The organism is Mobiluncus sp. (assembly GCF_034180645.1).
GTDB lineage: Bacteria > Actinomycetota > Actinomycetes > Actinomycetales > Actinomycetaceae > Mobiluncus.
In genome coordinates this window covers 57,672-115,342 of the sequence record NZ_JAXFNY010000016.1, presented here as the reverse complement: position 1 = coordinate 115,342, position 57,671 = coordinate 57,672, and the positions used below count along the sequence as shown (strand labels likewise).

The window sequence follows — 57,671 nt, the reverse complement described above, 5'->3', positions numbered from 1 at the left end:
CAGTGCTTCGAGTTTTTCGGAGCTTCTTTGCTGGTGAACCTGTTTCTGAGAGCATGATGGAACTATAGCAGGTTATCAGACAGGCTATAGGGCATATCAGTATAACATCGCTATTTAGAAAATTGTGAACGACTGTTCTGGTGCAAAAAAACATTGTGATTTCAATAGAATTCAGTGAATTTTCAGAAAATCATTCAAAATGCTTGTCAGACAAGTTGTATCCTGTTACTCTTGTAGGTAATCCAGTTCGTAAGGATTAACTACTACTCAATGAGGAGAGCAACGAAAATGACATCCCCCTTTAAGAAACGTCATCTGTCTGGCCTGGCGGCATTTGCAGCCGCTTGCGCCCTGACTCTGAGCGCTTGTGGCGGAGGCGACGCGCCGAAGGACAACGCTGGAGACAAACCGGAAGCTGGCCCCACCGGCACCCTCAACGTGTTCGCGGCTTATGACACGACTAACTGGCACCCTCTAAACACCTCCTCAGCTTTGGCTGTCGGGGCGAACCTGCAGGTAGTAGAGGGTCTTTACGAGTTTGATTACTCTGATTTCACAGCTCATAAGGCTTTGGCAAAAGACGATGAGCCGACCAAGATTGACGATACGACTTACGAAGTCGCGTTGCGCGACGGAGCCAAGTTCAGTGATGGAACTCCCGTTACCTCTGAGGATGTCGTATCTTCCTACAAGCGCATCGTGGACGGCGAAAAGGACTCTAGTGGAACCGATGTGACCAGCCCTTACGCGGCTTTCATCACTTTCATTGATTCCATCGAAGCCAAAGATGACACCACGGTGACGATTAAGCTCAATCAGCCGATGGAATTCCTCAAGACACGTTTGGCTGACATCAAAGTCGTTCCCAAGGACTCCACCTTTGATGACATGACTTCCAAACCGATTGGTTCAGGCCCCTACAAATACGATTCCATCACCGATACCACGGTGGACATGTCGGTCAACGAGAACTACAACGGACCGAACCCGGCCACGGTGGAAAAGATTCACTACGACTGCAACCGTGACTCTAACGCTCGGCAAACCGCGGCTTTGGATGGCACCACAGATGTCGTCGAAGCTGTCGATCCCTCTGGCATTTCTGATTTGGAAGCTGCTGGATGGAAGGTCGAAGGCGCTACTGGCTACGGTATCGGCATGATTGTGTTCAACACCACAAAGGCGCCGTTCAACTCCAACAAGACTCGTCAGGGCGTGCTGACCGCTATCGACAAGAAGACCCTGATTGATACCGCTTTGGTCGGAGCCGGTACGGAACCGGATTCTTTCTTGCCGGAATACAACCCGATGCACAAGAAAGCCGCGACGCAATTTACTTTCGACGCGGATAAAGCCAAGTCCCTGCTTAAGGAAGGCGGCGCGGAAGGCGCGACTGTTAACGTGCTGACCACCACCGATACCTGGATTGCCGCTATGGGTCCCCAGATTAAACAGAACCTGGAGGCAGTGGGCTTGAAGGTACACCTAGACAGCAAGGCTTCCGGCGACGTGTGGAATAACAACGTTGCTCAAGGAGACTTTGACATCGTTATCGCTCCTGGCGATGCCTCGGTGTTCGGTGCCGACCCCGGCATTCTGACTGCGGGATGGTTCTACAGCCCGTTGTGGATGGACGAACGTTACCGCTTGAGCGAGTCCGACCCGGCTGCCGCTAAGGCCCTGGTTGACGCGATGGATGCTGCCGGTAAAGCCACTGGCGATGATGCCAAGACCGAGTGGGGCAAGGTGCAGGACGCCATCGCTGAACAGGCGGCAATGTACCCACTGGTGTTCCACACTCTGTACACCGGTTACAAGGAGGACAAGGTCAGCAACCTGACACCCATTGGGGTAACTGGCCTGCAGCTTATCGGCGTAACGGTTAAGTAACCCGCGCCGCCCCAGAGTTTGTCGGGAGGGATGCTTTCCCTCTCGTGGGAACGCCCTCCCGACAAACCTGTGCCACTCATCTTTAGTTACGGGACAGACCCACGGCGAGACGCTTGGTCCACCCAGAAAAAACCTTTCCGATAACTCCTAAAAGGAGTGAAAACTTGTGAATAACCTGCTTCGACTCATCGGGCGGCGATTGATTGCCTTGCCAATTATGGCAATTGGGGTCACGCTGCTTGTATTCTTCCTGATGGAGCTGTCGCCTCTGGATCCTGCTTGGATGGCTTTGGGTGACAACGCTTCAGACCCCGGCCAAGTAAAGGCTTTCAATGTTTCCCACGGATACGTCATCGATGACGGAAGCCCTACTGGCAAACCTATTCCCGTGCTGGTGCGCTACTTTAACTACCTAGTCGCTCTGTGCCACGGTGACTTTGGTATTTACGGCGTGGGCACGTCCCACCAGGTCACTGACCTGATTGCCCCGGCGCTGCCGGTGACTTTACAGCTGACTTTCCTAGGCCTGTTTATCGCGGTGCTGATTTCTTTCCCGCTGGGCGTTTTGGCTGCTATCTATCGTGACCGTTGGCCTGACCAGGTCATTCGCGTTTTGTCGGTTATCTTTATCGGCACTCCTAGCTTCTGGCTGGCGACCATGCTGGTGCTGTGGATTCTCGGTTCTTTCAAAGGAATCCTGCCAGTTTCAGGGCCGGTCCCGGGATTCCTTGATGACTTTGGCGGGTGGTTGGCCCGTATGTTACCCCCTGCAATAGCGTTGGCCACCCCCGTTATCGGTCAGATGACCAGGGTGGTGCGAACCTCGGTGGTCGAAGAACTCGATCGTGACTATGTGCGTACCGCGCTCGGCGCTGGAATCCCGAAACCTGTCGTCATCGGGCGCAACGTTTTGCGTAACGCTTTGATTACCCCGGTGACGGTCTTGGGCCTGCGGGTCGGCTATCTGATGGGCGGCGCGGTCGTTATCGAAATCATCTTTAACATGAGGGGCATGGGTCGCGTCCTCGTGGACGGCATCACCAAGAGTGAGGTTTCCATAGTCCAGGCTGCGGCCCTGGTGGTAGCTTTGGCGTTCATTGTGGTCAACATCATTGTGGACATGCTCTACCTGTTGATTAACCCCCGGATTAGGTCGGTGTAGTGCTATGACGAGTCAAACAAAGAAACTTGTTACCGCGGTCGAATCAGGGAAAAAGATTCGTTTCCGGCGTTGGAACAACATGTCGGTCAGTGCCCGGATAGCTGTCATTGTGCTGCTGATACTGGCGCTTATCTCGGCCGTGGCTCCGCTGTTGGCTCCCTACTCCGCCAGTTTCGTCGATACCGATGCGATGGCTGCGGCGGTGAAGGCAACGCGCAGCAAGGAATCAGCTCCCAGTATGATTCACCTGTTCGGCACCGATTCGGCGGGACGCGATGTATTGTCCCGGCTGCTGTTGGGCGGGAAATACTCCATGATTATCGGCTTGTCTGCGACCTTTATCGCCCTGGTCATCGGAACCATTATCGGTTCGGTTGCGGCCGTGGTTCGCAAATGGATTTCGGAAGTCATCATGCGCATCATGGACATTATCATGGCTGTTCCCGGCATCGCTATGGCGGCGGTTATGGTTCTGGTCTTTAGCGGGATATTTCCTCCCGGCAATAGAGTCGGCTTGGTTACAGTCATCATTATCGCAATTGCTTTCGTTTATATTCCACAGCTAGCTCGAATTGTGCGTGCTAACGTCATGTCCGCTTACGGTGAAGATTACGTGCGGGCTGTGATTGTTTCCGGCGCTAGAGCTCCCTGGATTTTGACAAAGCACGTGGTGCGCAACACCGCGGCTCCGGTCCTGGTTTTTGCCACGGTGCTGGTGGCAGACGCTATCATCCTAGAAGCCTCCCTGACCTTCATCGGCACCGGCTTGAAGTCTAGCTTAGTTCCCACCTGGGGTAACGTCTTGTCTGATGCCTCCACGAACGGCTCCATCAACCATGGCGCCTGGTGGACCGCGCTGTTCCCCGGCTTGCTCATCATGATTACCGTGCTGTGCTTGAACATTCTCTCAGAAGGCATCACGGACGCAATGGTGGCAGCCCCGGCTTCAGCTCCGGTAAAGGTCGAACAAAACACCGCCGACCGCGAAGCCGATGCCCTCCTGCTCGACCCGCGCCGTGCTTACCGAGAACAGGCCGAATCATTGCGTGCCCGTCTCGATGCGCTGCGCGAAGTCGAACATAAGCGCCAAGACCGCATGCAGGACAACTTCACCGGTGAACCGCTGCTGGAAGTGAAAGATTTGTGCATCAAGTTCCCGCGCCACGGCGACGTGAACGTGGTCGACCACGTATCTTTCGCCGTACGGCCGGGAGAAACGATGGGCCTGGTCGGGGAATCCGGCTGCGGCAAATCGATTACCGCCCTGACGATTATGGGCCTCATTGACCCGCGGGCAGAAATCTCCGGCGAAGCGTTCTACCAGGGCAAAGACCTGTTCAAGATGACACGGAAGGAACGTCACGCCCTGCTGGGTCACGAAATGGCCATGATTTACCAAGATGCCCTGTCCTCATTGAACCCGGCGATGCTCATCCGGTCACAAATGAAGCAGCTGACCAAACGCGGCGGCACCCGCAGCGCCGAGGAACTGTTGGAATTGGTGGGTTTGGATCCGAAACGAACTTTGGATTCTTACCCGCACGAACTTTCCGGTGGGCAACGCCAGCGCGTTCTGATTGCGATGGCTCTGACTCGTGACCCCCAGCTGGTTATCGCGGACGAGCCCACCACGGCACTGGACGTGACTGTGCAAAAGCAAGTCATTTCCCTGCTGAATGAACTGCGAGACAAACTGGGATTCGCCATGATCTTCGTGTCTCACGATTTGGCTTTGGTGGCCGAAGTCGCCCACAAGATTACCGTCATGTATGCCGGTCAGGTGGTGGAGCAGGCTCCGACCGTCGAGCTGCTGGAGAATCCGACTCACGAGTACACTCGCGGCCTGTTGGGTGCGGTGCTCTCTATCGAATCCGGTTCGGGGCGTCTGCACCAGGTTCCGGGAGCTGTTCCTTCCCCACAGGACTTTACGGTGGGCGACCGGTTCACGCCGCGTTCCTCGCACCCCGATTACGGCGCGGACATCCCGCTGGAGTTCGAGATGGTCGGTCCCGAGCACGTCTATGCCGCCCTTCCCAATAAGGAAGGGGTCTATCAGCGTGCACCCCGATATGTTCCGAATGGAAAGGAGGAACAATCATGAGTGAGGCTATACCTGCTGAAACAGATGCTCAGAGCCTGATTTCTGACCCGGACACCCCCATCATCGAACTGAAAAACGTTGAAGTGACGTTCAAAGCCCGGACCGGTTCACTCTTCCGTCCCAACCACGTCCACGCGGTGCAGGGAGTGGACATGAAGATTATGCCCGGCAAGGTGTTGGGTATTGTCGGCGAATCCGGTTGTGGTAAATCCACTACCGCCAACGTCATGTGCGGGCTGCAGGTGGCGACGAAGGGCCAGGTTTTCTTTATGGGCAAGGACGTTACCAAGCGCAGCGCCGCTCAACGGCGCCACATTGGTTCCGTCGTGTCCGTGGTGTTCCAAGACCCTGCAACCGCCTTGAATCCGCGAATGACAGTGCAGGATCAGCTAGCTGATCCGCTGCGTGTCCATAAGATTGGCACCGAAGAAACTCGGGACAAACGGGTGCGGGAATTGCTGGGGCTGGTAGGTTTGCCGCTGTCAGCTCTCAACGCCCTGCCCGGTCAGCTTTCCGGGGGGCAGCGGCAGCGTGTGGCTATTGCCCGTGCCCTGTCCCTGCACCCGAAAGCCATCATCGCTGACGAGCCCACGTCTGCCCTTGATGTTTCCGTGCGTGCCCAGATTCTGAACTTGCTGTCTGACCTTAAGAAAGAACTTGGGTTAGCGATGGTGTTTATTTCGCACGACATTCAGACTGTGCGCTACATTTCGGACCGTATCGCCGTAATGAACGCGGGCAAGGTGGTTGAGGAAGGCGACGCAGACACCCTTCTGAACCACCCATCGGACCCCTATACTCGCAAGCTCTTGGGGGCCGCGCCATCCCTGCTGCATCCGCAGTTGGATTAAGCACTGGCAGCCGGACCAAAACAGAGGAGAATGAGGTATGTCAAAAAAAATTAGCGGCATTGTCCCGCCCCTAACCGTCCCGTTAAAGGGCGGCGAACTCGATGTGCATTCGTTGGAACGGCACATTAACCGCCAGATTGCAGCCGGTATCGATGGCTTGTTTGTCCTGGGATCGTCGGGAGAAGTGGCGTTTTCCACTGATGAACGCCGTGGGCAAATCCTCTCTGAATCCAAACGTATCGTGGCTGGTCGCGTCCCCATTATGGCGGGGGTTATCAGCACGGAGACGGAACGGGTCGTGGAGCACATTCGCCAAGCCGAAGACATCGGGGTAGATGCAGTGGTCGCTACCGCCCCGTTCTATGCCCTGCAAGGGGTTCGGGAGATTCGGCGGCACTTCGAAATCTTGCGAGAAAGCACGGATCTGCCCATTTGGGCATACGACATTCCCGCATGTGTCCATTGGAAGTTGCCCAATGACCTGGTGATGGACCTGGGTAAAGCCGGGGTTCTCAGCGGGGTTAAGGATTCTTCTGGCGATGATGTCGGCTTCCGTTTCCTCTCTCGGTTGAACGCCGAGGCGGGACACCCGCTGCAACTGCTTACCGGTCACGAGGTCGTGGTGGACGGGGCGTATCTGTCCGGTGCGGACGGCTGTGTGCCCGGCTTGGGCAACGTCGATCCGGACGGCTACGTTCGCCAGTGGAAAGCCGCCCTCGCTAAGGATTGGGAGACTGTCCGCAAGGAACAGGACCGGCTGGCAGATTTGATGACGATTGTCCAGGTCAAAGACGTGCAGGGCTTCGGTGCCGGAATCGGTGCGTTTAAGACTGCCTTGCAGCTGCTGGGGGTATTTGAGTCTAACGAAATGCCTCGTCCCGTGGCGGCTTTGAGCGGAGAAAACGTAGAGCACGTACGCGGCGTCCTGCAAAAAGTCGGATTGTTGTAGGAACCCGGCTATGACCACGGATTACGTCATCGCTATAGACCTCGGCGGCACGAAAATTGCTGCCGCCCTGGCGGATTTGGATGGCAATCTGAGCCTACCTTGCCGGGTGGACACGCCTGCTCACGAGGGCGGTGCGGCCGTGGTCGGAGCGATTAACGCCTTGGTGGGTGAGGTCCGCTCGCAGGCTCACAAGGACGGCATCGACCGGATTGTGGGTGTCGGGATTGGATCAGCCGGGGTAGTCGACCTGGCGGGGCAGCGGATTATTGCCTCCACTGATGCGATTCGGGGCTGGGCCGGTACCGAGGTCGTATCGCTGGTGGAATCAGCGGTGAATCTGCCCGTCACTTTGGAAAACGATGTTAATGCTCATCTGCGTGGAGAAGCCTGGAAAGGTGCGGGAGCCGGGAAAAACTACGTTGCCATGATGGCCCTGGGGACCGGTATCGGCGGAGCCCTCATGATTAACGGGGAAATCCTGGTCGGTCCGCATGGAACCGCCGGCGATTTCGGACACCTACCAACTTTGCTGCCTACCAAACGGGCCTGCACGTGTGGACGCGGCGTGCCACATCTGGAAACCGTGGCATCGGGACCGGGGCTGTACGCCTGGTACTTGGAAAACGGTGGAGACCCGGCCGTCGGTGGCGCTCATGAACTGGAAAAACGCGCCCTGTCAGGGGATGCGCTGGCTGCACGCATTTATACGGAAGTAGCCGCGGAAACCGGGCGCGCTCTGGGATCTATCGTCAATACGGTTGACCCGGAAGTCATGATTGTCGGGGGAGGCCTGGCTAACAGCACGGACATCTGGTGGAAACCCCTCCGGGCGGCTTACCAGGAACAGTTGGTGAACATTCTTCGCGAGGTGCCGCTGGTGAAAGCGACTTTGGGCAATGCGGCTGCCCTGGTGGGGGCCGCGAAAAAGATTTGGAACCGGGTGGATGGCTGAACGAACCCGGCGCGAGACTGCGCGCCAACTACGGAAGGGGAAATAGATGAATGCACAACGTCAAGCGGTGATTGATGCCATTAAGGGGCGGCTAATTGTCAGCTGTCAGGCATATCCGGGAGAGCCGATGCGGCGGTCTGATATCACCGCCGCGGTGGCACAGTCAGTTGTGTCGGGAGGAGCTGCCGCGGTGCGCGTCCAGGGGATAGCGGACATCGTGGCGTGCCGTCAGACGGTGGAAGTTCCCCTGATTGGACTCATTAAGTTTGGTCACGAGGGCGTTTACATTACGCCCTCGATTGCTCACGCACGTGCCTGTGCCTTGAGCGGCGCGGATGTCATCGCTATCGATGCCACTTTGCGTGAACGGGGGGAAGGCGAGACTTTCGCAGATGCGGTGAGTGCGATGCACGAGGAATTTCCCGGGGTGGCAATCATGGCTGACTGCGCTTCCGTTGAGGACGCGAAAGCAGCCGAACAGGCCGGAGCGGACTTCATCGGCACCACCCTGTCCGGCTATACTCCCGGATACCAATATGCCCGCGCCGCGACTGCGGGACCCGACTTCGATTTCATTGCGGCAGTCTGCCAGTCAGTCCACGCCCCAATCGTGGTGGAAGGCCGGATTCACAGCCCCCAAGACCTCGCTGAGGTTTACCAATACCCGATTCACGCGGCGTGCGTAGGCACTGCCATCACTCACCCGTGGCGTCTCACTGAATGGTATGTAGACAAACTACCGAAAGCCTAGCTGCGTGGGACGCTACCTGTCTACATTCACGGGGAAGGCTACTGGTGCAGGAGCATACGTCTCACAATACTTGCGGACAAACTGAGAGGAAACCGGAACAACATGACAATCTATCGCGCAGACACGTTATTCGATGGTAACCAGGTCCTAGGACCGGGGGCAGTGCGGGTGGAAAATGACCGTATCGCTGAGGTTCTCAGCGGGCCGGCGGCCGCACAAGTCCGGGCCGATGTGGATTTTGGGACGGCTATCCTCGCCCCCGGATTCGTGGATATTCATTCTCACGGCGGCGGGGGAGAGGCTTTCACTAACGGGGCTGAGGCGGCCCGTACCGTCATCGCCACCCACCGTAACGAGGGTACGACTTCCATTATGGCCAGCCTGGTCACGGACACTTTGGACCACTTGGAATCCCAGATTCAGGATTTGGCGCCGCTCTATGACGCCGGTGAAATTTTGGGCGTCCACTTGGAGGGCCCGTGGATGGCTGAGGAATACAAGGGAGCCCATGACCCCAAGCTGCTGCGCGACCCGGCTCTGGACGAGGTCCAGCGCCTCTGCCAAGCTGGTCCGGTGAAAATGGTGACCCTCGCTATTGAACGTCGCGGCGGGTTGGAGGCCGTGCGCTGGCTGGTGTCACAAGGAATCATTGCCGCTCCAGGACATATGAACGCAGACTACGACACGATGAAAGCCGCACTGGCCAATGGGGCGCAAAATGTCACCCACCTGTTCAACGCGATGAAACCGATTCATCACCGCCAGCCTGGGCCCATCGTGGCCGCCTTGGAAACGCCGGGATTGCCGGTAGAAATCATCGCTGACGGCGTACATTCCCACCCGGCCACCGTGAAGTTCGTGTTTGATGCCAAAGGGCGGGACACAGTCTTGGTTACTGATGCGATGGCGGCCGCGGGCTCGCCGGACGGAGATTATCTGTTGGGGCCCCTCGAGGTTGAAGTTCGTGACGCGGTAGCACGTTTAAAATCCAACGGATCCATTGCCGGCTCCACCCTGACCCTGTCCCGGGCGATACGTTTTGCAACTTATACCGCAGGAGTGGATATTTGGTTGGCGCTTCATGCCGCTACGGCTCGACCTGCGGCTTTGCTGGGTCGGACAGACATTGGAGTGTTGGTACCGGGGGCCTACGCGGACTTGGTAGTCGAGTTGAGTGCCCTGCAGGTTCAACACGTGTTTCGTCGTGGTCAGCAGGTGCGTTGAGATGGAACTCGGAGCTTAGCCGGAAAATTAAAACAATGGAAGGTAATCATTATGGAACTCATTATTAAACCAACGGAGCAAGATTTAGCAGTCGTTGCTGCGGAGGCCATCTGCGAGGTCTACGCGGACAAACCCAATGCCGTGCTGGGGGTGGCGACAGGTTCTAGCCCGCTGCCAATTTATCAAGAACTTTCACGCCGGGTTCAGGCCGGGAGTTTGTCTCTAAGCCGCGCACAGGCTTTCCAGCTCGATGAATACGTGGGGCTGCCTCAGGATCACCCCGAGGCGTACCATAACTTTATTCGCCGGGAGTTTGCCGATATCACGGATATAGACCATAACTCGGTATATGGAGAAGACGGCCTAGCCACGGACTTGTTAGCGGAATGTCAACGTTATGAACAGGCTATTGTTGGTGTAGGCGGAATTGATATACAGATTCTGGGTATCGGAGCGGATGGGCATATTGCGTTCAATGAACCCGGCACGTCCTTAAAGTCCTTGACGCACCCCGCGGTGTTGACCGCCCAAACCCGCCGCGACAACGCTCGATTCTTTGACGGAGACATTGATAAGGTGCCTAGGCACGCGCTCACGCAAGGGGTGGGCACCATCTTGCGGGCGCGAAAAATCCTGCTCATTGCTACTGGCTCTAACAAAGCTGACGCGGTTCGTGACATGGTGGAGGGTCCGGTCTCTATCTCTTGCACCGGTTCGGCTTTGCAGCTGCACAACAATGTTAAGGTGCTGCTGGACGAGGCAGCCGCCGCGAAGTTGGAGCGCCAGGATTTCTATCGCGAGGTTTATGCCAACCGTCCCCAAGGGGCGTGGCTGGGGCTGTAGCCCAAGCAACATGCCAATGACCCCTTGTCGTGGATAGGAGTATCGCGCCGAGCACCCGCCGCTTACCCTCGCCGAGCCGCGCGACGTATGATGAAGTCAAGCTGCCACACGATTCCACTATCAGTTGGCGCCATCGATTCGTTTCCCTTTTCAATTTTTATGGCATTTCCAGCGGCAGAAACAATTGCTTCGGCATCTCTGCGGATAAAAGAGGTGCTGGCAGTGGTTTGCGCTGGGGACACAAAGCTGGCCGGATAACCGTGTGCCGCCTAGAGCCATCCGGCGAGGATGAGCACCCCGAGCAGGATAAGCACACTCGGAAAGAGCACCGCCTCGAATCGTTCCAGAACCTCTGCGAGCCCTAAACGTCCGGTAATGAACCACGCCAGAGCCAACAGCGCACCCGCCAGCACCAGAAACGTTGCGCAGAATATAGCGACTTGCCACCAGGCCGACAAGGCAAAAACCGGCAGATAAACCCCGATTTCGTCGCCTCCGTTCGCGATGGTGAGCAGGGCGACCGCGCCGACGCTGACGTTTTTCCCTTTTAGTTGTGATTCTGCTTCGTCCTCGTCCTCAGATTCTTGAGCCTGCAAGCGCTCCCGGATTTCGCAGACTGCGGCTTTCAATCCCAGTGCCAGCGGTATCAGACCCAGCAGATGAAGCTGCGCCTCGGGTATGACGAAACCGGAAATCAGGTTCAGGATCACGGTGGCTGCCAAAATAGCGCTGAAACCGAGGTATTGACCTGCGCAGATACGCAACGTTGTGCCGGGTCGCTGGTGACCGTGGACAAACCATAAGGTCAGCAGCATCAAGTGGTCGATGTTAGTGACCACGAAGAGCACGAATGCTTGGGCGAGGGTTGACAGAATCAAAGCGGTTGTCACGAGTCCATTATCGCTGAAGGGGCAAAACTGATGAAAAGTGAATCTAGGAATCGTCAAAGACCGGCGTGAGAACGTGAAAGCAATTATGAGGTGCATTCCTTTAGGAACTAGGGTCGCCGCCGACCGGGTGGGGTTTCCTCCAATCGGGGTAGACCCTGCGTCCTAGGACGTTTTCGCCGGTCCGGTGGAAGCGCGGGGAATGAACTCGATTGGGAGTTGCAGGAGTTTACGTTCCCGACTGGAACGGTGCGTCACCTGCCAGATGAGAGATTCCGCTCCGCGTTTACCAATCTCTTGTGAGGCGGATGCCAAAGAGGAGAGTTCCGGGTAGACGAGTGTCGTCAACAAAGAGTTATCGATGCCGACAACCGACACATCCTGGGGAATCCGCACCTGGTGGGCACGGGCCTCTCGCATGAAACCGGCAGCCGTCAGGTCATTGAAAGCCAGCACGGCGCTGGTGCGATTGGTGATGTTCCACGTGACGAATGCCTCCGCTCCTCCTGCCGGATCCGGGGAGACATAGTCGGTGTGGGTGAGCGTAAGACCGTACTTCGGTGCAATTTGGGAAGCAACCCGCCAGCGAATCGCGTTCGCCCACGACATTTCCGGTCCCGAGATGTAAAGCACACTGCGGTGTCCCAAATCGCTGAGGTAGCGAAATACGTGGGTCATCCCGCGTTCGGTTTCAGGAATCACGCAGGTGTGGCCCTTCATGTAGCGGTTGAGCAGCACGAGGGGGCGCTGCTTCTCGATCTTATTGATTGAACCGGCGTCCAGACGGGAAGCGGCCAACGCCACCCCGTCCACCCGAGCGATAATCTGCTGAATTGTTTTCTGTTCCAGGGCACCGCTTTCCTGCGTGTTGAGGATAATGGTTGTGTAACCGGCATCTCCGGCGGCCTGTTGAAATCCTTCGGAAATTTCCTCGTAGATGGGGTTAGCCAAGTCCGCCACCACCAGGACCAGGATGTTCGACAGGTGCGCATCCCCGCTGTAGGTTGCCCCCACACTGGAATACCCCAGCCTCTCAGCTGCGGCAAAAATGCGCGCGGCGGTGTCGGCGCTGACCCGATCCGGGCGAGACAGCGCGCGAGAAACAGTGGACGGCGCCACGCCAACATCTGCAGCGATGTCGTAAATTGTGACTTTCTTGCGGTGCGACATTGTCCTCCTTTCCTTGTCTACACTCGGTGTTGCTGGTGGTGGCGGTTTCCTTGTGTTACGGCGCGGCGATTCTAGCAGCCCAGCTCGTCGCGCATAGCCAGCCAGCGTGCCCTCACGGCGTAGGCGGCCGGTTTGGGAGCGCGATCCCGCGTGAACATCCCCTTCTTGTTGCCGCCCACGCGCATGATTCCCGGCATCGTCAAAAAGTCAGCGAAGTTCCACATCTGTTCGCCGACGACCTGCGGGGTGTCGTCGAAAACCCGATGGAACATAGCGAGCATATCAATCTGGAACTCTTCTGACCAGGGACGACGATACAGGTCGGCTTGCCCGGGCATGGTGTCCGGGCCGTATTCGGTAAAGATAATCGGCTTGCCAGGATAGTCATCAATCCAGCCGCGCAGCTCGTCGCGCAGCGCCTTTTCGGCATCCGCCAAGTTCCCGGTGTTGACGTACCAACCGTAGTAGCGGTTGAGCATAATCACATCGAAGAGATCGGTAATTTTTTCAAGTTCTGGCGGGGAGAGCATCACGTTTACGTAACCCACCGGCCTGGTGGGGTCGGCCGCCTTGGCGGCGGCGGCCAGAGGCTCGAAGTATTCCCGTGATTCCGGCGTGCTAGTTTCTGGCTCGTTCGCAATCGACCAGATAACTACGCAGGGGTGGTTCTTGTCGCGGGCAATCAAATCTTCGATTTCTCGCCGATGTGCTTCCTGGGTTTTCTCGTTAACAGTTTCCGGAGAAAAGGTCTTGAAGCCTTGGTCTCCAAAGATTCCTCCGCCAAGCCCGGTGTTCAAACCCACCGCCGGAGTTTCGTCAATCACAACGAATCCCATCCGGTCGGCATAATCCATCACCTCTTCGGCGTAAGGGTAGTGGGAAGTCCTGAAGGAGTTCGCTCCCTGCCACTTCATCAGTTCAAAGTCGTGCACCATCATGACGTCGTCGTGGGCCTTGCCGCGCACGATATTGTCTTCGTGACGCCCGTAGCCTCGGAAATAGAACGGTTTGCCGTTGATAAGGAACTGGGAGTCCTTGACTTCTACGGTGCGAATCCCCACGGTCTGCGGGTACACGTCCTCGCCGGCGTGTACCTCCAAGGTATAGAGGTATCCGTCTCCCGGCGCCCAGAAATGCGCGTCTTCCACCCGGAGCGTACCCTGCGTGCCGTCAGCGCTGGCGACAACCTTGCCGTCGGCGCACTTCAACTTCACGGACACATCCCCGCTACCGCCGGTCACTACGTCATATTTCACAATGCCGGTGGTGCCTTCAATCTCGGTGACCACGGTGATGTCTTTCACGTAGGTTTCGGGACGGGTATAGAGCTTCACGCTGCGGTGAATCCCGGCATAGTTATAGAAGTCGTGGAAGTAGGTCTGAACGCGCCTACCTGTAGAGTCGGTTTTGACGTAACCCGGGGGAATGCTGTTCCAAGACAGGCGGTTGTCCACCGCGACGGTCAAACGGAAGGTCTCTTTACCGCTGATATGGTCGGTGATGTCGGCTTCGAAAGGAAGGTATCCTCCGACGTGACGCATGACTTCGGTGTCGTTTACCCAGACAATAGCGCAGTGCGTGGCGGAACCGAATCGCAGCACCAGACGGTCTCTGCCCAGGTTGCGCGGGACTCGCACCTCGCGTTGGTACCACAGGTATCCGACGTGGTCGCGCAGTGCCACATCCGTCACCACGTCGTTGAACGAGGCCGGTACCGCCATCGTCGTGGACTCTGGCAGAGGCGCGGCAAACCAACGCTGTTCCACGCCTTGGTTGTCCTTGTCTACGGTGAAGTCCCAGATACCGTCGAGGACGAAAACGCTGCGGGAAGATGATTCGCGAACAGCTAACATTTGGTGGCTCCTTACTGTTTTACGGCCTTCGGGGCCTGCCGTGCGGGCTGCTTTGCCCGTCTAAAACTAATGCAACCAGAAAATCAGCCCAATACCACGTTGTTGCTAAAAGTTGCCACAAAGTCGCGTTTTATCCAATATATTTCCTATTTGGGGTTTTGGAGGAGAATTCTCGGCAATTATTGGCAACTGCATCCGCAACCTCTGTTTAAGGTGTGAAGATGTTTTTATCCCAACGTGGTACCTCGTTTACCTGCTAGCGACGCTGCTAACCGGGAGGGAATTCGAGAAGCAAAGGAACTTCGATGGCAAACTCAAACTCCACGCCTGCAACGAAAAAACGTCCTTTCGGGCTGCGTGACAAGATTGGCTATATGTTCGGTGACTTCGGAAACGACTTCACCTTTTTGCTCCAAATGATGTTTTTCATGGTGTTTTACACCGATGTCATGGGCATTAATCCGGCTCACGTGGGAACTTTGTTCCTAGTGGCGCGTATCGTGGATGCATTTACCGATGTCGGCATGGGGCGCCTGCTCGACCTGCTGAAACCCAGTAAGAAAGGGCGTTTCCGCCCCTGGATTCTGCGGATGTGTATCCCGGTAGCCCTGGCTTCCACCATGATGTATATGCCGTTCGTGGTGGACTCCAGTTATGCGGTTCGTGTTACCTATATGGTGGTTACCTACTTTATCTGGGGATCAATCTTCTATACCTCGATTAATATTCCCTATGGTTCCATGGCGGCGGTTATTTCCACCGATCCCAAGCACCGCACTTCGCTGTCGGTGTTCCGTTCCGTGGGTGGTCAGCTGGCTTTTCTGACGATTTCTGCCGTGCTGCCTCGCGTAATTTTCGTCAACAATAAGATGGACGCCACCCGCATGGCTGGTGCCGCTATTGTCTGCGGAATTTGCGCCGTCGCCTGCTACCTGGCGTGCTACTCGATGGTGACCGAACGTATTGTTTTCAAGCGCAAGACCCGCGAAGAAATCGCTGCTGAAAAAGCAAAGGGCGGTGATACGCAGGGCTTCCTAAAGACCCTGCTGACGAACCGTCCGCTGTGGGCACTGGTACTCGGGGCGCTGCTGTTCCTGCTGGCAAACTTCTTGATGAGCGGCACGCTGGCCTACTTGTGGAAGGACTATTTTGAAGATGCCGGCATGATGAGCACCGGTCAGGTAGTTTCGATTGTGCCGGTATTCTTGCTCTCTCTTATTGCCACCCCGATGGCTATGAAACTGGGGAAGAAAGAAATCATTGTGGGAGCAATGTTCTTTACTTCCATAATCTGCTTCGTGACCTGGATGCTGGGAATCAAGAGCGCGGTTGTTTTCGTGGTGATTCTCTTCTTCATCCAGTTGGGACCCAATACCTTCAATATCCTCATCTGGGCTGTGCTGACTGACGTGCTGGATTATCAGGAACTCAAGAGCGGGGAGCGTGACGACGGTACGGTTTATGCCATCTACTCGTGGGCACGCAAGCTCGGTCAAGCTCTGGCCGGTTGGCTGGTCGGATTCGCCATTAGCACGGTGGGTTACGATGCGGAGGTCGCAAAAGCGGGAGGTCACCAGTCCCCCGAGACTCTGCAGGGCATTTATACTCTCTATCTGCTGGTTCCTGCCGCCATTATTGTGGTTGTGGGACTGATTTTCCTCTTCATCTATCCTCTGAGCCGCAAACAGGTTATGGCCAATACCGAGGAGCTGAGCCGGCGTCGCGAAGCCAAGAAGGCTGCGCAGGGTGCCCCTGACGGAGACTAAAAATCCTCTGGGGACGGGGCAGCAATCTCCGGCGAGGATTCCGGGTTCCTCCGCAACAAGAAACCCGGTCCGACGTGACATTTAGGAAAGGAAAAAACATGGTTGATTTGAGCGCTAAACCCTATAACCTCAGCGAAGAGGACGCCAAGTGGGTGCGCGACACGATTGCGAATATGAGTCTGGAAGAGAAAGTCGGGCAGCTCTTTGTAAACATGGGGGCCGAGCGCTCTGAGGAATACCTCACCGATGTGCTCGACCGCTACCACATTGGAGCGGTGCGCTACAACCCCGGCAGCGCGGAGGAGGTTTGGGAACAGAACTACATTCTGCAAACCAAATCCAAGATTCCGCTGCTGATTGCGGCGAACACCGAAGCCGGTGGCAACGGCGCCTGCACAGACGGCACCTACGTGGGCTACGAAGTCAAAATCGGGGCGGCGCCTGGCGAACTCGGCGAGAAATACGCCTACGAGATGGGCAGGGTTTCCGGGGTGGAAGCCGGGGCCATCGGCTGCAACTGGAGTTTTGCCCCGATTGTGGACATTATGCGTAACTGGCATAACCCGATTCTGTCCAACCGTGCCTTCAGCGACGACCCCGATCGCGTGCTGGCTCTCTCACGTGCCTATATGCGCGGCATTATGGAGTCCGGCATCATGCCGGCAGCCAAGCACTTTCCCGGCGACGGACTGGACGAACGCGACCAGCACCTGTCGAATTCGGTGAACTCCTACACTTGCGAGCAGTGGGACCAGACCTTCGGCAAGGTGTATAAAGGCTTGATTGACGATGGGCTGCCCTCCATCATGGTGGGCCACATTATGCAGCCGGCCTATCAAAAGCACTTCAACCCCGGAATCAGCGATGACGACTTGCTGCCAGCAACCTTGAGCCCGGAACTCATCACGGGGCTGCTGCGAGGCAAACTCGGGTTTAACGGCGTCGTCGTCACCGACGCGTCACACATGGTGGCGATGACGGGCGCCATGAAGCGCAGCGATATCCTCCCGGCGGCGATTGGGGCGGGAATCGACCTGTTCCTGTTCTTCAACGATCCCGACGAGGACTTTGCGTGGATGATGCAGGGCGTCAAAGACGGTCGTATCAGCGCAGACACCCTCCAGAATGCCCTGGAGAGAATCCTGGGGTTGAAGGCGCGTCTGGGCTTGCACCGCACCCCGCGAGAAGAAATCCTCACCCCCAAAGCCGAGGCGATGAGCCGAATCGGGCTGCCCGAGAACACGGCGGTGGCACCGAAGTTGGCGGAGGACGCCATCACTTTGGTGAAGCACAAGCAGCCTGAGAACCTGCCGATTTCTCCCGCCACGCACCGCCGCGTGCTGGTGGTTTCGGTTTCCGGGCCGCAAAATCCGATTTCGAGGGCTTTCGGAGGCGGTGGGGAAGCGACTCACCCGGCGGACCGCGTAGCGGAAATATTGCGTGAACGTGGCTACGAAGTGGATCGTCACGAATCCCTATTGGATAAACTCGCCGAGATGACCCCGGAGGAACAGGGGGAAGCAGTCAAGAATGTTTATGCCGGTAAGGCGCCGATTGCAAACCTCACCGAGCGTTACGACCTGGTGCTCCTGATTTCCAAGATTGACGGCATGATGCAGCCTACCGAGAGAGTGATGTGGCCGGCCACGAAGGGGACGGTGGATATACCCTGGTATGTCCATGAACTGCCCACTATCTATGTGTCCACCGCCACGCCCTACGCCCTGGTGGACGTGCCGCAGGTCAAGACCTATATCAACTGCTACGACGATAAACCTTTCACGCTGCAAGCCCTGGTGGACAAGCTGGAGGGCAAATCTCAGTTCAAGGGGGTCAGTCCGGTCGATGCCTTCTGCGGTCTTACGGACACGCGGATCTAGGAGGGTTGAGCATGAACGAGGCCAAGATTCTCGAGGACTTCAAGCCCCAGACGGAGTTTTTCATCGGGATTGATTCAGACGGGTGTGCCATCGACCAGATGAACATCAAGCACTTCGAGTGTTTCACCCCGGCCTACATTAAGGCCTTTGACCTGCAGCCCATCTCCACTCTGACCCGCGAAACCGCGATTTACATGAATCTGTTTTCGATTCATCGCGGCATCAATCGCTGGGCGGGACTCGATTTGCTGTTTGACCTGTTGAAACAGCGACCAGAGGTGCTTGAATCCGAGGTGAAACTCCCCGAAGGTAGGGAGCTTCACGGCTTCGTGACTTCTGGGCTGCCGCTCAGCGAGGCGGGAATCAAGCAGTGGGCCGCCCAGCACCCTTCGGAGGAAATCGAACGCAGCATCAGGTGGGGAGAGATTGTAAACGAACTGGTGGCGTGGATTGTGCACAACTGCGCGCCCTTCCACGGGGTGCGCGAAGCGATGGAGGCCATGCAGGGGAAGGTTGATGCGATGGTGGTCTCGGCTGCCTCGCTGAAGATGCTCAACCACGAGTGGGAAGAACACGACCTCAAGCGCTATATGGCACTCATCGCCGGGCAGGAAATGGGCACGAAATCCCAGCAGCTGGCAGAAGCTGCGGTGGGAAAGTACGATGCGGATCGGATTTTGTTGCTCGGCGATGCTCCCGGAGACGGTCATGCCGCAGCTGATAACGGCGTGCTGTGGTTCCCTATCCGGCCCGGTCACGAGGCGGAGTCCTGGCAGGAGTTCCGTGAAGTGGGTTTGCCACGTTTCCTGGAGGGGAGCTTCCGTGGCGACTATCAAGATCAGCTGATAGCTGACTTTAATAAGTTGTTGCCGGCCACCCCACCCTGGAGAACGATACCCTGAGACCGGTAAAAGTATCTGGCAACAATTGGCATTTTATGCAGCCAGTTGCCACAAGCGACACAATTGAAACTGAGGCGCCGGTAGTGAAAACTCTGGTACACAGAGCCGGCATGGAGGAGACACTATGGAGTTGAACCTGGCGGGGTTGCAAGATATCAGAACAAAAGCCCCCGAGATTGTGCTGCCCGGCTTTGACGTGGCAGAAATGCAAAGGGAAGGCAGGAAACGTCCCCGGTGGATTCATATTGGGCCGGGGAACTTGTTTCGGTGCTATCCCGCCCGCATGGCCGCTGATTTGCTGGAGCGCGGGGAACACTGGCCGATCACCGCAGTAGCTCCACGCGACCCGACAGATATGCGCACCCAGCTGAACAAACATGATCTCATGACCTTGAAGGTCACTCTGAACCCAGACGGAAACCAGGATTTACGGGTGGTGGCTGGAATCAGCGAAAGTTTGGGGATTCGAGACGCAGACGAATTCTCGCGCCTGGTGGAGATTGCGCGCGACCCCGGAGTCACCCTCATGAGCTACACCATCACCGAAAAAGGCTACGTTATTAGCGATGGTTCCGGGAATCTGCAGCCGGGGGTAGAGGCGGCGATTCAAGCCGGCAATCCGTTAGATCCCGAAGGGTGGCGCGCCTCGACCATGGTGCTTTCAGCGGTGCTGCTGTGCGAGCGGTTTAGGGCGGGGGGAGCGCCAATCACCCTGCTCAGTTTCGATAATTTTTCACATAACGGCGATAAGCTGCGCGAATCGATTCTGAGGATTGCGCGCGGCTGGGCGGAACACGGAACCGCACCGGAAGGTTTCCTGGAGTGGCTTTCAGACGAGAAAAACGTGGCTTTCCCGATCACGGTTATCGATAAAATCACCCCGCGTCCCAACCCCGTGATTGCCGAAAAACTCGCTGGTCTCGGGTTTAGCGATATGGCGGTTGAGACTCCACACCGCACCCCGCTGGCCGGTTTCGTGAATACGGAACCGGTGGAATACCTCATCATCGAAGACAAATTCGCGGGTGAGCGTCCGAACTGGGATGATCTCGGCGTGCTGGTCGTGAAACGCGAGATTTGCGACGATTTTGAAAACATGAAGGTCACGACCTGCCTGAATCCCCTGCACACCGCGCTGGCAGTGGCTGGCTCCCTGCTACGTTTCCCAACTATTGACGCCGAAATGCGCGATCCGGCGCTGAGCGCACTCGTGCATGACTTGGGGTGGAAGGAAGGGCTGCCGGTCGTGGCGAATCCGGTGGTGGTAAAGCCCGAGGACTTCCTGCGCGAGGTGCTGGAAGTGCGGCTGCCGAACGTGTATTTGCCGGACAATCCGGCGCGCATCGCCATGGATACCTCACAAAAGATTCCCATTCGCTTCGGCGAAACCATCAAAAAGTATCTGGCGCGCGGACTTGACCTCGAGACTTTGCGGGCGATTCCGTTCGTTTTCGCTCTGTGGTGCCGTTTCCTGATGGGTATCGGCGACGACGGTCAGCCTTTCGAGCCGGCATCCGACCCCAGATACGACGAACTGCACAAGCACGTGGCGGGAATCACCCTCGGTGGAAACCATACCGCAAAAGAGGTTCACCAGGCACTTTACCCGATACTTTCCGACACCGACATCTTTCGCACCGACCTGTACGCCACGCCGCTGGCGCAGGCGACCGAACAATACTTTTTGCAGCTCATCGCCGGCACTGGTGCCGTGCGCTCAACCCTCGATAAGGAGTACAACAAATGAAGATGACATTCCGCTGGTACGGAGAAGGATACGACCCGATTCCGCTGCGCTACATCAAACAAATCCCGGAAATGACCGGAATCATGGGCACCTTGAACGGCAAGGCCGCCGGGGAAGTGTGGGAAGAACACGAAATCAGGGAGATGATTGACGGCGTTCACGCTGCCGGGCTCGAATGCGAAGTTATCGAATCCGTCAACGTGCACGAGGATATCAAGCTGGGTCTGCCCACGCGCGACAAATACATAGACGCCTACAACAAGTGTCTGGAGAACCTGGCAAAGTGCGGTGTGAAGGTCGTGATTTATAACTTCATGCCCGTCTTTGACTGGCTGCGCACCGAGCTGGCCCACGTCACCGAGGACGGCTCCAACTGCCTGTACTACGACCATGCCCAGATTGAGGGCATGACCCCGCGCGACATTGTGGAGCTGACCGCGAAGGAATCCGGCGGGCTAACTCTGCCCGGATGGGAGCCGGAACGCCTGGCTCATCTGGATACGGTGATGGCACAGTATCAGGAGGTTGACCACGAGAAAATGCGCGCCAACTACCGATACTTCCTGGAAGGCATCATTCCCACGGCAGAAAAGGTCGGTATCAAGATGGCGTGCCACCCCGACGATCCGGCCTGGGATTTGTTCGGGCTGCCGCGCATCTATCGAAATCGCGATGACATGGACAAGATTGCTGGTCTCTACGATTCCGGCTTCAACGGCTTCTGCATCTGTGCGGGTTCGCTGGGATCCAATCCCGACAATGATGTTCCCGCGATTTTCCGCGAATTCGGCAAGCGCGGTTTGATGAACGCCGCTCACGTGCGCAACGTCAAGTATCTAGGGCCGAAGAAGTTCCACGAGGCTCCCCACCCGTCCTCCACCGGCAGTCTAGATATGTACGCTATTTTGGAGGCTATCTATGAAACCAACCCGGACGTCTATATTCGTCCGGACCACGGTCGCATGATTTGGGGGGAAACGGGCCGACCCGGATACCCCCTCTACGACCGGGCGCTCGGGGCGGTCTACCTCGGCGGACTGTGGGAAGCAATCGTGAAAAGCCACGAAGATAAGTAGGAGGAAAGCCTAGCTATGAGAATACCGTCAGCAATGCCGCTCCTGGCAGAAAACCCCATCGTGCCGGTCGTGGTGCTCGACAGGGTCGAGGATGCCGTCCCGACTGCGCGCGCCCTGCTGGAAGGCGGGATTAAGTCGGCGGAAGTCACCTTCCGCACCCCGGTTGCGGTCGATTGCATCGCCGCAATCTTCCGTGAAGTGCCGGAAATCACCGTTGGTGCCGGCACAGTCGTCAACAAGGAACAGGCCAGGCGAGCCGTCGACGCGGGCGCGAAGTTTCTGGTGTCCCCCGGCGTTTCAAAGGAAGTCGCGAAAGCCGCAGCTGAGGCTAACGTGCCGCTGCTACCAGGTATCGCCAACCCCACGGATATTATGGCGACACTAAAGTGGGGTCTGGAGGTCGTGAAGTTTTTCCCGGCCTCGGCTCTGGGGGGACTCGGGCTGCTCAAGGCCTTCGCCGGCCCCTTCCCACAAATGAAGTTTATGCCAACCGGCGGCGTAAACCCCGACAACCTGGGGGAATGGCTCTCAGCGCCCTTTGTCCCGGCGGTGGGAGGCTCGTGGATGGTGAGCGCCAAACTTGTCCACGCCGCAGATTTTGCACAGATTACCCGGCTCAGTGCCGAAGCCATCGCTAAGGTTAAGGAGATTCGCCAATGACCAGACCCAGTGGTTTACAAGTCCGTCCCGCCTCGCAGTGCCGCTATGACGTGGTGTCTCTCGGGGAGGTGATGCTGCGTCTCGACCCCGGCGAGGGCCGAATTCGCACGTCACGAGCATTCAAAGCATCTGAAGGCGGCGGGGAATACAACGTGGCGCGCGGTTCGAGACGCGCCTTTTCCCGGCGCACAGCCATCGTCACGGCACTGGTCCGCGACGAGATTGGTCTGCTGCTGGAGGACTGCATTTTGCAAGGCGGCGTAGACACGTCCTTCATCAAGTGGGTTGAATCCGACGGTGTGGGACGCAACGTGCGCAACGGTATCAACTTCACGGAACGCGGCTATGGAGTGCGCGGAGCTGTCGGCTGCAATGATCGCGGAAATACCGCCGCCTCCCAGATGCGGCCCGACGATGTTGATTGGGAGTTACTCTTCGGGAAACTGGGGGTGCGTTGGCTGCACACCGGCGGAATCTTCACCGCCCTGTCCGAAACTACTGCCGACGTGGCGAAAACCGCCATGCAGATTGCGAAAAAATACGGCACCGTGGTGTCCTACGACCTGAACTATCGTCCCAGTCTGTGGAGCAGTATCGGCGGTCAGGCTAAGTGCCAGGAAGTGAACCGTGACCTTGCGCAATACGTAGACGTCATGATTGGTAATGAGGAGGACTTCACCGCTTCACTTGGTTTTGAAATCGAGGGGGCAAACGAAAACCTCGACAACCTGGAAGTGGAGTCGTTTCGCGCCATGATTGACCAGGCTTCCCGGGCCTTCCCGAATTTCCAATGCATCGGCACGACCATGCGTCAGGTTCGCACCGCGACTATCAACGATTGGGGCGCGGTGGCATGGGACCGTCAGCAGGGCTTTTTCCGAGCCACCCAGCGAGATGGCTTGGAGATTCTCGACCGCGTGGGCGGGGGCGATTCCTTCGCGTCCGGACTGATTTATGGTCTGATGGAGTTCGGAGACATCGAAAAGGCTGTGAACTACGGGGCGGCCCACGGTGCCTTGGCGATGACCACGCCGGGCGACACCTCGATGGCCAGCCTGGCAGAAATCGAAAACCTGGTGGCCGGGGGTTCAGCGCGCGTGAAACGCTGACACCGCACACTGCAAACCCGCTGCGGGAGAATAGAAGGACGACAATGGAATCTTTGGAACTGAATCCCGACCGGCTCTTCCCGGTGGAGCCATCCATCCGCGAGGTTGCTCGTGAACTGTACGAAATCGTAAAAGATCTGCCGATTATTTCTCCGCACGGGCACGTGGAGCCCCGGCTGCTGCTGGATAACGCGGCCTTCCCCAATGCCTCGGAGCTGTTTCTACGATACGACCACTACGTGTTTCGCCTGCTCAACGCCGCCGGAGTCGACTTGAACGGTATCGGTGTCGGCAAAGTGGCGATGACAAAACCGCGCGAAGCGTGGCGAGTGTTTTGCCAGCATTGGCATCTTTTCGACGGGACAGCCTCAGGGTACTGGCTCACTCACGTGTTCGTTACGCTCTTTGGCATCGACGAAGAACCGAACACCCAAAACGCTGACGTGCTCTATGACCGAATCGGCGCGCGGCTAGCGGAGGCGGATTTCCGCCCGCGCGCGCTGTTCAACTCCTTCCCCATCGCCTTCCTCGCCACCACGGACGACCCGCTGGACAGTCTCGAGGATCACGCGGCACTAGCGAAACTCACTTCCCAAGGTGAGTTGGGCGGACGGATTGCACCCACGTGGCGTCCCGACGTTTACGTGAATGGGCGCAAACCGGAGTTTCGCGAGCGCGTGGAGGCGCTAACCGCTAGCGTCGGCGGCGCGCCGGATAATCTCGGAGACTACTTGCGAGCCATGCGGGAAAGCCGGAGCCGATTCATAGCACGCGGGGCGGTGTCCGCAGACTTCGGAGTGGCGCAGCCGGCTGCCCTGGATCTTGACGATAGGGAACTAGCGGGCTTGCTGAAGGTATTGGTTTCCGGTGAGGGCAGCGACGCACAAGCCGACGCCTTCGAGGCGGCGATGTTGACGCGCTTTGCCCAGATGAGCCTGGAGGACGGATTAGTGATGACCGTACATCCTGGCGTGTTTCGGAATCACTCAACCGCCGCGTTCAACCATTTCGGAGCGGATACCGGGCATGATATTCCCGTCGCCACCGAGTACACCAGGTCGCTGCGTCCGCTCCTGGAGCGCTACGGGCACGAGCCTGATCTGCACCTGGTGCTGTTCACCTTGGATGAAACCGTGTACTCGCGCGAGATTGCGCCCTTGGCCGGGTATTATCCCAGCGTGTATATCGGTGCTCCCTGGTGGTTTATCGATGCGCCGGATTCGATTCTGCGTTTCCACGCTGCCACTACGGAAACCGCTGGTTTCTCCAGATTGTCCGGTTTCATAGACGATACCCGGGCATTTTTGTCTATTCCGGCACGTCACGACATGAATCGGCGGCTGGACGCGGCTTTTCTTGCTCGCTACGTGTGTGAGGGACGCCTGCCGCTATCCTCGGCAAAGTACTGGATTCACAGGCTTAACGACGAGCAGCCGCGCGAAATCTTTAAACTGCATTAGGTGTGCGGGCGGCCGGGTGCGCTTCCATAAGAAGTCGGCTGTGGTTTTCGGGCGACCGGGCGTGGTTACGTCCGCGACAGGGCAGCTAAATCGGGTCGGATATGATAGGCAAAAAGCCAATACCGGCGCGATTTTCCCGGAGGAAAGGACGAGGAATGGAGTTCACCGAACTGCTGAAAAAGCGCTATTCGGTCCGAGCCTATTTGGATAAACCAGTTCCCGCGCACGTGCTGGAGGATATCTTGGACGATGCGCGCCACTGCGCCTCGTGGTCAAACACGCGCGGATACGTGCTGGCAGTAGCCACAGGGGAGCGCTTGGAGCGAATCCGGGCGGACTATGCCAGCCGCGCCGAAACCGCGTCCGGGATGCTGCGCGGACGGCCCGGTGCCTTCTTGCGGGCGCTGCGGGAAGGAAAACTACCCAAAGCCGACTTTAAAACCTGGGGAAAATACCCTCCTGAACTGCGAAAACGCCAGGTGGCAAACGGGAAGCGTTACTATGCGCACCTGGGGATTGGGCGCGGGGACGAACCCGGGCGTGCCCAGCAGGTGCGCCAAAATCTGGAATTGTTCCAGGCGCCGGTGGGGATTTTCGTGTTCGTCCACCGCTCGCTGCTGCCTTTTTCCGCCCAGGATGCCGGGCTGATGCTGTCCACCCTCATGCTGGCGGCCGCGAATCGGGGGCTGGGAACCGTTGCGATTGGAACGCTCGCGACCTGGCGGACGCCTCTCGAAGCGGAGTTTCGCATCCCCAAAGATTACGGGCTAATCACCGGGCTGGCGCTGGGTTATCCCGACCCGGATGCCCAGATAAACGAGTATCGCGCCGAACACCCGCCGCTTACCCTCGCCGAGCCGTGCTCTTAGCCAGGAGATCCAGTTTCCACGCGAGTTCGTATTCCAAGAGGGCGCGTTTCAATTCCGTCCCACCGGCATAACCGCCCAGGTCAAGGTCGGAAAGTGCGGCTTGGGCGAGCCGCAATGCCCTTTTGGGCACGCCCCGGCGCGAAGCGGGGAACGGGCCCGCAGCCTGGGCCTCCTGACGAATTTTGGGGTAGCGGGCGGCATAAATCTGGGCGGTTGGTGCCGGCACAACGCGGTGACAGGCCACCAGCAGCGGTACCGGATTACTGGCACAAGCTCTGGCTACAGCTCGGGCAGCTTTCGGGTCCCCCAGACTTTTGGCGACCTGCCCATAACTATAGAGGGCGGCGCGATTCGTGCTGAGCAAAAACTCACGCACCGCTTCTTGAAAAATCGTTTCCCGCATGTCAATCAGCAGATAGCGCCACGGATTGGCGTCCCCAGTCTCCCAATCAATCAGGGCGTGGCGCAAGACAACAAACACTTCCTCCGATTCGCCGTTCATGGCTGGCGGGTTATCCGGGACCTCAGCGCGAGGCACCAGGGCGGTTTCACACACCGTGTAATCCTCCATCCGCACTCGCAGTGCATAAGTGTCAAGGACGGGGTGTCCGGTGTGATAAGTAAAAACCCGCTGCATATCCGAGCCTCCTGATTGCGGTTTTTATTATCATTTTTGCACCTTTCGCCCCAGAGCCCTAGACTGGAAAGCAATAAAAGCATGACGGAGGCGCAGCCGACATCATTAGCTTCCATCAGGGCAGGGAAATCCCTTCGGGAGGCCCGGAAGCGAAAGGGGAGGCTGCCGAGGATGTGAACCACTCCCAAGGGGAAACGTCCGGGCGGGCGGACAATATCCGTTCGACTGTCGCTATTGCGGAGAGCTGTCATGACGCATACGCGCAAGGTATGGGGTCATGGAGCATGACCCCTTTTTTGGTGCCATGTTCGAGCTTTCGAAAGTTGTTTGCAACGATTGAAAGGACTAACGATGAACAAGATACTGAGTGGCGCGGCCCTACTAGCTGCGGCTTTTTCCCTCGCCGCGTGCGGGGCGGGTTCCGCGGCTGATAACGCAGCTGGTGAAGGCGGGGCGATTCCTGGCCTGGAGGACGGTGTTTTCACCGTCGGTATGGAAGCTGCCTACGCTCCCTACAACTGGGCGCAGCCCGATAAATCTAACGATGCGGTACCCATCAAAGATTCCGCCTTGTACGCTAATGGCTACGATGTGATGACCGCCAAACAGATTGCGGATGCCAACGGCTGGAAGCTCGAAATTAAGCAGCTGGAGTGGGATTCCCTGATTCCGGCGGTGCAATCCGGCGAAATTGATGCCGCGATTGCGGGCCAGTCCATGACCAAGGAACGTGAGGAAACCGTGGACTTTGCCGGGCCCTACCTGTACGCCCGCATCATTGTGCTGACCAAGGCTGATTCTAAGTATGCCAACGCGAAAGGCTTGGCTGACCTGGCGGGAGGTCGGACCACCAGCCAAACCGGCACTGTTTGGTACGACACGTTGATTCCGCAGATTAAGGGCGCCAAACGGCAGTCTCCCGCCGAATCCGCTCCGGCGATGCTGGTGGCTTTGGAAACCGGCAAGGTCGATTATGTGGTCACCGATATGCCCACCGGTCAAGGGGCTATGGCCGCTTACCCGGATATGAAGATTTTGGACTTCCCCGACGATGGCGACGACTTCCAAGTTTCGGATGAGGACATTAACATCGGCGTGTCCGTTAAGAAAGGCAACACCGCTCTGAAGGACGCCATCAACAAGGCCCTGTCCGGCAAGACCGCCGATGACTTCGATGCCATGATGGCCGATGCGGTAAAGATTCAGCCCTAAGAGGATTAATCCGCCAATCGCACTGGAACACGTCAGGAGAGAAAAATGCTGTGGACACTGTGGCAGGACATCATAACGCTGCTGAATAAGTATGGCGGCGTGTACTTGACAGGTATCGTCAACACGGTGCTCCTCGCTACTATCGCCACCTTGCTGGGCTGCGTAATCGGTTTTGCCTGCGGGATTTTGAACACAATTCCTCACCCGCAAACCGATCCCCTGCCCAAGCGGGTGATTTTGGCGATTATCCGGGTCATCATCAGGATCTATGTGGAAGTGTTCCGTGGCACTCCGATGATTTTGCAGGCGGTGTTCATCTACTACGGTCTGCCCTACTTCACGAATAACGCGCTGCAGTTCCAGTCCATGTGGGGAGTGTCGATTTTCGTCGTCTCCATTAACACCGGCGCCTACATCGCGGAATCCGTGCGTGGGGGCATCATCAGCGTGGATTCTGGCCAAACCGAGGGGGCTAGGGCGATTGGCATGACCCACTTCCAGACCATGCTCTATGTCATCTTGCCCCAGGCTTTGCGCAACCTGCTGCCGCAAATCGGCAACAACTTCATCATCAACATCAAAGACACTTCGGTCATGTTCATCATCGGGTTCTCGGAGTTTTTCTCAGTTCACAAGATGGTGTCGGGTGCCGTTTTCAAGTACTTCCCCTCCGCTACCATCGAGATGGTGGGGTATTTGACGTTGACTCTACTGTCCTCTTTCTTGTTGCGGAAACTGGAAAAGAAGATTGACGGTGACGATGCTTACGAACTGTTGCCCGGTGCGGCGGGCGAGGAACAGAGCGATTACGAGCTGATGAATGAAGATCAACTTGTGATGGCTGCCGGAAACTACACCTTCCCTGACCCCGCCAAGCGTCCGACGCGAAAGGGAAAGCCCGCCGGGAAACCAGCGTCAGACAAACCGGCACGCCCCGAGGGAGGACAGAACTCATGAGCGAATCGAACACCGCGGCGAGCACCAGCGACGAAATCATCACAGTCCGTCACCTCTCAAAGTCTTTCGGCACTCACGAGGTCCTGAAAGACATCGACTTTGCGGTGCGGCCGGGGGACGTGGCATCCATCATCGGGGCGTCCGGCTCCGGGAAATCGACCTTGCTGCGCTGCATCAATTTGTTGGAAACTCCCACCTCGGGCGAAATTCTCTATCACGGGACGAACATCCTGGACCATTCCATGAAAAAGGCGAAATATCGGTCAAAAGTGGGGATGGTGTTTCAATCATTCAACCTGTTCAACAATATGACCGTGCTAAAGAACTGCATGATTGGCCAGATGAAAGTCCTGGGTCGGTCCCGCGAGGAATCTCGGGAAAAGGCCTTGGAGTATCTGGATAAAGTCGGTATGAGCCCCTTCCTGAACGCGAAACCGCGGCAGTTGTCCGGCGGGCAAAAGCAGCGGGTTGCCATTTCTCGTGCTCTGGCGATGGATCCGGAAGTCCTGTTGTTTGACGAACCGACCTCGGCGTTGGATCCGGAAATGGTCGGGGAAGTCATCGAGGTCATTAAAAAGCTGGCTCAGGAAGGTATGACGATGCTGGTGGTGACCCACGAGATGGCTTTCGCCCGCACGGTCAGCAAGAACGTGGTGTTTATGGCAGATGGGGTTATCGCTGAGCAAGGTCCCCCCGAGCAGCTGTTCCAGCACCCGCAGCGGGAACGGACTCGCGATTTCTTGGCGCGTTATCTCTGACTGCCGCACCACGTCACGGGTAATTGTCCAGCAAAACTATTCCCTTATATACACTTCTGGAGTATAATTTTGTCATGGAACAGAAATTTATGGCGTTACGCGATTTGCTGCCCGGTGCGTTTTTGCGTCTGCGCCGCAACGTGTTGGGGCTGACTCAAGCAGAACTGGCAGGGATATCCGGAGTTCCCCAGTCCCACATCAGTGCTTTTGAAAACCACAAGCGGCGCATCTCTGTTGCTGAGGAAACTGCCTTGGCAAAAGCGGTCAGCGTACCGGCGCACACTTTGATGAGTATGAAGCGCCACGTGGTGCGCGGAATCTTTTCGCGATACGGCTACGACGAGATTTTTATGTTCGGGCCTGTCTCGACCGGTCAAGACGATGCGTTTACACCGATAGATTTCCTGGTCAGCACCACAAAATCCCTGGGGATGCTGGATTTGGTTGGCTTGCAAAATGAACTTGAAAATGCGCTGAGCACCACGGTCTACGTGTCCGTAGACACCGGCTGGGGCAACGCGAAAGTTGATCGATTCCCCCGTGAAGTCACGAAGCTCGATGAAAAATTGCAGTTCCAGCCACTGCTGGTGGATTTATACCGAGCCGGGTATGTTTTTTCACCGCGAGAGATTGAAGAGTATCCATATTTTCAGAAGTGGGGATTCCCCAAGTCCTTATTCCCCTACGATGTGTCCGCCGCCCGGTGGCGAGTGGATGACATGTCTCGGACGCTTGACGTGGGCATGGGCATCGCCTCGGGCGACCCAAAAGCCTTTATGGCAAAGACTCCGGCGGGGGTGCAGTCGCGTTTCGCGGCTTATCACTCTATTGCGGTGCTGGTTGAATCAGCGGCCAAAATTCATTCCGATGTCAAGGAAGCCAACCCCGGCATTCCGTGGGCAATCCTCAGCGAACTGCGCTACCGACTTCTGCAAACCGCCGACGAAATCGACGCAAGTATTGCTTGGACCACTTTGCGTGAGGATTTCCCCAAAATTCTCGATGCTCTGGGTTCTGTGACATACCCTGGTAGCGGCACCGAGGCGGCTGCGTAAGTGGAAGATAACGCCCGTGCGCGCGAGTTTTTACAACATCGCGCTGCCGAAGAACACGTCACGCTGCCGCCCCTGCTGAGGACCCCACACACCTGGCGCTGGCCGCTGCGCAGCCCCCAGAGTGAACCTGACGTTTACCCCGCTGACCCCCACCTCTATGCCAGAAAACTCGTTCTTTCTATGGGCGGTGTACTGGCACTTGGCTCACTGGTGACGGGGTTAAACTACGTAGTTTCGGTCAGCGTACCCTGGGCGCTGGGAATGGTGCTGGACGCGGGGCTAGAACACGGTTTGACCAGGGAACTCTGGATCCGGTTGGCGGTTCTGACCCTGGTTATCCTCGGTGTGGCGCTGACTCAAATGGCGGGACAGCTCACTGAGATTGCGGTCCAGATGAACGCGGTGGCGACCCCCGCGCGGGTGGCCGGTCGAAAGTTAGCTCTCGATGGGCGCGCTGTGAACCGAGAATTGGAATCCGGTGATGTGGTTACCTCGATGCTCACAGACGTGGACCGGATTGGCCAGGCGGCGCTGTGGATTCCCGAAATGGTGGGGGCTTTGCTCTCTACCGTGATGATTCTGGTCATCATGTTTCGCACCTCGCCGCCTCTGGCCTGGACGGTGCTGATTGGGTTGCCCATCGTAACGCTGCTGATAGGGCTGTTAGGCAAACCGCTGCAGCGGCGGCAAACCGAGAACCGCGATGAACAGGGCAAGCTCACGGAAATCTCGGCTGATGCGGTGGCGGGGCTGCGAGTCTTGCGTGGCATCGGCGGCGAGGACGTGTTCGGGCTTCACTATCAGCAGCAATCGGCTCGCGTGCGTGACGCGGGGATTCGAGTCGCCCTGCCCGCGGCGCTGCTGGGCGTGCTGCGTTCAGTGATACCGATGGTGTTCACCGCCCTGGTGGTGGGCATCGGGGCAATGCTGTATTTTCATGATGAACTGTCAGTAGGCAGTTTGGTCGCGTTCTTCGGGTTTTCACAATTCTTGCGCAACCCCATCGTGGTTGCCACCCGGTCACTGGAAGAATTCACCAGAGCTTGGGTCGGAGTTCGCAAACTCGCGCGGATTCAAGGCGTGACTTCCCTGATGGACGAGGATTCAGCGACGGTTTCCGGGGAAGCGCCGCGCCAAAATGCCTCATCGCAATCACAGTGGCGGGAAACGGATTTTGCTCTGGCTCAGCTCACCGACACGGTCAGCGAGGTAACGGTGGAGCCGGGCCTGATTACCGGCCTGGTCTGCGCCAATCCTGACGCCAGCGCAGCGATAGCCCGGCGCCTGGCACGCCAAGAGGACAGCGCACAACCGACCCTTCTGATTGATGGAACTGACGCGAGAACCTTGCCCCTCGACCTTGTGCGCCGCGCCATAATCCTTTCAGATACCGACCCGCAGCTTTTTGCCGGAACCTTGCGAGACCAGGTGCGCGGGGCAAATTCGCCGGCGCCGCGCGACCGAGGGGTGCGCGAACTCGTGTGGCGCGATGTCATCGAGAACGCGACCCGGCAGGAGGACTCGCTCATCGTTCCCGAAGTTGATGAGCGCGATTCGCAATGGTTGGCCGCGCTGCACGTGGCGGATGCTGATGATGTGGTGGAATCCGTCAATGGCGGCCTGGACGGAGCGGTGGCGGAAAAAGGGCGCACTCTCTCGGGCGGTCAGCGCCAACGCGTCGCCCTAGCTCGCGCGGTAGCCGCCGATCCTGCGGTGCTGGTCACTATTGAGCCGACTTCCGCGGTCGATTCGCACACAGAATCGCGGGTCGCCCAGCGTTTGGCGCAAGCGCGGCATGGGAAAACCACCGTCATCGTCTCGGCGTCAGTGCTGGTGTTGGAGCATTGTGATGAAGTCATTGTGCTCGACGATGCAGGTCGGGAAATCGTCCGCGGCTCGCATCGGGAACTTCGGGAAAAAGCTCGGTCGGGAGACCCATCGGCCATGCCGTACCTGACTATCATCAACCGCTCGGTGCAAAGCGGGGGTGAGATGTCATGAAACTGCCTTTGGCCAGCGGAAGACTGGTGATGCGTGGGGTTAAAGACCTGATTCACGACTATCGCGGGGCGATTGGGTCAGTGGTGGGGCTGCAGCTGGTGTCGTCCCTAGCGGGAGTGACCCTCCCGTGGCTGCTGGGACGCGTGATTGACCGCATTCAAGCCGGGGCGGCCAGCCGCGACTGGGTTGGTCAGCAGATGGTGATTTCCCTGGTAGTGGTCGCGGTGGCGGCGATATTTTCGTTCCTGGCGGAATACCGTGCCCGGGTGATGGGCGAGCGGATTTTTGCTCACCTGCGTGACGGCTTGGTCGACTCTGTCATTCACCTGCCTCTGTCGACTGTGGAAAGTGCGGGCACCGGCGACTTGGTGGGACGCACTACGCGAGACATTGAACGCCTGCAATTCATGATTCGCCAGGGTATCGCCGCAATTCTGATGATCACCACAACGTTGGTGGTGACGTTCGTGGCGGCGTTTCTGACTTCCCCGCTGTTGGCATTCATGCTGCTCATCGGGCCACTGGGAGTGTGGCCACTGATGGCGTGGTATTTACCGCGGACCGTTCCCGCCTATCGGTCCTCAGCCCGATCCTGGGCGGATCTGTCCGGTTCAGTAGCGGAAACTCTGGATCAGGCGGACACGGTAGACGCTCTGGGGCTGTCCGGGAAACGGATTGCCCAGCTCGATGTCATCATTCGCGAAATCTGGCGTCAGGAACGCTACAGTGCCTGGATGCGTTCCTGGTTGTTCATGGGAATTGTGTGCGCCACCCTGTCTCCCCTGATAGTTATCGTGTTGCTGGGAGCCTGGTTGGTGCCCAGCGGAGCCTTGACTATCGGGGCTGTTTCCACGATTGCGCTGTATGCCTATCAAGTGCGCGGGCCGGTGTGGGAAGCGACTTTCTGGGTAGATGTTTCGATGGAAGCCTACACTTCGCTGGCACGGATTTTTGGTGTCGCACAGGTCGAGCCGGACCGGGAAGCCAGTGCCCACGCGCCCGCCGGTACGTCCTCGATAGTGGCTCGGGACGTTTGCTACGCCTATCATTCGGGGCAAAATGTGCTGCACGAAGTGTCTCTGGAACTTCACGGGGGCGAAACGTTGGCCATTGTCGGACCATCGGGTGCCGGTAAGTCCACTTTTGGGCGAATGCTGGCGGGCATTCACCCGCCCACCAGCGGGTCCGTGACGGTCGGGGGAGTGCGGCTGGTGGACTTGCCCGAAAGCGAACTGCACCAGCAAGTCGCTTTGGTCACGCAAGAACAGCACGTGTTTACTGGAACGATTGCCTCCAACCTGCGTTTGGCGCGGCCCGACGCGAGTGATGAGGAACTGTGGACGGTGCTCGACGCGGTGGGAGTGGACTGGGTTCGCGGCTTGGGGCGAAGCGATACCCAGACCTTTACCGCATTATCCGGTCCGGAGGGGAAAACACGGGCAGAAACGGAAAAAACCGGGCTGCATGCGGAAATCGGCGGCGCGGGAATGAAGCTGAATCCGGCGCAGGTCCAGCAGCTTGCCCTGGCGCGAATCGTGTTGTTGAACCCCCACACTTTGGTGCTGGATGAGGCAACTTCGCTGATGGATCCCTCTGCGGCTCGTTCGCTGGAACAGTCGCTGTCGCGAGTGTTGGCGGGACGTAGCGTCGTCGCCATCGCCCACCGGCTCTATACCGCCCACGATGCTGACCGGGTGGCAGTCATGATGGACGGGAGAATCGTGGAATTGGGTACGCACGATGAACTGGTAGCGGCCGGGGGCGAATATGCTTCGCTGTGGGAGTCTTGGCAGCAAGACTAGAGGCCGAAACTATCCCAGGAAACGGGTTTCGAGGCGTTCCTCTACAACTTCGCCGTTATCTTTGGTCACAACCCAAGCCGACTTGCCCGGCACTTCGCTGACCGCTTCGGCCAGTTCGGTACCGCGGTAAACCAAACCCACATTGTTATCGGTGCAATAGGTTTTGCCCAAGGTACCCTCGGCGACCAGGCGATGCACTGTGGGGCGGCGGCGTTTTTCAACGTCGTAATGTACGCCGTTGTCGTAGGGAATCAAGCCCAGACCGTTGGTGACGGCGCGAAGTTCGGGCCCGAAAGAATCCGTGGTGCCACCTCGGTGCCAACAGATAGAACCGGCCGAGACTCCGGCCAGGACGATGCCAGCTTCCCAAACGCGGCGGAAAATCTGGTCTAGGCCGTGGACTCGCCACACCGCCAGCAGGTTTGCCACTGAACCCCCGTCAACCCACACTGCGTCCTGTTCTAGGAGGTAGCCTTCGATGTCCTCCACGTTGGGCATGACGAACAGTTGCAGCGGGTTCAGTTCGACCCCCGCCAGGCGAGCCGCTTCGTAACGCTGGGCTAGCCGGTAATGCTGGTCGCCGGCCGCGGTATCCAGATAGCCCAGTTTCGGTTTGGAACGGGTGGTGCCGGACAGTTCGAGTGAATAGTTCACCAGGTGGTTGAACTCGGTAAAGATACGTTCTCCGTTTTTGTATCCGCCGGAGGTCGCCAAGATAGTTGGGGTTTTCGTCATAAGACCATCTTAGTAGGGGGGAGCCGGGTGGTGAATTATCCGCGGGGCGCGGCGTGCGGTGTTTGGCCGCCGCCGCGGCCCTGTCTGGCATAGGATTAAGCCGGAAAGCAGAGGTAACAGAGGTGCTGGAACGCGGAACTACCCGTTTCTGTTGCCAGGATTATCGAAAATAAATTATACGGAATATTGGGATATTAAATGAGTGATGACAGAAATTTGCATATAGCGGTCAACGTTGCGGGCAGCGAGGTTGGCGGGGGTCTGGGGCGAGCCCGGACTATGGCGGTGGCAACCCTCAATGCCGCCGATGAAATCGTGGAGTGGCAAGAGTTCCCAGTCGGTTGGGACGTCTTGCACGAGCAAGGGCCGCACGGCAGCTTGCACGCTCAGATTGCGGGCTTTATGCGCGACCATGACATTGCGGCCGTGGTCAGCGGACATATGGGGCCCCCGATGGTCAACACCATGATGAAACTCGGCGTTTTGCCGCTATCCGCGACTGGTGAGGCGCGCAGTGCTGCCAGAGACGCCGCTAAACGGGTGCGCTGCGTTGATGACCTTGCTGCCGAAGCCCCGGATGAAGACGGCCTCGGCGGGAATAAATGGATTCTTCCGGTGATTCCGTCTTAGTGTTCAGAGGTTTTGACAATTTCGATGACGAGGGAACAGGCAAGTGGAAACCGACAATAAAACAGACGTAGTGGACCTCATTCTAGAGTTGCAGGCTATCGGTCAGTCCGGCGAGTTCTATGGTCATGACGACTATGACCGGGAACGGGCAACCCGTACGCGCGAACTGGCGGCGGAACTCTTGGCACGCCTCACGGGCAGTAATCCCGAACAGACGCGGGACGTGTTTCTGGAGGACTACGGATACCGCACGCCGAAAGTTGATTCGCGCGCCGTTATCTTCGGTGACGGCTCGGGGCGTCCGGGTGTGGACGGAGACAAGATTCTGCTGGTGCATGAAGGCTTGGACGGACGCTGGTCCCTGCCGGGAGGCTGGATTGACGAGGGGCTAAGTGTGCGGGAAAACACCATCAAGGAGGCTTATGAAGAATCCGGAATGCAGGTGAAAACCGACAGATTGCTGGCGGTAATCGATAAGCGCAAACATAATCCCAGTAGAGGTATATTTCATGTTTACGCCTTTTTTGTGGAGTGCACCTTGCTGGGCGGGGACTTTACAGAGAACCTCGAAACCACCGAGATTGGCTGGTTTGGGCTCGATGAACTGCCGGAAATGTCTCTCGGCAAAACCACGCCCGAACAGGTCGCGATGTGCCTGAAAGCGCATCGCGACCCAAACTGGCAGGTCATTTTCGACTGAACTGGGAGGACTGTTGAATTTTAAAAATCGTGAGAAATCGGGCATAATGGAACGTTGTACTGGGCTTTGGTCGCCGCCCTCTCGTGGCCACAGCCCCGGATTTTGAGCAAAACAAGACTTTAGTGTTTTCCCTACCTGGGGTTTTGTGCGCTCGCGACATGAACTACAAGGAGAGTCACAACAGTGGCAGTACGTATTCGTTTGAAGCGAATTGGCAAGATTCACCACCCCATTTACCGGGTGGTCGTGGTCGACAGCCGCAAGAAGCGCGACGGTCGCGTTATCGAGGAGGTTGGCAAGTACGACCCCAACCAGCAGCCGTCTTTGATTGAACTGAACTCGGAGCGTATCCAGTACTGGTTGAGCGTGGGGGCCCAGCCGTCCGACGCGGTGCATCGTTTCCTGGTGCTTTCCGGCGATTGGGCGACGTTCAAGGGCGCCAAGGTCGTTGAGAACCGTATCCAGGTTAAGGACGCGGGAGCCGATGTGGAGGCCGCGGTGAAGGCTGCGGACGATGCCGCGGAAAAGACGAAGGCAAAGAAGGCCGAAGCCGAAGCCAAGGCCAAGAAGGAAGCTGAAGAAGCTGAAGCAGCGAAGGCTGAGGAAAAGGCCGAGGAGGCCCCCGCTGAGGAAGCCCCGGCGGAAGAAAAGACTGAGGAAGCTGCAGAATAATGTCGATGCTTGCAGATTCTTTGGAACACCTGGTTAGCGGCATCGTCGACGAGCCAGAAGCCGTGCGCGTGAGCGAAAAGTCTTTGCGCCGCGGCAAGCTCCTGGAAGTACACGTTGCCCCCTCGGATTTGGGTCGGGTTATCGGCCGTAACGGCCGCACCGCGAAAGCGCTGCGTTCGGTAGCTTCCGCACTGTCCACTCAAGGCAGCGTCCGCGTCGATGTCATCGACCAAGATCGGCGCTAAATAGTCATTTGGTTTGATCCCCGCCGATAGCGGGGGTCAAACTTTTTAATGCAGCTATCGGTTCGGGAAGGGGTCAGCGGTGAAGCTCACGGTTGGGGTCATCGGGCGTGCCAGCGGGGTTCGTGGTGAAGTCCGGGTAGCCCTGCACACGGACGACCCGCGTGCTCGCTTTGCCCCCGGGACAGTCCTGTTAACCAGCAGGAAAACCTCGGCTACGCTGACGGTAAACCGGGCACGGATGAGCGGTAAACACTTCGTGGTGTCTTTCCGGGAAATTCCCGACCGTAACGGCGCCGAAACCCTCAGTGGAACAAAACTGTATATAGAAACTGACGACCCGGCCTTGTGCACTAACTCCACAGACTCAACCGATTCCGGCGCCGCCAGTATAGAAACCGCCACCAACCGCGAACAAAGCGAGGGCGACGAAGGGTTTTACCGCCACGAACTGGTGGGACTGCGAGCTGTGGACCTGGCGGGGAAAACGCTTGGCACCGTGAGCGACCTGCTGCTGGCGCCAGCCCAAGACCTGTTGGAAGTCACGACTGCGGACGGGGAGAAAATCTTGGTGCCTTTTGTTTATGAAATCGTCCCCGATGTCGATTTAGATAGACAGTTGGTCACGATGGATCCGCCCGGAGGATTGTTCCCGCCGCACTAGGACGGTCCGACGTTTCCGGGCGGGTTGTCGATAGACTGTCCGAATAAAGGTGAGGATGATGCGTTTTCAGATTTTGACGATTTTTCCCGAGTTCTTTGCGGTGCTCGGTTTGTCGCTGCTGGGTAAAGCGGCGCAAAACGGGGTGTTGAGCTGGGACGTCACGAATCTGCGCGATTTCACCGATGACCCGCATCATTCCGTCGACGACACTCCCTACGGTGGGGGAGCCGGCATGGTGATGCGGGCCGATATTTGGGGCAAAGCCATCGATGCCGCGCGCGAGGATCTGCCAAGCCAGCCCGCGGACAGCGCATCGGAAAGCCGCCCGAACGGCCTGGTGAACCCGAAAACTATCCTGGCGATTCCCACGCCCTCCGGAGTGCCGCTGACCCAGGCGAAAGTCCGGCAGATAGCCACGAACACGGATAATGTCATTATCGCGTGTGGGCGCTACGAAGGTATCGACTCGCGAGTCGCCCAGCACTATGCTGACCAGCAACTGTACCCCGACCTGGAGGTGTTCGAATATTCCTTGGGGGATTATGTGCTCAACGGCGGGGAAATCGCGGCCGTGGCGCTGATTGAAGCCGTGGGACGCCTGCTCGATGGCATGGTAGGCAATCCGGAGTCTTTGGTTCAGGAGTCCTACGAGGGGACGGGCCTGTTGGAATACCCCTGCTATACCCGCCCAGAAGTGTGGCGTGACCTGGCCGTTCCCGAGGTGCTGAAAGGCGGAAACCACGCGGAAATCGAAGCCTGGCGCCGGGAACGGGCCATTGAAAAAACCTCGTGGCGACGCCCGGATTTGCTGGCAGGTTTAGACGCCACACTGTTGAGCAAGCGCGGGCGGGAAAAGCTGGCTTCGCTGGGGTGGCTTTACGTGTCACCTCAGGATTTGGAGGCTATCGGTCTGTCCCGACTGGTCGCGGTAGGGTCGGCACGGGCAGCGCACCAGGCGGGGTCGGCGGGCGATATGCGTCCGGCAAGCGGCGCGCAGCCGGAAACTGCGGATTTGGTGGCGGTTCCCCTGCGGATTCGCCAGCCCGACCGAGGGGAGGCCCTAGCACTGTCCGCTTTGGGGTCGGAGACGTTCCCCCTGGCTTGTCCGGCCTACATCAGCACTGAGGCTATCGCCCAGTTCGTAGCCGTTGAGTTCGACCTCGAGGCGGTGAAGGCACGCCTCGATAATCCTCAAGAACATCGCTACTGGGTCGCGGAAATGGGCGGTGAACTGGTGGGATACACCTACGCGAGGGTACAGCTGGACGAGGCGGAAGCTGCACAGGCGGGAATCGTGGCCGGGGATGCTTACCTGTCGAAGTGCTATGTGCGTGAGGCCCTGCATTCCACAGGATTGTCCGGGGCGCTGCTGGAAGCGGCATTGACAGATCTGGCGAAGGTCGGCCATGCCCCGGGAGTGTGCCTGGGGACCTCGATTTACAACAAACGAGCCCAAAAATTCTATAAACATCACGGGTTTTGGCGTATCGGGAAACGAACATTCACCGTGGGGGGCGTGGAAAACCAGGACGTGGTGATGCGCCGGAGTTTTGACCGGGATAGTGCCTGATAGAGGCATATTTCGTGGGTTCGGTGCGGTTTTGTGCGGCTCGCGAAGCAGGCAGGGTGAGGGTGGATGAATCGAGCACGAAACGGCAAAAGTGGCGTTCCGGCCCGAGTTTGTGGCAAAATGGTACGGCTTCGCGGGCAACCTGCCACAGGGGGACCCGATAGCGAAGCAAAACACCATCGGCACTGAGGGTGCCCGCAGTGAGACGTTTTTGACCTGTGGCAGGAGCGTCAAGGAGAAACAATGCAGAAGCCTCTGGTTGAGGAAATCGGCAAGGCCGTAATGCGTGAGGACGTTCCGGATTTTCGTCCGGGCGATACCGTAAAGGTTCACGTAAAGGTTATCGAGGGAAACCGCTCCCGTATCCAGATTTTCCAGGGCGTAGTCATCGCTCGTCACGGCGGCGGTGTGGGAGAAACCTTCACCGTGCGGAAGCTGTCCTTCGGCACCGGTGTGGAACGTACTTTCCCGTTGCACGCCCCGACTGTGGACAAGATTGAGGTAGTGACCCGCGGCGATGTGCGCCGTGCCAAGCTGTACTACCTGCGTGATCGCCATGGCAAGGCGGCTAAGGTCGTTGAAAAGCGCTAACTCGCAATAATTCTGCGGCAGTCGCCGGCTTCCAGCTGGAGCAATGTGAAAAACCCGCTGGTACAGTCAAAAAGTCAAGGCGGCATCTGCCACAAAAATTCATCCTAAAGGAAGCTCGAACCGAAGTAGTTTGGGCTTCCTTTAGGCTTTTACGCTATTCTTTTTGTTATGACGATGCCCCCGCAGCCTGAGAATGCCAACCGAGACGCGCAGTTCTCGGGTGCTTCCCCAGACGGCTTCGGCATGAATCCACAATTTGTTGGGGCCGGAACCCTGCCCGTATCCTACCCTCCCGGTTACGAAGGCTCCCCCGGTGGGTCGATGCCCGGTGAATACGGGATGTACGCACCGGGCGGAGCCGGGATGCCATTCCCGCCAGAGGCTTTTCCGGGAGGATACCCCCCGCAGTCAGCTTTCCCGGACGCGACGGATTTTCTCGGTATGGATCCCAACGGGATGGCGCCAATGCCGATGCCTCCAGGACTTCCTCCAGCGGGGATGGGGCCGTTTCCAGGGATGCCTTTCCCACCCTACGGCGAGATGCCTTTTCCTGGTATGCAGCCCGAAGATGAAGAATCGCCCGAGAATCCTGGAGAAAAAGATTTCCTGAAGGACGACGACGATGAAACTGATTTCCAACTCGATGATGAGGACAACGCAACGGAACACAGGCGTGGCGCCAAGGTTCCCGGATTGAGGGGCATGAGAGCCCTGCCCACCGGGGCGAGAGCCAACTTCGACGCTTTGGAACGTCCGCATCTGAGCCTGGATTTACCCTGGTATTTTGAGTTCATCGCAGTGGTAATTACGGCTCTGGCCATCAGTTCGCTGGTTCGACTGTTCCTGTTGCAGCCCTTTTTTATTCCCTCGCAGTCCATGGAAAAAACCCTGATGATTAATGATTCTGTGCTGGTCAACAAGTTTTCTGCCCGGCACGGTGACATCAATCGCGGCGACATCATAGTTTTTAAAGACGTGGAAGGCTGGAGTGAAACCGCTGCCGAGCAGATGCGCGAACGTCCTCCTGATAAAACTCCGTTCCAGATTGCTACCAAGATTAAGACCTTCGGGATTTTTGTGGGCTTGCTGCCTGAAGACTCCCAGGGCTACCTGATTAAACGTGTCATCGGAGTGTCCGGCGATGACGTGTCTTGCTGCGACGAGGACGGGTTGATGAATATCAACGGCAAAGCCATCGACGAGGACTATATCCCCAAGACCGGGGTCTCTTCAGACATAGAATTTTCCGTAGTGGTGCCGAAAAATTCGCTGTGGGTGATGGGGGATAACCGGCCCCACTCCGCTGATTCCCGTTGGCATCAAGACAAGCCTTCGCGCGGTTTCGTTTCTGAATCCAACGTGGTGGGTCGCGCTTTCGTCGTAATCTGGCCGATTGAACGGATGAAGTTCATTACGCCCAGCTGCGCTTTTTATAACATACCTAAGCCAGCCGCCCCGACTGACGAATTCAGTTCTGAAGCGGACGAAACACCACCCCTTTCGCGTTAAGGCTTGCGCGGTGGTTGATTTATCTTGGGAAACCGCGGCTCTGGCCGCATTGGCGAAGCACGGAGGCGACAGTCCGAGGGGACGCCTCCCGCTGATTGGTGGGATGGACGAGGTCGGGCGCGGTGCGCTAGCTGGTCCGGTTTGTGTGGGGGTGGCAGTGATAGACCAGCTCAGCCTGGAGAACCCGGAATTTCCCCAGGGTTTCCCCACCGGATTGAACGATTCCAAACAGTTGACGGAACGTCGCCGCTTGGCGTTGCAAGATCCCATCCGCGCCTGGGTCAGGGACTTTGCCATCGGACAGGCTTCCAATACGGAAATCGACGAATTGGGGATTATGCCAGCGCTGCGTCTGGCGGGGTGGCGCGCTATCAATGAGCTGGACGCCCGCGGACACCTGCCGCAAATCCTGGGATTGGATGGGAACTTCGACTATCTGGCGCCACCGGAACAACCAGACCTGTTTGCCGGGGCGGGAAACCTGGTGAGCTCCCCGGAAGTCAGAGTGGAAACCCTGGTGAAGGGGGACGGGACAGCCGCCGTAATCGCTGGCGCTTCCGTGCTGGCGAAAGTGTATCGGGACGCGTTCATGCGCAGCTTGCGTGACCCCGGTTACGGCTGGGCGAAAAATGTCGGTTACGGCACTGCCGCCCATCGAGCCGCGCTGGCTGAATTGGGCACGAGTGTTTGGCATCGCAAAACTTGGAAGCTCCGGTAGGGTAGAGGAGTACGAAAGGTTGTGTGATGGTCAACAACGACGATATTGAGTCCTATGAAAATGGGCTAGAACTGGATTTATACCGAGAATATCGCGATGTGATTTCCCTGTTTAGCTATGTTGTGGAAACTGACCGGCGGTTTTATCTGGCGAACAAGGTTGACGTCACCACTCACAATAATGCCGGCGGGGACGTGTTCTTTGAGATTACTTTGGAGGATGCCTGGGTTTGGGATGTCTACCGCTCCTCGCGTTTTGTGCAAAACGTGCGGGTCCTGACCTTTAAAGATGTTAACGTGGAGGAACTGGCGAAGCCAGAAATTGAGATTCCATAGGTAGCGGGCGGCTGTTTAAGCCCCGTTTCTAGTAGCCACAATTCATTAACTCGGGTCGATTGGTGGATTTCCGCCGTTTTTAGGGTTGTGGATAAGTCGGTTTTCCACAGGTAAAGATTTTTGGGCTTGGTCGGTGGGGTCGGGCGCGCGAAGCTGAGTCCATGAGCTACGCAAATACCGTTGAAACCAGTCATAAAGTCACTACCGGAACGGACGCTCGGTGCCGCTGTAAAGCCGGTGACCCTGCGCCGCGGACCGCGGGGCATGATGCCCCACAGTCGGGGAAAAACCTGCACAATCGACAGCTGGGCATGGCTGGGGAGGAAGTCGCGGTTAAGTCTCTCAAAGCTGAGGGATACGTCATTGTGGACCGCAATTGGCGATGTCGAGCCGGGGAAGTCGACATAGTAGCCCTCAGTCCCGAGGGAGTCCTGGGTTTTATCGAGGTTAAGACTCGTTCCAATCACCGGCACGGGATGCCTATCGAGGCCATCACCATGAAAAAGCTGGCGCGGATGCGCCGGGTCATGGGGTCTTGGCTGGCGCAGCGCGATATTGTTCCCGCGCACCGGGCGGTCAGCCTGGATTTGTGCAGCGTGGATTGGGACGGGCGCGGCGAACCCGTTGTGAAACATCTCCAGGGGTTGAAATGAGTTCGGGATTTGCCTGGTCAATTTGTTTGGTGGGGATGGAGGCGCGCCCGGTTCGGGTAGAAGCCCATATTTCCGACGGGATGACCGCCTACAGCCTGGTCGGGCTGCCAGACACGGCGGTGCGGGAAGCCAAAGACCGGGTTCGTGCCGCGGTGACCAGCTGCCTGTATGAATGGCCGGGAACGCGGGTCGTGTTGAATCTGTCCCCGGCGTCGCTGCCGAAAACCGGCTCCGGTTACGACCTGGCGATGGCGGTCAGCGTTTTGGCTGCGATGGGGGTCATTTCACGCAGTCGAGCCGGGCAGTGCATCATGCTGGGAGAGCTGGGCTTGGACGGTCGTGTCATTGGAATCCGGGGCATTTTGCCCAGTGTCATCGGAGCCATGAAAACCGGAAAAACTCAGATTTTGGTGCCGCAAGCGAACTTTGCTGAGGCTTCCCTGGTGCCTGGGGTGGATGTGGTGGGGGTGCATCACCTGGGGCAAGTCATCGAGTTATTGGGGGGAGACTTGATGATGCCTCTGCCCCCGCCGGAGGAGTCGGCGGGGGCAGAGGACGGGGAAAGTACCCCGGCACCTGCCTTTGGCCCAGGCGGGGATTTTTCTGACATTCGCGGCCAAGCCGCCGCCTGTCAAGCGATGGAAGTGGCGGCCGCGGGCGGCCACCACCTGCTGATGATTGGCACTCCCGGCTCGGGAAAAACCATGCTGGCCTCGCGGCTGCCCGGTATCCTCCCGCCCTTGGACGTGGAACAATCTGTCGAGGTCACAGCCTTGCATTCCCTAGCGGGAACGCTGTCTGCGCAGGACGGACTGATTCGCCAACCTCCCTTCCAAGCTCCGCATCATTCGGCGACACTGGCGGCGATGGTGGGAGGAGGCTCGGGAGTGCCGCGTCCGGGTGCCGCTTCCCTGGCTCACCGGGGAGTATTGTTCCTGGACGAGGCTCCCGAGTTTGGGGCGCGGGTCTTGGATTCCCTCCGAGAACCGTTGGAAAACGGGGAAATCACCCTGCATCGGGCGGCGGGCGCAGCCCAATATCCGGCTCGATTCCAACTCATTATGGCCGCTAATCCCTGCCCCTGCGGTAATGCTGGCAGTCGGCGAGCCACCTGTACCTGCACACCATATTCGCGCAAACGATATCTGGAACGGTTGAGCGGGCCGCTGCTGGATCGCATGGATATCCAAATTCAGGTGGAATCTCCGGGCCGTGGTTCGTTAGCGGGAGCGAAACCTGCTGATACGACGGCGGTGGTAGCGGCGCGGGTGCAACGCGCTCGTGACGTGCAGCGAGAGCGGTGGAAGGACCGAGGGTGGGATTTGAATCGGGAAATTCCCGGACCGTTTTTGCGTCAACCCGAAGGTGGTTTCACTCGTGAGCTGATTGGACGGGTCGACACCGTGGTGGAACGGGGTCGCCTGTCCATGCGGGGAGCGCAACGGGTCTTGCGCCTGGCCTGGACCGTTGCCGATTTGAGCGGAAAAACCGTTCCGGGATTGCCCGAGCTGGGAACTGCGATGACGTTGCGCCGCCAAAACGAAGGATTCAGCCTGCCCGAATGAAAGGAAACCCATGGAAACGTTGAGCCTTACCGAGGAACTACCCACAGACACCGAAACGGAGGCGCCGGATAACGTACCGGAGGAACTGTCGAACCCGCCCACAGGTGCCACGGTGTCGTCGGCGGATTCGGCCGCATCTGGGCCGAGACCGGAAGAGCGCCGGGCTCGGGCAGTCTGGACCGCTATCGCCCAGCCGGGAGAGCCCATCGTAGGCCAGGTTATCGGGCATTTCGGGGTCATGGAAGCCTTGGAACGGGTGAAATTTTTGGCGGGCAGGCTGCCGGAAATCGATGACATGATGATTCGCACCGTGTTTCAACCCGTGAAACTTCCGGCATCGGTGGCGCAAATTGAGGGCTGGGCTTTGCGGTTGCGGGAACTCAACTTAGAGATGGAATATCAGCTGCTGAGCCGAGACGGCGGCACATTGGTGGTGCCCGGTGACGCGGCTTGGCCGACGATGGCAGACGACCTGGGAATGGTGGCGCCGTTGGCGCTGTGGGTGCGGGGCAATCCGCGGGCTTTGCTGGCGCTGGCATCAGAGGGGGCAGTAGCCCTGGTGGGGGCGCGTTGCGCGACCCACTACGGAACGGATATAGCCCAGGAAATCGCTTATGAACTGGGGGAACGTGGCATCTGGGTCGTCAGTGGTGGAGCCTATGGGATCGACGCGGCCGCTCACCAAGGGGCGCTCGCCTCACGAGGCAAAACTATCAGTGTCCAGGCTGGTGGGTTGGGCGAGCTGTACCCGGCCATGAATGCGCGGCTGTTTTCCCAAATTCAGCAAACCGGGGCGATTGTCAGCGAAGCCCCGCCCTCCCAGCGTCCCGCCAAACACCTGTTTTTGACCAGGAACCGCATCATTTCGGCTCTGTCTCAAGTCGTAGTGGTCGTTGAAGCCGGTGAGCGTTCCGGGGCGATGTCTACCGCCAATCATGGCGCAGAGCAGGGACGTCAGGTCGCTGCGGTGCCCGGACTGGTCACCTCCACTGCTTCGGCAGGATGCCATCGGCTGATTCGTGAAGGCGCTGCCCTGGTGACGAATGCGGAGGAAATCATGGAACTCATGTTTCCGCTGAACGCTCAGGAGCAAAAGGTGTTCGGTGCCGGGGTGGCCCCAAACAAAGCCGATGCCGGGGCGGCAGCGTCTGCACCCCAGCGCAACTCCGCCGGACAAATCCCGGCGCCCTCGCTCTTTGCCGGATTGAGCAGTGACGGCGTGAAAGTTATTGATTCCCTGTCGAAAACGGCGTGGAAATCCTTAGAGCAGGTGGCTCGTGCCGCCGGTTTGGGCACTCGCGCGGTGCAAAGCGAGCTGGGATTGATGGAGTTGGACGGCAAGGTCGAAACCCGCAACGGGCGGTATCGCCTGGGGACGACTGCTATGGCCAGATAGAATCATGGGGTGAGTGAAAATCATCCAGCCGCGGACTTCGCCTCGGAAATCACCGCTGATTTTGGGCAATGGCTGAGCGTAAACCGGGGGCTTTCCCCGCAAACCGTGCGGGCCTATCTTACGGATTTGCGGGAATTGATGACTTTCCTGGTCGACTCGGATTCTGAGGATGACTCTGGAGTGTCGCGGCTGCGTGCGGATTTGGCTAATCCTGCCCGGATTCGAGCGTGGCTGGGTTCGATGAGCCGCGCGGGGATGAGCCGCGCCACGCTGGCTCGCCGAGTCGCGTCCTTCCGCACTTTTGCATCGTGGGCGCAGGTCCGCGGCATAGTCCCGGGAGATGCTGGGCAAAACCTGCGGGCAACACGGCCGGATAATGCCCTGCCCACGGTCCTGTCGGCCGCTGATGCGGCGCAACTCTTGGAAACGGCTCGAGCCGCTGCTTACCGGGAAGACTCCGCTGCTCCCGATCCGGTCAAACTGCGGGACTGGACCGCATTGGAGCTGCTTTATGCCACCGGCATTCGGGTCAGTGAGTTGACCGGGCTGGAGCTAGCTAACATCAACAAAAGCCAGCGCACTATCCGGGTGACGGGAAAAGGCGACAAGCAGAGGGTCGTGCCCTACGGTATTCCCGCGGGTCTGGCGATGGAAGAATACCTGGAAAAAGGCCGCCCCGCCCTGGTCAATCCGGAAAAACCGGCGCTGAACCGGGTATTTCTGGGGGCAAAAGGTGGGGTGCTGGATACGCGGATAGTCCGCGGCATGCTGCATCGGCTGACCGCGCAGGCGGGAGTCCCGGACTTGGGACCGCACGGGCTGCGTCACACCGCCGCTACCCACCTGTTGGATGGCGGCGCGGATCTGCGCAGTGTCCAGGAAATCCTGGGGCACGCCAGCCTAGCCACAACCCAGCGCTATACGCATCTGTCGATGGACAAACTCCGCGCGGTTTATTTGCAGGCGCATCCCCGGGCCTAAAGTCCCAATTTAAAAAATTTCCCAATGATTTTCTAAAATATCGAAAAATCGAGCCTTTGAACTGGACGGATAGTTTCCTGGGAATGTCTTGACAAAACTGGGAAAAAGCTGGATTGATTCTATGAATTTCCTACAATAACACATACAATGTTTTAAGGACGTGTAGAGTATGGTGCCTCGAAAGGAGCGTCATGGTCGGGAAACTGCGGATCTTACAAGCATCGCTGGTGATGCTGTGCTCTGCTGTGGTCTTGACGGGATGCGGTACTGCGGTTGGCGCTTCTGGCTCTGAGAGGACCGCCCGGGAAATGATGACCGCGGATATTCCTCTGGTCGAACCCGCCGCCCCTGAAACGACCCAAGACCCGATTCCCGGAGCACCGGCGCCGCGCTATACCGCGGCCACCGAAGGCAAACCTTCCCCCGCTGACCTACAGACCATTCCCGCTGATCAGTTGATGAAAGTGGCACCGTTTGACAAGCCGAAGTTTTTCCACGAGTTTTCCGTGGACGGCGCGGCCACAGTGGTGAAATACTTTACCTACTCCATGTACTACAGCTTTGTGGCGAGCGATACCCATTTCGCCAACCAGGTTTACACCAATGCCTGCACGAAGTGCCGGGAGATGGCCCAGTGGTCCAATGCCTTCACAAAGCAATACTCCCGCGTGGAAACCGGGGTGCCGCGCACGGAAATCCTCGATGTTTCTGTCGGAAAGACCAAACAGAACCAGTCGGTTTTTTGGGTCGTGGCTCGCAATGAAGAACCCCCGATTATCGCTCGCTCCGAGAAGGGCGAGGTTCTGAAATACGACGCCCCTTCCAACACCGTATCCCAGTACCGGGTGGAGTACATTCACGGCAGCAACTTGATTACCGGCATCTATAAAGCCCCGACTCAATATTCATCTTCCCCTGCTGAGAAGTAAGCGATTGGCTTCGGCCGATCGTCTGCAATCCGCCTAGCGAACCGGGAACAGGCGAATCCTTCCCCCTAATAGACGCAAGGGGTCTACGTAACCGTCTGGGCCGTCCTTGACCCCGAAATGCAGGCAGTCCCCACCAGAACAGTGTCCTCCCAGCGCCGTCCCGATAGCTTGGCCACGAGTCACTTCATCCCCGACCGCGACCGAAGGTTCTACCGGTTCGTAGGTGTAGCGCCGTCCGGTGGTGTCCTCGAGGGAAATCACCGGACGACCCGCCAAGTTACCGGCATAGAGCACCGTCGCGTCAGTCGCGGCAAAAACGGTTTGACCGGGGCTCACCCTGAGGTCGATACCGCGGTGTCCGGCCAGCCATTTTTGGGCCGGCGGGTCGAATTTGCGGGGAACTGCCGTCGGGTGACCCGTAGGCCAGTACAGGAAGTCGCGCAGACCTGACGTTTTCCCTGGTGAAAGGGGCGTTGGGGTCGCTGAACCGGCAACGGCGGGTAAGCCTCGGTCGGCGGTGATGCCGGCGGCTGGCGAAGCGGACACCCCGGTCAGGCTCAAGGTCAGGCAACAGCAAAGCGTGATGATAACTCTTCTCATGACTGCAGTGTGTCGCGAAAGGGAACACCCACACCAGAGAATAATTTTTTCCCTGTGGAAAACCCCTATTTGGCCCAGCTTGTGGATAAACCACAAAACCGCACCAGGTCGCGCCGAATTGGCTTTTTCATAGGAAGTTTTGGTAAAGTTAACCCTCGCAGCTGCCCATGCAGCTGACTTCGCGTGTTCGCAATCGCGGCGCTGCCGGTTTTTCGTCAGCTTAGCCGTGATGAGCGCAATCCTCCAGGTCCCTGCGGGGTGGGGAAAGCGAGCGGACACCAGGCATTAACCGAAATTGGACGTAGACGTCCCCGGAGTGCTGCGCGCGCCGGGGCAGCTGTGTCCCATAACTGAAAGAAGGACGCCACATGGCAGTCGTTACCATGCGCCAGCTTTTGGAAAGCGGCGTACATTTCGGGCATCAGACCCGTCGCTGGAACCCCAAGATGAAGCGGTTTATTTTGACCGACCGTTCCGGCATTTACATTCTCGATTTGCAGCAAACCATCGCTGACATCGATATTGCTTACGAATTCGTTAAGGAAACTGTGGCTCACGGTGGCACGTTGCTGTTCGTTGGCACCAAGAAACAGGCTCAGGAGTCCATTCAGGAACAGGCCACCCGCGTGGGAATGCCTTACGTCAACGAACGTTGGCTGGGTGGAATGCTGACCAACTTCTCTACGGTACACAAGCGGTTGCAGCGTTTGAAGGAACTGGAACAGTACGACTTTGAGGACACTTCCGCTTCGGGGTTGACAAAGAAGGAACTGTTGATGATGCGCCGTGAAAAGGACAAGCTGGCCAAGACTTTGGGCGGCATCCGCGACATGGCAAAGACCCCTTCGGCTATCTGGGTGGTTGACACCAAGAAAGAACACCTGGCGATTGCCGAAGCCCAAAAGCTCGGGATTCCGGTCGTGGCCATCCTGGACACGAACTGCGACCCCGACGAAGTCGATTACGGCATTCCCGGCAACGACGATGCGATTCGCGCGGTTGATTTGCTGACCAAGGTAATCGCCGACGCTTGCGCGGAGGGCCTGGTGGCTCGCTCCAAGAAGCAACTGGGCGAGAACCCGGAAAGCGCCGAACCGATGGCTGAGTGGGAACGCGAACTGCTGGCTGGCGACGCTGCGAATACTCCCGCCGCGGAACAGCCCGCCGAAGCCGCTCCGGCGGAGGAAAAGCCTGCTGAACCCGCCGCCGAGGGCGAGAAAGCCGACGAAAAGGCCGAGTAATCGGCTGCACAGGAGCGGGAAACGATTGGTTTCGCGCTCTGCCCTAAGATGATTCGGGAATATGAGATTCCCGGTGCATGAAACTTGCTCTGAAACTGGAGGAAAAATTGGCTAAATACAGTATGCAAGACCTGAAGGATCTGCGCGAAGAAACCGGCGCGGGCTTGGCTGACGTTAAGAAAGCCCTGGAAGAAGCGAACGGCGACCGTGAGGAAGCCTTGAAGATTATTCGTGTCAAAGGCCTGAAGTCCCTGACCAAGCGGGAAGGCCGCTCCGCGGGCGCCGGCTTGATTGCCGCGAAAGTTACCGACATCAAGGCTGGACAGCGCGGCACTATGGTTGAGGTCAACGCGGAAACCGACTTCGTGGTCAAGACCGACAAATTCATCGCGATGGCGGACAAGATTCTGGACGCCGCCGCGGTATCCGGTGCGGCTACCGTAGAGGAACTCTTGGCCGCCAAGTCTGCTGACGGCACCGTCAAGGACACCGTGGACGCGGTCGCGGCGATTATCGGTGAGAAACTGGAAGTCGGCAACGTGCGTCAGGTCGAGGGCGAAGCTGTCGATGTCTACCTGCACCGTTCTTCCCAGGATCTGCCTCCGACCGTTGGTGTGCTGGTGGCTACCGACAAGGCCGGTGCCGAAGTCGCTCACGACGTCGCGATGCACATCGCAGCCTACAGCCCGGAGTACCTCAGCTGCGAGGATGTGCCCGCTGCGGAAGTCGAAAAGGAACGCGCCACGCTGACCGAAACCACCAAGGCTGAAGGCAAGCCGGACGCTGTCGTCGCCAAGATTGTGGAAGGCCGGATGAAGGGCTTTTACAAGGACTGCGTGCTGCTCGAACAGCCCTTTGCCAAGGATCCCAAGACCACGGTCGGCAAGATTGTGGAAGCCTCCAAGGGTAAGGTCACCGCTTTTGCGCGTTTGCAGGCTGGCGAGTAAACCCGGAAAGGGTTTAGCAACCATTTGAACTAAGCAAATGCCCCAGGGTCGATGAAGGCTTTGGGGCATTTGCGTATAATGTCTAAGGATGTAGGTCTTTCAAGGGAGAGGATAAATGAGCGACGACGGCTCAGTAGCCCCCGGTAAACGCCGGGTTTTGATGAAACTGTCCGGTGAAGTCTTTGGCGGCGGTCAAGTGGGGCTCGACCCCGATGTGGTTTCCGATATTGCTCAGCAGGTCGCCGCGGCGGTGACGCAGGGAGTACAGGTTGCCATCGTGGTTGGCGGCGGGAACTTCTTTCGCGGTGCGGAGCTGAGCCAGCGTGGCTTGGACCGTGCTCGGGCAGACTATATGGGGATGTTGGGTACCGTCATGAATGCCCTGGCCCTGCAGGATTTCTTGGAACAGGCTGGAGTGCGCACCCGGGTGCAGTCCGCCATCACGATGACCCAGGTCGCCGAGCCGTATGTGCCCTTGCGAGCCATTCGTCACCTCGAAAAAGGGCGTGTGGTCGTGTTCGGGGCGGGCGCGGGGATGCCGTACTTCTCGACCGATACCGTTAGCGCACAGCGCGCCCTAGAAACGCACTGCCAGGAACTGCTGGTGGGCAAGAACGGGGTGGACGGGGTGTACACCGACGATCCGCGCCAGAACCCCAAGGCTGAAAAACTCGATGAGGTCAGCTATGAGAAAGCGCTTCACGATGGGCTGAAAGTCGTGGATGCGGCCGCTTTCTCCCTGTGTTCGGAAAACAAGCTGAAGATGCGTGTATTCGGCATGACCCAGCCGGGCAACGTCACCAGAGCGTTGCTGGGCGAAAACATCGGTACTGTGCTGTACAACGAAAAGTGATTGAAACGAAGAAAACCCACCGGGGAACCTGTGGAGAAAGCTAAGGAACAAAGGAGAAACCCTTGATTGAAGACACCCTCAAATCCGCCAAGAGCATGATGGCGAAAGCCTTGAGCGCCACCCAAGATGAATTCGCCGCCATCCGTACCGGTCGAGCCAACACCGGCATGTTTGACGGCATTATGGTCGACTACTATGGCGCCCCGACCCCGTTAAAGCAGCTCGCTTCCTTTAACATTCCCGAAGCGCGCACCGTCATCGTCCAGCCTTTTGACAAGTCCGCTTCACAAGACATCATCCGCGCTATTGCGGAAGCCGACTTGGGTGTGAACCCCACTGACGACGGCAAAACGATACGCATCGTCTTGCCCGCTCTGACGGAGGAACGCCGCAAGGAATACGTTAAGATGGCGAAAACCAAAGCCGAGGAGGGCCGCCAGTCCGTGCGTTCGCTGCGTCGCAAAGCCAAGGACGAATTCGAAACCATGCTAAAGAACAAGGAACTCGGCGAGGACGAAATCAAACGCGGTGAAAAGGAACTCGATTCCATTACGAAGAAGTTCACCGATGAGATTGACCAGCTCTTGGCTGCCAAAGAATCAGAGTTGATGACTATTTAGGCCTCGCCAGCCCGATATTACCCGTTTATTACCTGGGTTTTAGAGCATGGTTGATACTGAAGATTTCCAGACGCCGCGATCTGTTGAGGCAGCGGCATCCCCGGCAACTGAGGACACTGGGGTGCATCCGGTGACCCGGCCCAGCCGCAGGGAAAACCGCGCCGCGCAACAGCGCCGGAGACCGCGCTTGGGCATGCCTTCCGCGAAATCCGCGAAAAACGAGCCTAAACCCGGGCAATCCGCGCCCGACAAATCTCAGAAGGCCGGCCGCAACCTGGTAGCGGCCACCGGGGTCGGGGCGGGACTGTTGGCGGTGTATGGACTGACCTTATTCCTGGTGAAGCCCCTGTTCGCAGCCTTGTGTGTGGTGACGATTGTGGCTTGCCTCATCGAGTTTCGCCACGCCATCCGGTTTACGGATCGGCATTTGGGCATGCCGATTGTCATCATCGGGGGAATCGGGATTTTCATCTGTGCTTGGCAAGTCGGATTGGAGGCCATGCTAACCGCAACTTTCCTGACGGTGGCGGCCGCCCTGCTGTGGCAGTTGTCGGGTCCCTACCGCGGTGAAGATGCGCTCAAGAACGTGACGGTCAGCACCCTGACCGTGGCTTATATCCCATTCTTGGGGTCTTTCCTGGCTTTGTTGGCGGTGGAGTGCGGGGCAGAAGCGACCGCGGTTTTTGTTTTGTCCGTCACGCTGGGGTCGGATACCGGGGGCTATTTCTGCGGGCGATTCCTGGGACGTCACCACATGGCACCTTCTATTTCCCCGCGCAAGACTTGGGAAGGGTTTGCTGGTTCGGTCCTGTTTGCCGTTATCGTGTCCGTGGCAGGCACGTTCTGGATTGGGATTCCGTGGTTTTATGGGATTATTTTGGGTGTTTTAATGGCGGTCGTGGGAACTCTGGGCGATTTGAGTGAATCGTTGCTGAAACGGGAACTCGGCATTAAAGATATGGGCCACCTGTTGCCGGGGCACGGCGGGCTGCTAGATCGGATGGATTCTATCCTGATGACAGCGCCGGTGGCCTATATCGTGTTGAAATTCGCCATCTTTTCCCAACAAGCCCCGGTGCTGTCCTAGACCCCGCTCGGGAAGTTCCGGGAAAACCGTTAAACTTAACCTTATGGAGAGACAGGTTCTGCCCCACGAACAACCGCCGCTGGGGGCCACGCACGCGGGGGCTGCGGCAGAACTCAACTTTCGAGCGCAGGCGCGCGGCAAACCGCCGCGGCATTTCGCTGACTTCGACCCGCAACAGCGCCGTGAGGCGGTAGCCGCGGCGGGAATGCGGACGTTTCGAGCTGACCAAGTGGCGCGTCACTATTTTGGGCGCTTCGAAGCCGATCCCTCCCAGATGACAGACCTGGGCCAGACCGACCAGGAACGGGCTCGCGGTCTGCTGCCAGAGCTCATTACCCCGGTCGTAACCCAGGTCGCTGATCGGGGCTGGACTCGCAAAACCCTGTGGCGACTGTTCGACGGCGCCCAAGTGGAATCCGTCCTGATGCGCTACCCGAAACGCGTCACCTTGTGTGTATCCTCACAGGTAGGCTGCGGGATGGGCTGTCCGTTTTGCGCGACCGGCCAGCTCGGTTTGACCCGAAATCTCTCGGCGGCGGAAATCTTGGAACAGGTCCGACTCGCCGCTAGGGCCGCCCAAGACGGGGAACTCGGCAGTCCGGCGCGGCTATCTAACCTGGTGTTTATGGGGATGGGCGAGCCGCTGGCCAACTATAAATCCCTGCTGCACACGATTCGTACCCTCACTGCCGAAGTCCCACAAGGCTTCGGGATTTCGGCTCGTAACCTGGTCGTTTCCACCGTCGGGCTGGTGCCGGGAATCCGCAAGTTGACCCAAGAAGGGCTGCCGGTCACTTTGGCGGTGTCCCTGCATGCTCCGGACGATGAACTGCGCAACGAGCTGATACCCATGAACCGGCGCTACCAGGTCGATGAACTGTTGGACACCGCTTATGCATATTTCCAAGCGACCGGGCGGCGCGTTTCTATTGAATACGCCCTGATTAGGGACATGAACGACCACCCGTGGCGAGCCCAGCTGCTAGCGGATAAACTCAATGAACGGGGTAAAACCTGGGCGCATGTGAACCCGATTCCGCTCAATCCCACGCCGGGGAGTATCTGGGATGCGTCCCTGCCGCGTGTCATGGACGAATTCGTAGAGATTTTGCGGCAAGCTGGAATCAGTACTACGTTGCGGGATACGCGCGGCTCGGATATTGACGGGGCCTGCGGGCAGCTCGCGGCGAAAGCGAAGCAGCCTCCCGCGGCTTAGAGGAAACTCAGAAAGCGTGCGGAAAACTGTTGAGAGTATAGAGAAACAAGGAAAGGGCCGGGACGTGAGCGACACGACGTTTCGCACCGCTAAACTCCTGGGCAAGGGCTACGACCGCAACCAGGTCGACAAGTTCTTGGCCAAGGCACGTTCGGCATACGAAGGCAACGGTGGACCAGCAAATTTCGGGGCGGCGCAGGTGCGGGCCCAGGGATTCAACGTGGTGCGCGGGGGATATAACTTTGTTGAAGTCGACGCGGCGATGGATCGGCTGGAATCGGCTTTTGTGGCGCGGGCGCGGGCTGACCATATCGCGGTGAACGGGCAAAAGGCCTGGATGTCGCTGGTGGCGGAACAGGCCACGACTCTCTATCCGCGGCTGTTGCGTCCGGCAGGAAAACGATTTGCTCACCCCCAAGGGCGCCAGCGCGGCTACCGGATTGAGGACGTGGACGCGCTGCTGGACCGCTTGGTGGCATATTTTGACGAAAACAAGCCTCTGACCAGCAGGGAAATTCGGGACGCGGTGTTTGCGGAGGCAAAGGGAGCCCGAGCCTACCTGGAGGGTCCGGTGGACGCTTACCTGGCTCGTGCGGTCGAAGTGCTGTTGGCAGTCGAGTGATTGTCCCCTTCACAAGGGAGTTGGCGCGGCTTTATCCGTCCCCTGGTGGGGTTGCTGGTCGCTGTAAATGAGCGAAACCTAAACTTGCCGTTAGAATGAACGGGTGCAAGATATTGTAATTTTGGGTTCTACCGGCTCGATTGGAACCCAGGCTTTGGACATTGTTCGCGCCCACCCTGGACACTTCCGGGTGCAGGGCTTGGCCGCCTCCGGGCGGCATCTGGACGTGTTGGCGCGTCAAGCCGTTGAATTTGAAGTGCCGATGGTGGCCGTGGCGAACAGCTCCGTGGCGGAGCTAGACGAGGCCATCCGCGAGGCAGAGATACAGTTGGGCCAGCCGCGAGCCAGCCATAACCTGTTGACCGGACCGGCCGGAGTCGAGGCGGCCGCCGGATTTGTGCCCCAGGGCATCGTTTTGAACGCCATCGCGGGGATTTCTGGCCTGCACGCGACTCTGCGGGCGTTGGACTCCGGGGCGCGCCTGGCCCTAGCAAACAAAGAATCCCTGGTCATCGGTGGTTCCCTGGTGCGCGACACTTTGCGGTGGCCGGGCCAAATCGTGCCGGTTGACTCTGAACATAGCGCTATCTGGCAGGCGTTGCGCTCGGGTAAACACGAACGCGGCTTGTGCTCTCCGACCGTCACCGGATACAGCGAGGTGGAACGCCTGATTCTGACCGCCAGTGGCGGTCCGTTCCGTTCAAAGACCCGCGCGGAACTGGAAAACGTGACGGTAGAGCAAGCCCTGAACCACCCGACTTGGGACATGGGGCCGCTGGTGACCGTCAATTCAGCCACCATGTTTAACAAGGGGCTGGAAGTCATCGAGGCCTCGCTGCTGTTCGACATTGAGCCGAAAGACATCGACGTCGTGGTGCACCCCGGATCGATTGTGCATTCCATGGTGCAGTTCCGGGACGGCGCGACCCTACTGCAGGCCTCCCCGCCCGATATGCGCATTCCGATTGCCCTGGGACTGTCCGCCCCCGCCCGGCTGCGCGAGGTAGCCCCCGCTTGTGACTGGAGCAGTGCCGCTACCTGGCAGTTCGAGCCGCTCAACGAGTCAATCTTCCCGGCGGTCAGCCTGGCTCGGCACGCCATTTCCGCCTCCGACACCCACCCCGCGGTTCTGGCCAGCGCGGACGAAATCGCCGTCAACGCCTTCTTGGACGGCCGTTTGCCCTTCCTGGGTATCTATGACGTGGTGCAGCAGGTCGTCAGCGAGCATCACGGGGTGTCCGACCCGGACCTTTCCGCGTTGGAAGGCGTCCTGGAATGGGCCAAACAGCGAGCCGCCGAGCTCATCGAGAACCGCTAAACGCCGTACCGGAACCGCCCTGTCATGGATTATTTCACTGGAATCATCGCCCTCATTGTGGGATTGATGGTGTCGATTGCCCTGCACGAACTGGGCCACCTGATACCCGCAAAACGCTTCGACATCCTCTGTACCCAATATTTCATCGGGTTTGGACCAAAGATATTTTCGCGCCAAATCGGGGAAACCGAAGTCGGAATGAAGTGGGTGTTGCTGGGCGGCTACGTGAGAATGGTCGGCATGTACGCTCCGGGGCATCCGGGGCGGCGCACGAAAAACCGCAAAGGCGAGCTGACCGCCGCCGAGGAGGCCCGGATTGCCTCCAACGAAGAGATTCCACCCGGCCAGGAACACCGGGCGTTTTACGCTAAACCCATTTGGCAGCGCCTCATAGTGATGGTCAGCGGCACTTTGGTGAATCTGGCGTTGAGTTTCCTGTGCGTGCTGGTGGCGTTGAGTGCGATTGGTTACGAGCTGCCGACCCGCGAAGTCGCCACGGTCTCGCCGGACTCTCCCGCAGCCGCGGCGGGGGTGGCGCCCGGCGATGTTATCACCGCCTGGAACGGTAAACCCGTTGAGACTTGGGACGAAGTCATCAGTAAAGTGGCGGTGAGCCCTGCTGGGAAACCTGCCACTCTCACCGTGCAACGCGACGGTGAAACTGAGACTATCCAGGTGACCCCGCAAACTATGAAAGGGGAAAAACGCTCAATCATCGGCGTTATTGCCGTCACCGAACGCCACCACGCCAGC

General features: G+C 58.1%; 55 protein-coding genes and 1 riboswitch (2 of these 56 cut by a window edge). Of the genes, 48 read left to right on the top strand and 7 right to left on the bottom strand.

Annotation, left to right across the window (positions count from 1 at the left end; translation table 11 throughout):
- A protein-coding gene (locus SPI05_RS07410) for a FadR/GntR family transcriptional regulator (protein WP_321077480.1) crosses the window boundary here: on the bottom strand, positions 1 to 55 show its 5' portion. The gene continues 674 nt to the left of window position 1, outside the view; only the first 55 of its 729 coding nucleotides appear in the window; its start codon is at positions 53 to 55; its stop codon lies off the left edge, out of view.
- Positions 56 to 288: 233 nt separating this feature from the next.
- Here SPI05_RS07410 and SPI05_RS07405 point away from each other — a divergent pair, with 233 nt between their 5' ends.
- From SPI05_RS07405 to nagB, 9 genes are all read left to right on the top strand, one after another.
- Positions 289 to 1,890, top strand: a complete 1,602-nt coding sequence (locus tag SPI05_RS07405) for an ABC transporter substrate-binding protein (protein ID WP_321077479.1) — start codon at positions 289 to 291, stop codon at positions 1,888 to 1,890.
- 166 nt (positions 1,891 to 2,056) lie between these two features.
- The gene (locus SPI05_RS07400) at positions 2,057 to 3,052 is read left to right on the top strand and encodes an ABC transporter permease (RefSeq protein ID WP_321077478.1); all 996 of its coding nucleotides are present in this window, start codon (positions 2,057 to 2,059) and stop codon (positions 3,050 to 3,052) included.
- 4 nt (positions 3,053 to 3,056) lie between these two features.
- Positions 3,057 to 5,153, top strand: a complete 2,097-nt coding sequence (locus SPI05_RS07395; RefSeq protein ID WP_321077477.1) for a dipeptide/oligopeptide/nickel ABC transporter permease/ATP-binding protein — start codon at positions 3,057 to 3,059, stop codon at positions 5,151 to 5,153.
- Entirely contained in the window at positions 5,150 to 6,004 is an 855-nt protein-coding gene (locus SPI05_RS07390; RefSeq protein WP_321077476.1) for an ABC transporter ATP-binding protein, read from the top strand. The genes SPI05_RS07395 and SPI05_RS07390 overlap by 4 nt, the downstream gene beginning before the upstream one ends.
- 37 nt (positions 6,005 to 6,041) lie before the next feature.
- On the top strand, positions 6,042 to 6,953 hold the full coding sequence (locus SPI05_RS07385; protein ID WP_321077475.1) for a dihydrodipicolinate synthase family protein: 912 nt from the start codon (positions 6,042 to 6,044) through the stop codon (positions 6,951 to 6,953).
- A gap of 10 nt (positions 6,954 to 6,963) precedes the next feature.
- Positions 6,964 to 7,905 (top strand): ROK family protein, encoded by a 942-nt coding sequence (locus tag SPI05_RS07380; RefSeq protein WP_321077473.1) that lies wholly within the window; start codon positions 6,964 to 6,966, stop codon positions 7,903 to 7,905.
- A gap of 46 nt (positions 7,906 to 7,951) precedes the next feature.
- Positions 7,952 to 8,656, top strand: a complete 705-nt coding sequence (locus SPI05_RS07375) for an N-acetylmannosamine-6-phosphate 2-epimerase (RefSeq protein WP_321077472.1) — start codon at positions 7,952 to 7,954, stop codon at positions 8,654 to 8,656.
- 102 nt (positions 8,657 to 8,758) lie between these two features.
- A complete protein-coding gene (gene nagA, locus SPI05_RS07370; protein WP_321077470.1) occupies positions 8,759 to 9,880 on the top strand; it encodes an N-acetylglucosamine-6-phosphate deacetylase in 1,122 nt (373 codons plus the stop codon).
- A gap of 51 nt (positions 9,881 to 9,931) precedes the next feature.
- A complete protein-coding gene (nagB, locus tag SPI05_RS07365) occupies positions 9,932 to 10,723 on the top strand; it encodes a glucosamine-6-phosphate deaminase (protein WP_321077468.1) in 792 nt (263 codons plus the stop codon).
- A 269-nt stretch (positions 10,724 to 10,992) separates the two neighbouring features.
- On the opposite strand, the gene SPI05_RS07360 is transcribed toward nagB, so the two are convergent.
- From SPI05_RS07360 to uidA, 3 genes are all read right to left on the bottom strand, one after another.
- A complete protein-coding gene (locus SPI05_RS07360) occupies positions 10,993 to 11,613 on the bottom strand; it encodes a cadmium resistance transporter (protein ID WP_321077466.1) in 621 nt (206 codons plus the stop codon).
- Positions 11,614 to 11,775: 162 nt separating this feature from the next.
- The gene (locus SPI05_RS07355; protein ID WP_321077464.1) at positions 11,776 to 12,780 is read right to left on the bottom strand and encodes a LacI family DNA-binding transcriptional regulator; all 1,005 of its coding nucleotides are present in this window, start codon (positions 12,778 to 12,780) and stop codon (positions 11,776 to 11,778) included.
- 71 nt (positions 12,781 to 12,851) lie between these two features.
- Positions 12,852 to 14,633: a beta-glucuronidase gene (gene uidA / locus SPI05_RS07350; RefSeq protein ID WP_321077462.1), complete on the bottom strand. Its 1,782-nt coding sequence runs from the start codon at positions 14,631 to 14,633 to the stop codon at positions 12,852 to 12,854.
- A 305-nt stretch (positions 14,634 to 14,938) separates the two neighbouring features.
- On the opposite strand from uidA, the gene SPI05_RS07345 reads away from it, so the two are divergent.
- From SPI05_RS07345 to SPI05_RS07305, 9 genes are all read left to right on the top strand, one after another.
- Positions 14,939 to 16,399 (top strand): glycoside-pentoside-hexuronide (GPH):cation symporter, encoded by a 1,461-nt coding sequence (locus tag SPI05_RS07345; RefSeq protein ID WP_321077460.1) that lies wholly within the window; start codon positions 14,939 to 14,941, stop codon positions 16,397 to 16,399.
- Between the two features lie 98 nt (positions 16,400 to 16,497).
- Complete coding sequence (locus tag SPI05_RS07340; protein WP_321077458.1) at positions 16,498 to 18,279, top strand: glycoside hydrolase family 3 protein; 1,782 nt, start codon at positions 16,498 to 16,500, stop codon at positions 18,277 to 18,279.
- An 11-nt stretch (positions 18,280 to 18,290) separates the two neighbouring features.
- On the top strand, positions 18,291 to 19,181 hold the full coding sequence (locus tag SPI05_RS07335) for a hypothetical protein (RefSeq protein ID WP_321077456.1): 891 nt from the start codon (positions 18,291 to 18,293) through the stop codon (positions 19,179 to 19,181).
- A 124-nt stretch (positions 19,182 to 19,305) separates the two neighbouring features.
- Complete coding sequence (locus SPI05_RS07330; RefSeq protein WP_321077454.1) at positions 19,306 to 20,928, top strand: mannitol dehydrogenase family protein; 1,623 nt, start codon at positions 19,306 to 19,308, stop codon at positions 20,926 to 20,928.
- Positions 20,925 to 22,004 carry a mannonate dehydratase gene (locus SPI05_RS07325; protein WP_321077452.1) on the top strand — a complete coding sequence of 360 codons (1,080 nt, stop codon included), beginning with the start codon at positions 20,925 to 20,927 and terminating at the stop codon, positions 22,002 to 22,004. The genes SPI05_RS07330 and SPI05_RS07325 overlap by 4 nt, the downstream gene beginning before the upstream one ends.
- A 15-nt stretch (positions 22,005 to 22,019) precedes the next feature.
- Entirely contained in the window at positions 22,020 to 22,664 is a 645-nt protein-coding gene (gene eda / locus SPI05_RS07320; RefSeq protein WP_321077449.1) for a bifunctional 4-hydroxy-2-oxoglutarate aldolase/2-dehydro-3-deoxy-phosphogluconate aldolase, read from the top strand.
- Complete coding sequence (locus SPI05_RS07315) at positions 22,661 to 23,773, top strand: sugar kinase (RefSeq protein WP_321077447.1); 1,113 nt, start codon at positions 22,661 to 22,663, stop codon at positions 23,771 to 23,773. The genes eda and SPI05_RS07315 overlap by 4 nt, the downstream gene beginning before the upstream one ends.
- 44 nt (positions 23,774 to 23,817) lie before the next feature.
- Positions 23,818 to 25,233 carry a glucuronate isomerase gene (gene uxaC, locus SPI05_RS07310; protein WP_321077445.1) on the top strand — a complete coding sequence of 472 codons (1,416 nt, stop codon included), beginning with the start codon at positions 23,818 to 23,820 and terminating at the stop codon, positions 25,231 to 25,233.
- A 155-nt stretch (positions 25,234 to 25,388) separates the two neighbouring features.
- A complete protein-coding gene (locus SPI05_RS07305) occupies positions 25,389 to 26,102 on the top strand; it encodes a nitroreductase (protein WP_321077443.1) in 714 nt (237 codons plus the stop codon).
- Here the strand turns inward: SPI05_RS07305 and SPI05_RS07300 are convergent.
- The gene (locus tag SPI05_RS07300) at positions 26,077 to 26,739 is read right to left on the bottom strand and encodes a methylated-DNA--[protein]-cysteine S-methyltransferase (RefSeq protein WP_321077441.1); all 663 of its coding nucleotides are present in this window, start codon (positions 26,737 to 26,739) and stop codon (positions 26,077 to 26,079) included. The two genes, SPI05_RS07305 and SPI05_RS07300, sit on opposite strands and share 26 nt — an antisense overlap.
- 77 nt (positions 26,740 to 26,816) lie before the next feature.
- Positions 26,817 to 26,994, top strand: a riboswitch (Lysine riboswitch).
- Between the two features lie 96 nt (positions 26,995 to 27,090).
- Here SPI05_RS07300 and SPI05_RS07295 point away from each other — a divergent pair.
- The 6 genes from SPI05_RS07295 (at position 27,091) to SPI05_RS07270 (ending at position 34,524) form a co-directional block, all read left to right on the top strand.
- Complete coding sequence (locus tag SPI05_RS07295) at positions 27,091 to 27,951, top strand: transporter substrate-binding domain-containing protein (protein WP_321077439.1); 861 nt, start codon at positions 27,091 to 27,093, stop codon at positions 27,949 to 27,951.
- A gap of 45 nt (positions 27,952 to 27,996) precedes the next feature.
- The gene (locus SPI05_RS07290; RefSeq protein ID WP_321077437.1) at positions 27,997 to 28,908 is read left to right on the top strand and encodes an amino acid ABC transporter permease; all 912 of its coding nucleotides are present in this window, start codon (positions 27,997 to 27,999) and stop codon (positions 28,906 to 28,908) included.
- A complete protein-coding gene (locus SPI05_RS07285; RefSeq protein WP_321077435.1) occupies positions 28,905 to 29,666 on the top strand; it encodes an amino acid ABC transporter ATP-binding protein in 762 nt (253 codons plus the stop codon). Before SPI05_RS07290 ends, SPI05_RS07285 begins: the two co-directional genes overlap by 4 nt.
- Positions 29,667 to 29,740: 74 nt before the next feature.
- Complete coding sequence (locus SPI05_RS07280) at positions 29,741 to 30,721, top strand: helix-turn-helix domain-containing protein (protein WP_321077434.1); 981 nt, start codon at positions 29,741 to 29,743, stop codon at positions 30,719 to 30,721.
- Positions 30,722 to 32,722, top strand: coding sequence for an ABC transporter ATP-binding protein (locus tag SPI05_RS07275; protein ID WP_321077433.1), 2,001 nt, complete (start codon positions 30,722 to 30,724; stop codon positions 32,720 to 32,722).
- Positions 32,719 to 34,524: an ABC transporter ATP-binding protein gene (locus tag SPI05_RS07270; RefSeq protein ID WP_321077432.1), complete on the top strand. Its 1,806-nt coding sequence runs from the start codon at positions 32,719 to 32,721 to the stop codon at positions 34,522 to 34,524. The genes SPI05_RS07275 and SPI05_RS07270 overlap by 4 nt, the downstream gene beginning before the upstream one ends.
- A 9-nt stretch (positions 34,525 to 34,533) precedes the next feature.
- Here SPI05_RS07270 and SPI05_RS07265 read toward each other — a convergent pair whose 3' ends face one another.
- The gene (locus tag SPI05_RS07265; RefSeq protein WP_321077430.1) at positions 34,534 to 35,259 is read right to left on the bottom strand and encodes a peptidase E; all 726 of its coding nucleotides are present in this window, start codon (positions 35,257 to 35,259) and stop codon (positions 34,534 to 34,536) included.
- A gap of 198 nt (positions 35,260 to 35,457) precedes the next feature.
- On the opposite strand from SPI05_RS07265, the gene SPI05_RS07260 reads away from it, so the two are divergent.
- From SPI05_RS07260 to SPI05_RS07190, 15 genes are all read left to right on the top strand, one after another.
- Entirely contained in the window at positions 35,458 to 35,889 is a 432-nt protein-coding gene (locus tag SPI05_RS07260) for a NifB/NifX family molybdenum-iron cluster-binding protein (protein ID WP_321077429.1), read from the top strand.
- A 43-nt stretch (positions 35,890 to 35,932) separates the two neighbouring features.
- A complete protein-coding gene (locus SPI05_RS07255; RefSeq protein ID WP_321077428.1) occupies positions 35,933 to 36,589 on the top strand; it encodes an NUDIX hydrolase in 657 nt (218 codons plus the stop codon).
- 183 nt (positions 36,590 to 36,772) lie between these two features.
- The gene (gene rpsP / locus SPI05_RS07250; protein ID WP_321077427.1) at positions 36,773 to 37,261 is read left to right on the top strand and encodes a 30S ribosomal protein S16; all 489 of its coding nucleotides are present in this window, start codon (positions 36,773 to 36,775) and stop codon (positions 37,259 to 37,261) included.
- A 5-nt stretch (positions 37,262 to 37,266) separates the two neighbouring features.
- A complete protein-coding gene (locus SPI05_RS07245) occupies positions 37,267 to 37,506 on the top strand; it encodes an RNA-binding protein (protein WP_036324558.1) in 240 nt (79 codons plus the stop codon).
- Positions 37,507 to 37,585: 79 nt separating this feature from the next.
- The gene (locus SPI05_RS07240; protein ID WP_321077425.1) at positions 37,586 to 38,167 is read left to right on the top strand and encodes a ribosome maturation factor RimM; all 582 of its coding nucleotides are present in this window, start codon (positions 37,586 to 37,588) and stop codon (positions 38,165 to 38,167) included.
- A gap of 58 nt (positions 38,168 to 38,225) precedes the next feature.
- Entirely contained in the window at positions 38,226 to 39,737 is a 1,512-nt protein-coding gene (gene trmD, locus SPI05_RS07235; protein WP_321077512.1) for a tRNA (guanosine(37)-N1)-methyltransferase TrmD, read from the top strand.
- 243 nt (positions 39,738 to 39,980) lie between these two features.
- A complete protein-coding gene (rplS, locus tag SPI05_RS07230; protein ID WP_282921277.1) occupies positions 39,981 to 40,328 on the top strand; it encodes a 50S ribosomal protein L19 in 348 nt (115 codons plus the stop codon).
- A gap of 168 nt (positions 40,329 to 40,496) precedes the next feature.
- A complete protein-coding gene (lepB, locus tag SPI05_RS07225; protein ID WP_321077423.1) occupies positions 40,497 to 41,837 on the top strand; it encodes a signal peptidase I in 1,341 nt (446 codons plus the stop codon).
- Between the two features lie 10 nt (positions 41,838 to 41,847).
- Entirely contained in the window at positions 41,848 to 42,555 is a 708-nt protein-coding gene (locus tag SPI05_RS07220) for a ribonuclease HII (protein WP_321077421.1), read from the top strand.
- Positions 42,556 to 42,581: 26 nt separating this feature from the next.
- Positions 42,582 to 42,890 carry a DUF2469 domain-containing protein gene (locus tag SPI05_RS07215; protein ID WP_282921280.1) on the top strand — a complete coding sequence of 103 codons (309 nt, stop codon included), beginning with the start codon at positions 42,582 to 42,584 and terminating at the stop codon, positions 42,888 to 42,890.
- A gap of 161 nt (positions 42,891 to 43,051) precedes the next feature.
- Positions 43,052 to 43,543: a YraN family protein gene (locus SPI05_RS07210; RefSeq protein ID WP_321077418.1), complete on the top strand. Its 492-nt coding sequence runs from the start codon at positions 43,052 to 43,054 to the stop codon at positions 43,541 to 43,543.
- Entirely contained in the window at positions 43,540 to 45,108 is a 1,569-nt protein-coding gene (locus tag SPI05_RS07205) for a YifB family Mg chelatase-like AAA ATPase (protein ID WP_321077416.1), read from the top strand. Before SPI05_RS07210 ends, SPI05_RS07205 begins: the two co-directional genes overlap by 4 nt.
- A gap of 10 nt (positions 45,109 to 45,118) precedes the next feature.
- A complete protein-coding gene (dprA, locus tag SPI05_RS07200; RefSeq protein ID WP_321077414.1) occupies positions 45,119 to 46,504 on the top strand; it encodes a DNA-processing protein DprA in 1,386 nt (461 codons plus the stop codon).
- Between the two features lie 9 nt (positions 46,505 to 46,513).
- The gene (locus SPI05_RS07195; protein ID WP_321077412.1) at positions 46,514 to 47,485 is read left to right on the top strand and encodes a tyrosine recombinase XerC; all 972 of its coding nucleotides are present in this window, start codon (positions 46,514 to 46,516) and stop codon (positions 47,483 to 47,485) included.
- A 191-nt stretch (positions 47,486 to 47,676) separates the two neighbouring features.
- On the top strand, positions 47,677 to 48,414 hold the full coding sequence (locus SPI05_RS07190) for a DUF6318 family protein (protein WP_321077410.1): 738 nt from the start codon (positions 47,677 to 47,679) through the stop codon (positions 48,412 to 48,414).
- Positions 48,415 to 48,447: 33 nt separating this feature from the next.
- On the opposite strand, the gene SPI05_RS07185 is transcribed toward SPI05_RS07190, so the two are convergent.
- Positions 48,448 to 49,014, bottom strand: a complete 567-nt coding sequence (locus SPI05_RS07185; protein WP_321077408.1) for a M23 family metallopeptidase — start codon at positions 49,012 to 49,014, stop codon at positions 48,448 to 48,450.
- Between the two features lie 368 nt (positions 49,015 to 49,382).
- Between SPI05_RS07185 and rpsB the strand changes: the two genes are divergently transcribed.
- From rpsB to SPI05_RS07140, 9 genes are all read left to right on the top strand, one after another.
- Positions 49,383 to 50,255: a 30S ribosomal protein S2 gene (gene rpsB / locus SPI05_RS07180; RefSeq protein ID WP_321077407.1), complete on the top strand. Its 873-nt coding sequence runs from the start codon at positions 49,383 to 49,385 to the stop codon at positions 50,253 to 50,255.
- 77 nt (positions 50,256 to 50,332) lie between these two features.
- Entirely contained in the window at positions 50,333 to 51,202 is an 870-nt protein-coding gene (tsf, locus tag SPI05_RS07175; RefSeq protein WP_321077406.1) for a translation elongation factor Ts, read from the top strand.
- Between the two features lie 115 nt (positions 51,203 to 51,317).
- On the top strand, positions 51,318 to 52,055 hold the full coding sequence (gene pyrH, locus SPI05_RS07170) for a UMP kinase (protein ID WP_295027694.1): 738 nt from the start codon (positions 51,318 to 51,320) through the stop codon (positions 52,053 to 52,055).
- A 62-nt stretch (positions 52,056 to 52,117) separates the two neighbouring features.
- On the top strand, positions 52,118 to 52,675 hold the full coding sequence (gene frr / locus SPI05_RS07165; protein WP_321077405.1) for a ribosome recycling factor: 558 nt from the start codon (positions 52,118 to 52,120) through the stop codon (positions 52,673 to 52,675).
- Positions 52,676 to 52,721: 46 nt separating this feature from the next.
- A complete protein-coding gene (locus tag SPI05_RS07160; RefSeq protein WP_321077403.1) occupies positions 52,722 to 53,762 on the top strand; it encodes a phosphatidate cytidylyltransferase in 1,041 nt (346 codons plus the stop codon).
- Between the two features lie 43 nt (positions 53,763 to 53,805).
- Positions 53,806 to 54,978: a 23S rRNA (adenine(2503)-C(2))-methyltransferase RlmN gene (gene rlmN, locus SPI05_RS07155; protein ID WP_321077401.1), complete on the top strand. Its 1,173-nt coding sequence runs from the start codon at positions 53,806 to 53,808 to the stop codon at positions 54,976 to 54,978.
- A gap of 37 nt (positions 54,979 to 55,015) precedes the next feature.
- The gene (locus SPI05_RS07150) at positions 55,016 to 55,600 is read left to right on the top strand and encodes a DivIVA domain-containing protein (protein ID WP_414601978.1); all 585 of its coding nucleotides are present in this window, start codon (positions 55,016 to 55,018) and stop codon (positions 55,598 to 55,600) included.
- A 103-nt stretch (positions 55,601 to 55,703) separates the two neighbouring features.
- On the top strand, positions 55,704 to 56,918 hold the full coding sequence (gene dxr / locus SPI05_RS07145; RefSeq protein ID WP_321077397.1) for a 1-deoxy-D-xylulose-5-phosphate reductoisomerase: 1,215 nt from the start codon (positions 55,704 to 55,706) through the stop codon (positions 56,916 to 56,918).
- Positions 56,919 to 56,942: 24 nt separating this feature from the next.
- Positions 56,943 to 57,671: the 5' portion of a M50 family metallopeptidase gene (locus SPI05_RS07140; protein ID WP_321077395.1), read on the top strand. It continues 480 nt past the right edge of the window; only the first 729 of its 1,209 coding nucleotides appear in the window; its start codon is at positions 56,943 to 56,945; its stop codon lies beyond the right edge, outside the window.

Coding starts and splice junctions, on each gene's coding strand:
- rlmN (WP_321077401.1), top strand. CDS start 53,806: ATGGAGAGACAGGTTCTGCCCCACGAACAACCGCCGCTGGGGGCCACG.
- SPI05_RS07190 (WP_321077410.1), top strand. CDS start 47,677: ATGGTCGGGAAACTGCGGATCTTACAAGCATCGCTGGTGATGCTGTGC.
- SPI05_RS07185 (WP_321077408.1), bottom strand. CDS start 49,014: ATGAGAAGAGTTATCATCACGCTTTGCTGTTGCCTGACCTTGAGCCTG.
- SPI05_RS07295 (WP_321077439.1), top strand. CDS start 27,091: ATGAACAAGATACTGAGTGGCGCGGCCCTACTAGCTGCGGCTTTTTCC.
- SPI05_RS07330 (WP_321077454.1), top strand. CDS start 19,306: ATGGAGTTGAACCTGGCGGGGTTGCAAGATATCAGAACAAAAGCCCCC.
- nagA (WP_321077470.1), top strand. CDS start 8,759: ATGACAATCTATCGCGCAGACACGTTATTCGATGGTAACCAGGTCCTA.
- SPI05_RS07355 (WP_321077464.1), bottom strand. CDS start 12,780: ATGTCGCACCGCAAGAAAGTCACAATTTACGACATCGCTGCAGATGTT.
- SPI05_RS07270 (WP_321077432.1), top strand. CDS start 32,719: ATGAAACTGCCTTTGGCCAGCGGAAGACTGGTGATGCGTGGGGTTAAA.
- SPI05_RS07335 (WP_321077456.1), top strand. CDS start 18,291: ATGAACGAGGCCAAGATTCTCGAGGACTTCAAGCCCCAGACGGAGTTT.
- SPI05_RS07345 (WP_321077460.1), top strand. CDS start 14,939: ATGGCAAACTCAAACTCCACGCCTGCAACGAAAAAACGTCCTTTCGGG.
- trmD (WP_321077512.1), top strand. CDS start 38,226: ATGCGTTTTCAGATTTTGACGATTTTTCCCGAGTTCTTTGCGGTGCTC.
- SPI05_RS07290 (WP_321077437.1), top strand. CDS start 27,997: ATGCTGTGGACACTGTGGCAGGACATCATAACGCTGCTGAATAAGTAT.
- SPI05_RS07385 (WP_321077475.1), top strand. CDS start 6,042: ATGTCAAAAAAAATTAGCGGCATTGTCCCGCCCCTAACCGTCCCGTTA.
- SPI05_RS07405 (WP_321077479.1), top strand. CDS start 289: ATGACATCCCCCTTTAAGAAACGTCATCTGTCTGGCCTGGCGGCATTT.
- SPI05_RS07245 (WP_036324558.1), top strand. CDS start 37,267: ATGCTTGCAGATTCTTTGGAACACCTGGTTAGCGGCATCGTCGACGAG.
- uidA (WP_321077462.1), bottom strand. CDS start 14,633: ATGTTAGCTGTTCGCGAATCATCTTCCCGCAGCGTTTTCGTCCTCGAC.
- uxaC (WP_321077445.1), top strand. CDS start 23,818: ATGGAATCTTTGGAACTGAATCCCGACCGGCTCTTCCCGGTGGAGCCA.
- SPI05_RS07215 (WP_282921280.1), top strand. CDS start 42,582: ATGGTCAACAACGACGATATTGAGTCCTATGAAAATGGGCTAGAACTG.
- tsf (WP_321077406.1), top strand. CDS start 50,333: ATGAAACTTGCTCTGAAACTGGAGGAAAAATTGGCTAAATACAGTATG.
- SPI05_RS07285 (WP_321077435.1), top strand. CDS start 28,905: ATGAGCGAATCGAACACCGCGGCGAGCACCAGCGACGAAATCATCACA.
- rpsB (WP_321077407.1), top strand. CDS start 49,383: ATGGCAGTCGTTACCATGCGCCAGCTTTTGGAAAGCGGCGTACATTTC.
- SPI05_RS07390 (WP_321077476.1), top strand. CDS start 5,150: ATGAGTGAGGCTATACCTGCTGAAACAGATGCTCAGAGCCTGATTTCT.
- SPI05_RS07325 (WP_321077452.1), top strand. CDS start 20,925: ATGAAGATGACATTCCGCTGGTACGGAGAAGGATACGACCCGATTCCG.
- SPI05_RS07160 (WP_321077403.1), top strand. CDS start 52,722: ATGGTTGATACTGAAGATTTCCAGACGCCGCGATCTGTTGAGGCAGCG.
- SPI05_RS07305 (WP_321077443.1), top strand. CDS start 25,389: ATGGAGTTCACCGAACTGCTGAAAAAGCGCTATTCGGTCCGAGCCTAT.
- SPI05_RS07380 (WP_321077473.1), top strand. CDS start 6,964: ATGACCACGGATTACGTCATCGCTATAGACCTCGGCGGCACGAAAATT.
- rplS (WP_282921277.1), top strand. CDS start 39,981: ATGCAGAAGCCTCTGGTTGAGGAAATCGGCAAGGCCGTAATGCGTGAG.
- SPI05_RS07395 (WP_321077477.1), top strand. CDS start 3,057: ATGACGAGTCAAACAAAGAAACTTGTTACCGCGGTCGAATCAGGGAAA.
- pyrH (WP_295027694.1), top strand. CDS start 51,318: ATGAGCGACGACGGCTCAGTAGCCCCCGGTAAACGCCGGGTTTTGATG.
- SPI05_RS07315 (WP_321077447.1), top strand. CDS start 22,661: ATGACCAGACCCAGTGGTTTACAAGTCCGTCCCGCCTCGCAGTGCCGC.
- SPI05_RS07300 (WP_321077441.1), bottom strand. CDS start 26,739: ATGCAGCGGGTTTTTACTTATCACACCGGACACCCCGTCCTTGACACT.
- SPI05_RS07210 (WP_321077418.1), top strand. CDS start 43,052: ATGAGCTACGCAAATACCGTTGAAACCAGTCATAAAGTCACTACCGGA.
- SPI05_RS07205 (WP_321077416.1), top strand. CDS start 43,540: ATGAGTTCGGGATTTGCCTGGTCAATTTGTTTGGTGGGGATGGAGGCG.
- dprA (WP_321077414.1), top strand. CDS start 45,119: ATGGAAACGTTGAGCCTTACCGAGGAACTACCCACAGACACCGAAACG.
- SPI05_RS07375 (WP_321077472.1), top strand. CDS start 7,952: ATGAATGCACAACGTCAAGCGGTGATTGATGCCATTAAGGGGCGGCTA.
- SPI05_RS07265 (WP_321077430.1), bottom strand. CDS start 35,259: ATGACGAAAACCCCAACTATCTTGGCGACCTCCGGCGGATACAAAAAC.
- lepB (WP_321077423.1), top strand. CDS start 40,497: ATGACGATGCCCCCGCAGCCTGAGAATGCCAACCGAGACGCGCAGTTC.
- nagB (WP_321077468.1), top strand. CDS start 9,932: ATGGAACTCATTATTAAACCAACGGAGCAAGATTTAGCAGTCGTTGCT.
- eda (WP_321077449.1), top strand. CDS start 22,020: ATGAGAATACCGTCAGCAATGCCGCTCCTGGCAGAAAACCCCATCGTG.
- SPI05_RS07340 (WP_321077458.1), top strand. CDS start 16,498: ATGGTTGATTTGAGCGCTAAACCCTATAACCTCAGCGAAGAGGACGCC.
- SPI05_RS07260 (WP_321077429.1), top strand. CDS start 35,458: ATGAGTGATGACAGAAATTTGCATATAGCGGTCAACGTTGCGGGCAGC.
- SPI05_RS07280 (WP_321077434.1), top strand. CDS start 29,741: ATGGAACAGAAATTTATGGCGTTACGCGATTTGCTGCCCGGTGCGTTT.